Source organism: Nocardioides sp. Z13_37, assembly GCF_058355585.1.
This window is the reverse complement of sequence record NZ_JBZGDV010000002.1, coordinates 725,832-780,499: the sequence shown is the minus strand read 5'-3', so window position 1 is coordinate 780,499 and position 54,668 is coordinate 725,832. Positions and strand designations below refer to the sequence as shown.

Annotated in this window: 57 protein-coding genes (2 of these 57 cut by a window edge); 23 read left to right on the top strand and 34 right to left on the bottom strand. The window is 72.5% G+C overall.

Going from position 1 to position 54,668, the window contains the following annotated elements:
* From AC4H2S_RS08750 to ctaC, 4 genes are all read right to left on the bottom strand, one after another.
* On the bottom strand, window positions 1–402 hold the 5' portion of the coding sequence (locus AC4H2S_RS08750) for a L,D-transpeptidase (RefSeq protein WP_491496568.1). It extends 816 nt beyond the left edge of the window; the window shows 402 of its 1,218 coding nt (coding positions 1–402); the start codon lies at window positions 400–402; its stop codon lies beyond the left edge, outside the window.
* Window positions 403–511: 109 nt separating this feature from the next.
* Window positions 512–910: a cytochrome c oxidase subunit 4 gene (locus AC4H2S_RS08745; RefSeq protein WP_491496567.1), complete on the bottom strand. Its 399-nt coding sequence runs from the start codon at window positions 908–910 to the stop codon at window positions 512–514.
* Window positions 907–2,685: an aa3-type cytochrome oxidase subunit I gene (gene ctaD, locus AC4H2S_RS08740; RefSeq protein ID WP_491496566.1), complete on the bottom strand. Its 1,779-nt coding sequence runs from the start codon at window positions 2,683–2,685 to the stop codon at window positions 907–909. The genes AC4H2S_RS08745 and ctaD overlap by 4 nt, the downstream gene beginning before the upstream one ends.
* A complete protein-coding gene (gene ctaC, locus AC4H2S_RS08735) occupies window positions 2,682–3,563 on the bottom strand; it encodes an aa3-type cytochrome oxidase subunit II (RefSeq protein WP_491496565.1) in 882 nt (293 codons plus the stop codon). Before ctaC ends, ctaD begins: the two co-directional genes overlap by 4 nt.
* 186 nt (window positions 3,564–3,749) lie before the next feature.
* On the opposite strand from ctaC, the gene AC4H2S_RS08730 reads away from it, so the two are divergent.
* On the top strand, window positions 3,750–4,877 hold the full coding sequence (locus tag AC4H2S_RS08730) for a cysteine desulfurase family protein (RefSeq protein WP_491496564.1): 1,128 nt from the start codon (window positions 3,750–3,752) through the stop codon (window positions 4,875–4,877).
* On the top strand, window positions 4,874–5,116 hold the full coding sequence (locus AC4H2S_RS08725) for a sulfurtransferase TusA family protein (protein ID WP_491496563.1): 243 nt from the start codon (window positions 4,874–4,876) through the stop codon (window positions 5,114–5,116). The genes AC4H2S_RS08730 and AC4H2S_RS08725 overlap by 4 nt, the downstream gene beginning before the upstream one ends.
* 19 nt (window positions 5,117–5,135) lie before the next feature.
* Here AC4H2S_RS08725 and AC4H2S_RS08720 read toward each other — a convergent pair whose 3' ends face one another.
* Window positions 5,136–6,122 (bottom strand): carbohydrate kinase family protein, encoded by a 987-nt coding sequence (locus AC4H2S_RS08720; RefSeq protein ID WP_491496562.1) that lies wholly within the window; start codon window positions 6,120–6,122, stop codon window positions 5,136–5,138.
* A 64-nt stretch (window positions 6,123–6,186) separates the two neighbouring features.
* On the opposite strand from AC4H2S_RS08720, the gene AC4H2S_RS08715 reads away from it, so the two are divergent.
* Window positions 6,187–6,441: a hypothetical protein gene (locus AC4H2S_RS08715; RefSeq protein ID WP_491496561.1), complete on the top strand. Its 255-nt coding sequence runs from the start codon at window positions 6,187–6,189 to the stop codon at window positions 6,439–6,441.
* Between the two features lie 80 nt (window positions 6,442–6,521).
* On the opposite strand, the gene erpA is transcribed toward AC4H2S_RS08715, so the two are convergent.
* Both erpA and AC4H2S_RS08705 read right to left on the bottom strand, forming a co-directional pair.
* The gene (gene erpA / locus AC4H2S_RS08710; RefSeq protein ID WP_491496560.1) at window positions 6,522–6,881 is read right to left on the bottom strand and encodes an iron-sulfur cluster insertion protein ErpA; all 360 of its coding nucleotides are present in this window, start codon (window positions 6,879–6,881) and stop codon (window positions 6,522–6,524) included.
* Between the two features lie 84 nt (window positions 6,882–6,965).
* Window positions 6,966–8,048, bottom strand: coding sequence for a glycerate kinase family protein (locus tag AC4H2S_RS08705; RefSeq protein ID WP_491496559.1), 1,083 nt, complete (start codon window positions 8,046–8,048; stop codon window positions 6,966–6,968).
* A 41-nt stretch (window positions 8,049–8,089) separates the two neighbouring features.
* Here AC4H2S_RS08705 and AC4H2S_RS08700 point away from each other — a divergent pair, with 41 nt between their 5' ends.
* Both AC4H2S_RS08700 and AC4H2S_RS08695 read left to right on the top strand, forming a co-directional pair.
* Window positions 8,090–8,509, top strand: coding sequence for an SRPBCC domain-containing protein (locus tag AC4H2S_RS08700; protein WP_491496558.1), 420 nt, complete (start codon window positions 8,090–8,092; stop codon window positions 8,507–8,509).
* Between the two features lie 20 nt (window positions 8,510–8,529).
* Window positions 8,530–9,393 carry a GNAT family N-acetyltransferase gene (locus AC4H2S_RS08695; RefSeq protein ID WP_491496557.1) on the top strand — a complete coding sequence of 288 codons (864 nt, stop codon included), beginning with the start codon at window positions 8,530–8,532 and terminating at the stop codon, window positions 9,391–9,393.
* 24 nt (window positions 9,394–9,417) lie between these two features.
* Here AC4H2S_RS08695 and AC4H2S_RS08690 read toward each other — a convergent pair whose 3' ends face one another.
* Complete coding sequence (locus AC4H2S_RS08690; RefSeq protein ID WP_491496556.1) at window positions 9,418–10,647, bottom strand: glucose-1-phosphate adenylyltransferase family protein; 1,230 nt, start codon at window positions 10,645–10,647, stop codon at window positions 9,418–9,420.
* Between the two features lie 123 nt (window positions 10,648–10,770).
* Between AC4H2S_RS08690 and nadA the strand changes: the two genes are divergently transcribed.
* Together nadA and AC4H2S_RS08680 are read left to right on the top strand one after the other, a co-directional pair.
* The gene (gene nadA, locus AC4H2S_RS08685) at window positions 10,771–11,955 is read left to right on the top strand and encodes a quinolinate synthase NadA (RefSeq protein WP_491496555.1); all 1,185 of its coding nucleotides are present in this window, start codon (window positions 10,771–10,773) and stop codon (window positions 11,953–11,955) included.
* A gap of 22 nt (window positions 11,956–11,977) precedes the next feature.
* Entirely contained in the window at window positions 11,978–13,165 is a 1,188-nt protein-coding gene (locus tag AC4H2S_RS08680) for a winged helix DNA-binding domain-containing protein (RefSeq protein ID WP_491496554.1), read from the top strand.
* 16 nt (window positions 13,166–13,181) lie between these two features.
* Here AC4H2S_RS08680 and AC4H2S_RS08675 read toward each other — a convergent pair whose 3' ends face one another.
* The 5 genes from AC4H2S_RS08675 to AC4H2S_RS08655 are packed head-to-tail and all read right to left on the bottom strand — an operon-like array spanning window position 13,182 to window position 16,928.
* Window positions 13,182–14,351: a GAF domain-containing sensor histidine kinase gene (locus AC4H2S_RS08675; protein ID WP_491496553.1), complete on the bottom strand. Its 1,170-nt coding sequence runs from the start codon at window positions 14,349–14,351 to the stop codon at window positions 13,182–13,184.
* Entirely contained in the window at window positions 14,348–14,920 is a 573-nt protein-coding gene (gene pspAB, locus AC4H2S_RS08670; protein WP_491496552.1) for a PspA-associated protein PspAB, read from the bottom strand. Before pspAB ends, AC4H2S_RS08675 begins: the two co-directional genes overlap by 4 nt.
* Before the next feature lie 10 nt (window positions 14,921–14,930).
* Window positions 14,931–15,845, bottom strand: a complete 915-nt coding sequence (htpX, locus tag AC4H2S_RS08665; RefSeq protein ID WP_491496551.1) for a zinc metalloprotease HtpX — start codon at window positions 15,843–15,845, stop codon at window positions 14,931–14,933.
* Window positions 15,846–15,858: 13 nt separating this feature from the next.
* On the bottom strand, window positions 15,859–16,137 hold the full coding sequence (pspAA, locus tag AC4H2S_RS08660; protein WP_491496550.1) for a PspA-associated protein PspAA: 279 nt from the start codon (window positions 16,135–16,137) through the stop codon (window positions 15,859–15,861).
* On the bottom strand, window positions 16,134–16,928 hold the full coding sequence (locus AC4H2S_RS08655; protein WP_491496549.1) for a PspA/IM30 family protein: 795 nt from the start codon (window positions 16,926–16,928) through the stop codon (window positions 16,134–16,136). The genes pspAA and AC4H2S_RS08655 overlap by 4 nt, the downstream gene beginning before the upstream one ends.
* Window positions 16,929–17,101: 173 nt before the next feature.
* On the opposite strand from AC4H2S_RS08655, the gene AC4H2S_RS08650 reads away from it, so the two are divergent.
* The 5 genes from AC4H2S_RS08650 to AC4H2S_RS08630 all read left to right on the top strand — a co-directional run bounded on the left by AC4H2S_RS08650 (window position 17,102) and on the right by AC4H2S_RS08630 (window position 19,644).
* Window positions 17,102–17,683 carry a DUF3043 domain-containing protein gene (locus tag AC4H2S_RS08650; RefSeq protein WP_491496548.1) on the top strand — a complete coding sequence of 194 codons (582 nt, stop codon included), beginning with the start codon at window positions 17,102–17,104 and terminating at the stop codon, window positions 17,681–17,683.
* Window positions 17,684–17,693: 10 nt separating this feature from the next.
* The gene (locus AC4H2S_RS08645; protein WP_491496547.1) at window positions 17,694–18,263 is read left to right on the top strand and encodes a GNAT family N-acetyltransferase; all 570 of its coding nucleotides are present in this window, start codon (window positions 17,694–17,696) and stop codon (window positions 18,261–18,263) included.
* A 94-nt stretch (window positions 18,264–18,357) separates the two neighbouring features.
* Entirely contained in the window at window positions 18,358–18,576 is a 219-nt protein-coding gene (locus AC4H2S_RS08640) for a hypothetical protein (protein WP_491496546.1), read from the top strand.
* A 43-nt stretch (window positions 18,577–18,619) separates the two neighbouring features.
* Complete coding sequence (locus AC4H2S_RS08635; protein ID WP_491496545.1) at window positions 18,620–19,348, top strand: AzlC family ABC transporter permease; 729 nt, start codon at window positions 18,620–18,622, stop codon at window positions 19,346–19,348.
* Window positions 19,348–19,644 carry an AzlD domain-containing protein gene (locus AC4H2S_RS08630; RefSeq protein ID WP_491496544.1) on the top strand — a complete coding sequence of 99 codons (297 nt, stop codon included), beginning with the start codon at window positions 19,348–19,350 and terminating at the stop codon, window positions 19,642–19,644. The genes AC4H2S_RS08635 and AC4H2S_RS08630 overlap by 1 nt, the downstream gene beginning before the upstream one ends.
* A 37-nt stretch (window positions 19,645–19,681) precedes the next feature.
* Here AC4H2S_RS08630 and dapB read toward each other — a convergent pair whose 3' ends face one another.
* A complete protein-coding gene (gene dapB, locus AC4H2S_RS08625; RefSeq protein WP_491496543.1) occupies window positions 19,682–20,461 on the bottom strand; it encodes a 4-hydroxy-tetrahydrodipicolinate reductase in 780 nt (259 codons plus the stop codon).
* Between the two features lie 79 nt (window positions 20,462–20,540).
* Here dapB and AC4H2S_RS08620 point away from each other — a divergent pair, with 79 nt between their 5' ends.
* Window positions 20,541–21,056: a class I SAM-dependent methyltransferase gene (locus AC4H2S_RS08620; RefSeq protein ID WP_491496542.1), complete on the top strand. Its 516-nt coding sequence runs from the start codon at window positions 20,541–20,543 to the stop codon at window positions 21,054–21,056.
* 3 nt (window positions 21,057–21,059) lie between these two features.
* Here AC4H2S_RS08620 and AC4H2S_RS08615 read toward each other — a convergent pair whose 3' ends face one another.
* The gene (locus tag AC4H2S_RS08615) at window positions 21,060–21,968 is read right to left on the bottom strand and encodes a LysR family transcriptional regulator (RefSeq protein ID WP_491496541.1); all 909 of its coding nucleotides are present in this window, start codon (window positions 21,966–21,968) and stop codon (window positions 21,060–21,062) included.
* Window positions 21,969–22,004: 36 nt separating this feature from the next.
* On the opposite strand from AC4H2S_RS08615, the gene AC4H2S_RS08610 reads away from it, so the two are divergent.
* Window positions 22,005–22,967, top strand: a complete 963-nt coding sequence (locus AC4H2S_RS08610; RefSeq protein ID WP_491496540.1) for an EamA family transporter — start codon at window positions 22,005–22,007, stop codon at window positions 22,965–22,967.
* Here AC4H2S_RS08610 and AC4H2S_RS08605 read toward each other — a convergent pair.
* The 4 genes from AC4H2S_RS08605 to AC4H2S_RS08590 all read right to left on the bottom strand — a co-directional run bounded on the left by AC4H2S_RS08605 (window position 22,924) and on the right by AC4H2S_RS08590 (window position 27,631).
* On the bottom strand, window positions 22,924–24,231 hold the full coding sequence (locus AC4H2S_RS08605) for a M16 family metallopeptidase (protein ID WP_491496539.1): 1,308 nt from the start codon (window positions 24,229–24,231) through the stop codon (window positions 22,924–22,926). The two genes, AC4H2S_RS08610 and AC4H2S_RS08605, sit on opposite strands and share 44 nt — an antisense overlap.
* Window positions 24,232–24,353: 122 nt before the next feature.
* Window positions 24,354–26,600, bottom strand: a complete 2,247-nt coding sequence (locus AC4H2S_RS08600) for a polyribonucleotide nucleotidyltransferase (RefSeq protein WP_491496538.1) — start codon at window positions 26,598–26,600, stop codon at window positions 24,354–24,356.
* A 271-nt stretch (window positions 26,601–26,871) separates the two neighbouring features.
* Window positions 26,872–27,147, bottom strand: a complete 276-nt coding sequence (gene rpsO, locus AC4H2S_RS08595) for a 30S ribosomal protein S15 (RefSeq protein ID WP_056906479.1) — start codon at window positions 27,145–27,147, stop codon at window positions 26,872–26,874.
* A gap of 220 nt (window positions 27,148–27,367) precedes the next feature.
* A complete protein-coding gene (locus AC4H2S_RS08590; RefSeq protein ID WP_491496537.1) occupies window positions 27,368–27,631 on the bottom strand; it encodes a DUF6458 family protein in 264 nt (87 codons plus the stop codon).
* 133 nt (window positions 27,632–27,764) lie between these two features.
* Here AC4H2S_RS08590 and AC4H2S_RS08585 point away from each other — a divergent pair, with 133 nt between their 5' ends.
* Window positions 27,765–29,960, top strand: coding sequence for a molybdopterin-dependent oxidoreductase (locus tag AC4H2S_RS08585; RefSeq protein ID WP_491496536.1), 2,196 nt, complete (start codon window positions 27,765–27,767; stop codon window positions 29,958–29,960).
* A gap of 95 nt (window positions 29,961–30,055) precedes the next feature.
* On the opposite strand, the gene AC4H2S_RS08580 is transcribed toward AC4H2S_RS08585, so the two are convergent.
* Entirely contained in the window at window positions 30,056–32,038 is a 1,983-nt protein-coding gene (locus AC4H2S_RS08580; protein WP_491496535.1) for a PTS mannitol transporter subunit IICBA, read from the bottom strand.
* 249 nt (window positions 32,039–32,287) lie between these two features.
* Between AC4H2S_RS08580 and AC4H2S_RS08575 the strand changes: the two genes are divergently transcribed.
* Entirely contained in the window at window positions 32,288–33,334 is a 1,047-nt protein-coding gene (locus AC4H2S_RS08575) for a zinc-dependent dehydrogenase (RefSeq protein WP_491496534.1), read from the top strand.
* Between the two features lie 38 nt (window positions 33,335–33,372).
* Here AC4H2S_RS08575 and ptsP read toward each other — a convergent pair whose 3' ends face one another.
* Window positions 33,373–35,064, bottom strand: coding sequence for a phosphoenolpyruvate--protein phosphotransferase (gene ptsP / locus AC4H2S_RS08570; protein WP_491496533.1), 1,692 nt, complete (start codon window positions 35,062–35,064; stop codon window positions 33,373–33,375).
* A 91-nt stretch (window positions 35,065–35,155) separates the two neighbouring features.
* Here ptsP and AC4H2S_RS08565 point away from each other — a divergent pair, with 91 nt between their 5' ends.
* The 4 genes from AC4H2S_RS08565 to AC4H2S_RS08550 all read left to right on the top strand — a co-directional run bounded on the left by AC4H2S_RS08565 (window position 35,156) and on the right by AC4H2S_RS08550 (window position 39,356).
* On the top strand, window positions 35,156–35,923 hold the full coding sequence (locus tag AC4H2S_RS08565; protein WP_491496532.1) for a DeoR/GlpR family DNA-binding transcription regulator: 768 nt from the start codon (window positions 35,156–35,158) through the stop codon (window positions 35,921–35,923).
* The gene (locus AC4H2S_RS08560) at window positions 35,920–36,873 is read left to right on the top strand and encodes a 1-phosphofructokinase family hexose kinase (RefSeq protein WP_491496531.1); all 954 of its coding nucleotides are present in this window, start codon (window positions 35,920–35,922) and stop codon (window positions 36,871–36,873) included. Before AC4H2S_RS08565 ends, AC4H2S_RS08560 begins: the two co-directional genes overlap by 4 nt.
* On the top strand, window positions 36,870–39,032 hold the full coding sequence (locus AC4H2S_RS08555; protein ID WP_491496530.1) for a PTS fructose transporter subunit IIABC: 2,163 nt from the start codon (window positions 36,870–36,872) through the stop codon (window positions 39,030–39,032). The genes AC4H2S_RS08560 and AC4H2S_RS08555 overlap by 4 nt, the downstream gene beginning before the upstream one ends.
* A gap of 81 nt (window positions 39,033–39,113) precedes the next feature.
* Entirely contained in the window at window positions 39,114–39,356 is a 243-nt protein-coding gene (locus AC4H2S_RS08550) for an HPr family phosphocarrier protein (RefSeq protein ID WP_491496529.1), read from the top strand.
* A gap of 18 nt (window positions 39,357–39,374) precedes the next feature.
* On the opposite strand, the gene AC4H2S_RS08545 is transcribed toward AC4H2S_RS08550, so the two are convergent.
* From AC4H2S_RS08545 to rimP, 8 genes are all read right to left on the bottom strand, one after another.
* Entirely contained in the window at window positions 39,375–40,352 is a 978-nt protein-coding gene (locus AC4H2S_RS08545) for a hypothetical protein (RefSeq protein ID WP_491496528.1), read from the bottom strand.
* Complete coding sequence (locus AC4H2S_RS08540) at window positions 40,349–41,284, bottom strand: bifunctional riboflavin kinase/FAD synthetase (RefSeq protein ID WP_491496527.1); 936 nt, start codon at window positions 41,282–41,284, stop codon at window positions 40,349–40,351. Before AC4H2S_RS08540 ends, AC4H2S_RS08545 begins: the two co-directional genes overlap by 4 nt.
* A 55-nt stretch (window positions 41,285–41,339) precedes the next feature.
* Window positions 41,340–42,209, bottom strand: coding sequence for a tRNA pseudouridine(55) synthase TruB (truB, locus tag AC4H2S_RS08535; RefSeq protein WP_491496526.1), 870 nt, complete (start codon window positions 42,207–42,209; stop codon window positions 41,340–41,342).
* Window positions 42,209–42,718 (bottom strand): 30S ribosome-binding factor RbfA, encoded by a 510-nt coding sequence (gene rbfA, locus AC4H2S_RS08530; protein WP_491496525.1) that lies wholly within the window; start codon window positions 42,716–42,718, stop codon window positions 42,209–42,211. The genes truB and rbfA overlap by 1 nt, the downstream gene beginning before the upstream one ends.
* A 134-nt stretch (window positions 42,719–42,852) precedes the next feature.
* Window positions 42,853–45,675 carry a translation initiation factor IF-2 gene (gene infB, locus AC4H2S_RS08525; protein ID WP_491496524.1) on the bottom strand — a complete coding sequence of 941 codons (2,823 nt, stop codon included), beginning with the start codon at window positions 45,673–45,675 and terminating at the stop codon, window positions 42,853–42,855.
* Window positions 45,676–45,773: 98 nt separating this feature from the next.
* Window positions 45,774–46,064 carry a YlxR family protein gene (locus AC4H2S_RS08520; protein WP_491496757.1) on the bottom strand — a complete coding sequence of 97 codons (291 nt, stop codon included), beginning with the start codon at window positions 46,062–46,064 and terminating at the stop codon, window positions 45,774–45,776.
* 80 nt (window positions 46,065–46,144) lie between these two features.
* Window positions 46,145–47,125, bottom strand: a complete 981-nt coding sequence (gene nusA / locus AC4H2S_RS08515) for a transcription termination factor NusA (RefSeq protein ID WP_491496523.1) — start codon at window positions 47,123–47,125, stop codon at window positions 46,145–46,147.
* Window positions 47,125–47,613: a ribosome maturation factor RimP gene (gene rimP, locus AC4H2S_RS08510; protein WP_491496522.1), complete on the bottom strand. Its 489-nt coding sequence runs from the start codon at window positions 47,611–47,613 to the stop codon at window positions 47,125–47,127. The genes nusA and rimP overlap by 1 nt, the downstream gene beginning before the upstream one ends.
* Window positions 47,614–47,728: 115 nt before the next feature.
* Here rimP and AC4H2S_RS08505 point away from each other — a divergent pair, with 115 nt between their 5' ends.
* Window positions 47,729–48,292: a hypothetical protein gene (locus AC4H2S_RS08505; protein ID WP_491496521.1), complete on the top strand. Its 564-nt coding sequence runs from the start codon at window positions 47,729–47,731 to the stop codon at window positions 48,290–48,292.
* Window positions 48,289–48,723: a DUF4439 domain-containing protein gene (locus AC4H2S_RS08500; RefSeq protein WP_491496520.1), complete on the top strand. Its 435-nt coding sequence runs from the start codon at window positions 48,289–48,291 to the stop codon at window positions 48,721–48,723. The genes AC4H2S_RS08505 and AC4H2S_RS08500 overlap by 4 nt, the downstream gene beginning before the upstream one ends.
* A gap of 242 nt (window positions 48,724–48,965) precedes the next feature.
* On the opposite strand, the gene AC4H2S_RS08495 is transcribed toward AC4H2S_RS08500, so the two are convergent.
* From AC4H2S_RS08495 to AC4H2S_RS08480, 4 genes are all read right to left on the bottom strand, one after another.
* Complete coding sequence (locus tag AC4H2S_RS08495) at window positions 48,966–49,691, bottom strand: HAD family hydrolase (protein ID WP_491496519.1); 726 nt, start codon at window positions 49,689–49,691, stop codon at window positions 48,966–48,968.
* A 27-nt stretch (window positions 49,692–49,718) separates the two neighbouring features.
* Complete coding sequence (locus tag AC4H2S_RS08490) at window positions 49,719–51,497, bottom strand: proline--tRNA ligase (protein WP_491496518.1); 1,779 nt, start codon at window positions 51,495–51,497, stop codon at window positions 49,719–49,721.
* A 106-nt stretch (window positions 51,498–51,603) separates the two neighbouring features.
* Complete coding sequence (locus tag AC4H2S_RS08485) at window positions 51,604–52,062, bottom strand: hypothetical protein (RefSeq protein WP_491496517.1); 459 nt, start codon at window positions 52,060–52,062, stop codon at window positions 51,604–51,606.
* Window positions 52,059–52,553, bottom strand: a complete 495-nt coding sequence (locus AC4H2S_RS08480) for an RNA polymerase sigma factor (protein ID WP_491496516.1) — start codon at window positions 52,551–52,553, stop codon at window positions 52,059–52,061. Before AC4H2S_RS08480 ends, AC4H2S_RS08485 begins: the two co-directional genes overlap by 4 nt.
* A 351-nt stretch (window positions 52,554–52,904) precedes the next feature.
* Between AC4H2S_RS08480 and AC4H2S_RS08475 the strand changes: the two genes are divergently transcribed.
* Window positions 52,905–54,224: a hypothetical protein gene (locus tag AC4H2S_RS08475; RefSeq protein ID WP_491496515.1), complete on the top strand. Its 1,320-nt coding sequence runs from the start codon at window positions 52,905–52,907 to the stop codon at window positions 54,222–54,224.
* A gap of 9 nt (window positions 54,225–54,233) precedes the next feature.
* Here the strand turns inward: AC4H2S_RS08475 and AC4H2S_RS08470 are convergent, their stop codons facing one another.
* A protein-coding gene (locus AC4H2S_RS08470) for a GNAT family N-acetyltransferase (protein ID WP_491496514.1) crosses the window boundary here: on the bottom strand, window positions 54,234–54,668 show its 3' portion. It continues 417 nt past the right edge of the window; 435 of the gene's 852 nt are visible here — the last part of the coding sequence; the start codon falls outside the window, past its right edge — the gene reads right to left on this strand; the stop codon is at window positions 54,234–54,236.

Genomic DNA, 54,668 nt, shown 5'->3' with positions numbered 1-54,668 from the left:
GCGCTCGACCGTGCTGCCGTCGGAGCGCGTGGCGGAGGCGACGAGACGATAGTCGGTGCCGGGCTCCAGCCGGCCGGAGGCGGTCCAGGTGCCGTCGGCCACGCTGCCCTGCACCGGACCGGCGGGCGAGGTCACGCGTACGTCGTCGAGGTCGCCACCCTCGGTCGAGACGGTGAGCGGAGCGTCGATCGGCACGGCCTTCGGGTCGGTGAACCCGGTCGTGAGACGCACCGGCTCCGGCTTGGCTGCCTCGGAGGCGCCCGCGGCACCCGACGCGGCTGGATCGTCGTCGGCGCCGTCGGAGGTCGACCCCGCCGTGCTGCAGGCAGCCAGACCCGCCATCATGACCAGCGCCGCAGCGGCCGCCGTACGACGGCGTGCCGGGCGCGCTGAACGGAGCACGCGTGAGCGCATGCGACGTCACCCCCCAGAAGAGCCCGCCCGGACGGACGGTGGAACAGCAGAACCCGTCCAGCGTACGTCGCGGACGGGCTCTGCTGAAAAGGGCGGCTCAGTGGGCGTGTTCGCCCCGGTAGTACTCGAAGACGAAGCCGCACACCACGATGGCGCCGGTGGCGAAGCCGATGATGGCCAGCCACCAGGCCGACAGGGCGATGCCGTAGACGATCACGCCGAGCGCCAGGGCGCACCACAGGGGCCACCACGAGTAGGGCGGGAAGAAGCCCAGCTCACCGGCGCCGTCGGCGATGTCGGCCTCCTTGCGGTCCTCCGGCCTCGGGTCCATGCGCGAGGCGTGGAAGCCGAGGTAGAGGGTGATCATGCCGGTGAGGAGCGCGGTCATGACGAGCGCGGAGGTGCCGGTCCAGTCCTCGGAGAGGAACCAGTAACCCGGTGCCACGACCCCCACGAACACGGTGGTGATCCCGAAGATCCATGCCTCGGCCTTCATCGGTCCCTCTCCTCGTCGGTCGGCTCGGCAGCCTCGCCGGCGCGCTCACGCAGCAGCTCCTCGCGCCCCGCCACCTCGGGGGCGTCGGCAACGGCGCCGTCACGCTCGGCGTCGTTGTCCTCCAGCTCGAGCAGCGCGACCTCCGGGTGGTGCAGGTCGAAGGCGGGCGACTCGGAGCGGATGCGCGGCAGCGTCGCGAAGTTGTGACGCGGCGGCGGGCAGCTGGTGGCCCACTCGAGGGAGCGGCCCCAGCCCCACGGGTCGTCGACCGGGACCTTCGGGCCCTTGGCCGAGACGTAGACGTTGTAGAGGAACGGCAGCGTCGAGGCGGCGAGCAGGAACGAGCCCACCGTCGAGATCTGGTTGAGCGTGGTGAAGCCGTCCTCGGGCAGGTAGTCGGCGTAGCGGCGCGGCATGCCCTCGACGCCCAGCCAGTGCTGGACCAGGAAGGTGGTGTGGAAGCCCACGAACAGCACCCAGAAGTGCAGCTTGCCGAGGCGCTCGTCGAGCATCCGCCCGGTGAACTTGGGCCACCAGAAGTAGAAGCCGGCGAACATCGCGAACACCACCGTGCCGAACACGACGTAGTGGAAGTGCGCCACCACGAAGTAGGAGTCGGAGACGGTGAAGTCGAGCGGCGGGCTGGCCAGGATGACTCCGGTGAGGCCACCGAACAGGAAGGTGACGAGGAAGCCGATCGACCACAGCATGGGGGTGTCGAACGACAACGATCCGCCCCACATCGTGCCGATCCAGTTGAAGAACTTCACTCCTGTTGGCACCGCGATGAGGAAGGTCATGCCGGAGAAGAACGGCAGGTCGACGGCGCCGGTGACGAACATGTGGTGGGCCCACACGGCGACCGAGAGCATCGCGATGCCGAGGGTGGCGGCCACCAGGCCGACGTAGCCGAAGATCGGCTTGCGGCTGAAGACCGGGAGGATCTCGGAGACGATGCCGAAGAACGGCAGCGCGATGATGTAGACCTCTGGGTGGCCGAAGAACCAGAACAGGTGCTGCCACAGGATCGGACCGCCGTGCGAGGGGTCGAAGACGTGGGCCCCGAGGATTCGGTCGGCCTCGAGCGAGAGCAGCGCCCCCGCGAGGATCGGGAACACCATGATCACGAGCATGCTGGTGATCAGCGTGTTCCACACGAAGATCGGCATCCGGAACATCGTCATGCCGGGCGCGCGCATGCAGATGATGGTGGTGATGAAGTTGACCGCACCGAGGATCGAGCCGAGGCCGGCCATCCAGAGGCCCATGATCCACAGGTCGCCACCCACGCCGGGGCTGCGCACGGCGTCGGAGAGCGGCGTGTAGGCGAACCAGCCGAAGTCGGCCGCGCCGGACGGGGTCAGGAAGCCTGAGGCGGCGATGAGGCCGCCGAAGAGGAACAGCCAGTAGCTGAACATGTTGAGTCGCGGGAACGCGACGTCGGGGGCGCCGATCTGCAGCGGCATGATCACGTTGGCGAAGCCGAAGAACAGCGGCGTCGCGAACAGCAGCAGCATGATCGTGCCGTGCATGGTGAACAGCTGGTTGTAGAGCTGCTCGCTCACTACCTGGCCGCCCGGGTAGGCGAGCTCGGCGCGGATCAGCATGGCCATCAGGCCGGCGATCAGGAACCACGCGAACGAGGTGCCCAGGTAGAGCTTGCCGATCAGCTTGTGGTCGGTCGTCGTCAGGATCCGCACGACCTGCTTGCCGAGCGGCTTGCGCTCAGGCGGCGGCGTCGCGGCCTGGGGTGCGGCAGCGGTGGTGGCAGTCACTCCTGGCTTCCTTCCTGGGACTGGCTCTCGCCCAGTCCGGTCTGCGTGGTGGCTTCAGATCCGCCCAGGAGCGGCTCCGCGACGGTCTGGCCGGTCTCGGCCAGGTCGGCGAGGTATGCCTCGTACTCCTCCTGGCTCACCACCTCGACCTCGAAGAGCATCCGCGAGTGGTAGACACCGCACAGCTCGTAGCACTTGCCGGGGTAGGTGCCCTCCACGGTCGGGGTGACCTGCAGGTGGTTGATCCGGCCCGGGATGACGTCCATCCGGGTCAGGAAGGAGGGCACACCGAAGTTGTGGATCACGTCGGGCGAGTGGAGGTTGAACTGGATCCGCTGGTTGACCGGCAGCACCAGCACCGGGATCTCGTTGCCGTCGCCGACGGTGTAGACGTACTCGTCGTAGGCGTAGTCGCCGTCGTAGCCGGTGGCGTCGACGTTCTGCTCGCCCAGGCCGTAGTTGAAGGTCCAGCTCCACTGCTGACCCATGACCTCGACGGTGACGTCGGGGTCGGGCTCGACCTCGGTCATCACGTCCTGCACCCGCACCGTGTGGAAGAAGAACACCACGCACATCAGCACCGGGGCGATCGTGTAGAAGACCTCGAGCGGCAGGTTGTAGCGCGTCTGCCGCGGCACCTCGTCGGGGCTGCGGCGGCGGAACCTCACCACGGCGTAGATGATCAGGCCCCACACGAGGACACCGGTCAGCAGCGCGGCGACCCAGGCCCACTTCCAGAGCTCGTAGGTGTAGGGGCCCTGCTCGCTGGCCCTGTCGGGCATGGCGAGGTTGCGGATCTGGTGCTGGTCGGCCTCGGAGCACGCGGCCAGCGCCATCATCGTCACGCCCAGCAGCGCGACCTTCAGGGTGCGCCTCACGGGCACGCCCGACAGGCTGGGGACTTGCAGACCCACTGACGAGCCTCTCTCTCGGTCCTTCTCGACACCACAGAGCGTATCCCCAACTCGCCGTGCCGTGCGGGGCAGGGTCGGGTGTCGGCCCATCTGCGCAGGTCAGCGGCGGTCCCCGCCCGCCGCCGGGTGGCCGTGGCATAAGTTGCCCCTGTGACTGCCCCTCCCCCCGGGCCCGGCGACCTGGACGGCGCGTCCTCGGCTCCGCTGCACCCGGCGGCCCGCGAGGTCCTGCTCGCCGCGCTGGAGCGGGGCTACGCCGACCCGCGCCGGCTGCACCGCCCCGGACGCGAGGCGCGGCTGCTGCTCGACAACGCCCGCGAGGCGACGGCCGGCGCGCTCGGGGTGCGTGCCGACGAGGTGACGTTCACCCCCAGCGGCACCCACGCGGTCCACCTGGGCGTGCTCGGCCTCGTGCGGGGCTCGCGCCGCGGCGACGGGGTCGCGCTCTCCGCGGTGGAGCACTCCGCGGTCCGGCACGCGGTGGCGTGGGGCGCCCGCGGGGTCGAGGTGGGCGTGGAGCCGGACGGCCGGGTCCGCCGGGAGCGGCTCCTCGAGGCGGCCCGCTCCCCCGGCGTCGGCACCGTCGCCCTGCAGACCGCCAACCACGAGGTGGGCACCGTGCAGCCCGTCGGCGAGCTCGGCCTGCCCGACGACGTCGCTCTCTTCGCCGACGCGTGCGCCTCCATGGGCCGCCACGCCCTCCCCGAGGGCTGGGCGGCGGCCGCCGGCTCCGCGCACAAGTGGGGCGGACCGGCCGGCGTGGGCGTGCTCCTGGTCCGCAAGCGGGCACGGTGGCGCAACCCGTTCCCCGGCGACGACCGCGTCGACGAGCGCTCCACCGGCTTCGAGAACGTCCCGGCCGTGCTGGCGGCCGCCGCCGCGCTCCAGGCGGTCGTGGCCGAGCGCGAGGAGGTCGGCGCCCGCCAGCACGCGCTCGTGGACGTCGTACGCCGCCGGGTGGCCGCCGAGGTGCCCGACGTGGAGGTGGTCGGCGACCCCGAGCACCGGCTGCCCCACCTGGTGACGTTCTCCTGCCTCTACGTCGACGGCGAGGCGCTGGTGAGCGAGCTGGACCGGCGCGGCTTCGGCATCGCCAGCGGGTCGGCCTGCACGGCCTCCACCCTGACCCCGAGCCACGTGCTGGAGGCGATGGGGGTGCTCACGCACGGCAACGTCCGCCTGTCCCTCCAGCGCGACACCTCGCGCGCCGACGTGGACGCCTTCTGCGACGCCCTGCCCGGCGTGGTCGCCGAGATCCGGTCGCGGGTGGGCATGTGAGCGCGCCCGAGGTGGCCCTGGAGCTGGACTGCCGCGACCTGCCCTGCCCGATGCCGGTCATCGAGCTCGCCCGCCACCTCGGCGACGTGGCGGTCGGCGAGCTGCTCGCGGTGGTCGCCCGCGACCCGGCCGCGGCCGTCGACGTGCCGGCGTGGTGCCGGATGAAGGGCCAGGGCTACGTCCGCGCCGACACCGCCGACGACGGGACGCCCCGCTACGTCGTACGACGCCTGGGCTGAACGGGACCGGGCCTGCCGGTCAGGGGCGGATCGTGCGCAGGTGCGGCTCGAAGTCGGCGACGGACTCGTCGCCGTAGGTCGCCGCGCACCGCGCGAGGAACGCGCGGCGCGAGATCTCGTACTCCTGGGTGCCGACCTGCTCCACCACGTGCACGGCGAGCAGGCAGCCCAGCTGGGCGGCCCGCTCGTGGCCCAGGCCCCACGTCAGGGCGGCGAGGAAGCCGGCCCGGAAGGCGTCGCCGACACCGGTCGGCTCCACCTTCTCGATCTCGGGCACCGCGGCCACGACGACCGACTCCTCGCCCGCGCGTTCGATGCGCACGCCCGCCGGGCCGAGGGTGACGACCCACGTGCCGACGCGCGCGAGGACCTCCTCGCGGCTCCACCCGGTCTTCTGGGTGATCAGGCTGGCCTCGTACTCGTTGGAGAACAGGATGTCGGCGCCGTCGATGAGCTGGCGGATCAGCGCGCCGTCGCCGAAGGCGAGCTGCTGCGAGGGGTCGGCCAGGAACCGGTAGCCGCGCTGGCGGCACTCCTCGGTGTGGCGCAGCATCCCCTGCGGGTCGTCCGGGCCGATGATCACGTAGTCCGGGCCACCGACGCGGTCGACGATGGGCTTGAGCTCGATCTCGCGCGACTCGCTCATCGCGCCGGCGTAGAAGCTCGCGATCTGCGCCATCGAGGAGTCGTTGGTGCACACGAAGCGGGCCGTGTGGCGCGTCTCGGAGACGTGCACCGAGTCGCAGTCGACGTTGTGCCGCTCGAGCCAGGCGCGGTAGTCGGCGAAGTCCTCCCCCACCGCGCCGACCAGCACCGGGCGCAGGCCCAGGTTGCCGAGGCCGAAGCAGATGTTGGCGGCGCAGCCGCCGCGGCGCACGTCGAGGTCCTCGACGAGGAAGGACACCGACAGCTTGTCGAGCTGGTCGACGACCAGGCTGTCGGCGAACTTGCCCGGGAAGGACATCAGGTGGTCGGTTGCGATGGATCCGGCAACGAGGAGGGACACGCCGCGAGACACTACCTCCCGGTACGGCTCGGGATACGCATCAGTAGCCAATAGCGTCGTCGCCATGACGACGTCCCGACGCCCCGCGACCCTCTTCAGCGACGAGCTGGGCACCCCCGCCGAGATGGCCGCCGACGGCCACGCGACCAGCCGCAACCTCGGACTGCAGAGCCGCCTCGAGCGCGCCGCGCGCACCGCCGGGCAGCCCGCGCCGAGCCTCCACTTCGACGACTACCCCGCCGAGGTCGGCAAGCGCGAGATCCGGGTGTCCGAGGCCGCCGCGCGCCTCGCGAGCGCCCTCCACCTCCACCTCGACTGACCCGCGCACGACTGGCCCGCGCACGACGAAGGCCCCCGCCGGAGGCGGGGGCCTTTCGTGTGTCGGCTAGCGAGCCGGGCTCAGTGGAACGAGTCGCCGCAGGCGCACGAGCCGGTGGCGTTGGGGTTGTCGATCGTGAAGCCCTGCTTCTCGATGGTGTCGACGAAGTCGATCTCCGCACCGTTGAGGTAGGGCACGCTCATCCGGTCGACGACGACGGTCACGCCGTCGAAGTCGGTGGTGACGTCGCCGTCGAGCGTGCGCTCGTCGAAGAAGAGCTGGTAGCGCAGACCCGAGCAGCCACCAGGCTGCACGGAGATCCGGAGGGCCAGGTCGTCGCGGCCCTCCTGCTCCAGGAGGCTCTTCACCTTGCCAGCGGCGACAGCGGAGAGGTTGATCTGGTCGGTCCTGCGCTCGGTGGTCGCGCCCTGCTCGGTCATCTCATCACTCCAGAAGTCTCGGGTACTGCTTGCCTCAATGGTCGCACACCGGCGGATATTCCCGGACCCGCCGGAGCAGACGGCTCAGCGCGACCAGGTGCGCGCGACCCGGGCCGCGAGGTCGGCGAGGGCCTCGGCCGGCGCGCTGAACGCCCGCTCCTCCCCCACCAGGTCCACGAGGGAGTAGGCCGACTCGATGCCGAGGGCACGCATCTCGCGCGAGCCGACCAGCACCTTCCCGGCCAGCGCGATGCAGGGACGCAGCGCCTCGGAGGCGATCTCCGCCACGCCGTAGGGCACCTTGCCCGCCCGGCTGGAGAAGTCGAACGCGCCCTCGCCGGTGACGACGAGGTCGGCCGCGCGGGCCCGGTCGACGAGCGAGACCGCCTCGGCGACCAGGCCGATGCCGGGCTCGCGGGTGGCGCCCAGGGTGAGCAGGGCGTAGCCGATGCCGCCGGCGGCCCCGGCGCCCTTGTCGAGCGACGTGCGCCGGTCGGTGGCGACCGCGAGGGACTCCAGCCACCCGTCGACCTCGGCGATCCGGTCCTCGGTGACGCCCTTCTGCGGGCCGAAGGTCTTGGTGGCCCCGAACAGGCCGGTGAGGGGGTTGTCGACGTCACTCGCCGCCAGCAGGGTCACCCCGGCCAGCCGCTCCTTCGCCGCCGACAGGTCGACGGTGGTCACCGACGCCAGCGGCGCGGCACCGCCGTCGAGCGGGGCATCGGCCACCGCGCCGAGCGCCGCCAGGACGCCCGCGCCGCCGTCGTTGGTGCCGGTGCCGCCCAGGCCGACCACGACCGTGTGCGCGCCGCCCTCCACCGCGGCCAGCACCAGCTCGCCGACGCCGACGCTGGAGGCGGTCTCGACGTGGCCGGAGACCAGGTGCAGGCCGGCCGCCTGCGCGCTCTCGACGTAGGCCGTCGTGCCGACGCGGAGCACCACCGCGGGGACGGGCGCGCCGTGCGGGCCCGAGACCGTCACCGCCGCGAGCTCGCCGCCCATCGCGGCGTGCAGCACGTCGACGAACCCGGGGCCGCCGTCCGCCATCGGGGCGAGGTCGAGCTCGTCGTCCGGTGCCTGCCGGCGCCAGCCGGCGGCGACGGCCTCGGCGGCCTCGACCGCGGTGAGGGTGCCGGCGAACTTGTCAGGGGCGATCAGCACGCGCATGGCTGCATCCTGTCAGTGCGGGCGTCCGGCATGCTTGGCGCATGAGCCTGGACCCGATCGTCGCCGAGATCACCGTGCCGGTGACCCCGACCGAGGCCTTCGTCGGCTTCACCGCCCAGATGGGCGAGTGGTGGGACCCGATGCTGACCCCCGACCCGGCCACCTTCACCGGCATCGCCATCGACCCCGACGGACCGGTGGCCTCGGTGCACGGCGACGAGCAGTACGTCTGGGGCCGGGTCACGAGGTGGGACCCGATCGGCCACTACACCCAGCAGTTCTGGCTCGGCCACGCCGAGGAGGAGCCGACCACCCTCGACGTCGTGTTCACCGAGGCCGACGAGGGCGGCACCCTGGTGCACCTCGAGCACAGCGGCTGGGCCGACGGCAGCGAGGACGTGCGCGCGAAGTACACCCACTGGGACGAGCTGCTCCGGCGCTACGCCGTCCACGTGTCGTGACCGCGCCTGTCGTTCGCCCGATGCGCGAGGACGACGTCGAGGCGTTCGCCGAGATCACCGCGACGTCCTACCACGAGGTCGACACCCGCACCCACCAGCGCGCCTGGCCCGACCCCGTGCGACGTCCCGCCGCGCGCAACGAGCACTGGATCCGGCGCACCCGCCGGACGGTGGTCACCGACCCGGGAGGCTGCTGGGTCGCGGAGGTCGACGGCGAGGTCGTCGGCGGGGCCGTGTCGCGGGTGCGGGAGCTGATGTGGATCCTCTCGTCGTTCGCCGTGCGGCCCGAGCACCAGGGCCGCGGCATCGGCACCCAGCTGATGGCGGCCGCGTTGCACCACGGCCGGGGCTGCCTGCGCGGCATGTTCGCCGCGAGCGCCGACCCAGGCGCCGTGCGTCGCTACCGGCTCGCCGGCTTCGACCTGCACCCGCAGATGATGCTCACCGGGGTCGTCGACCGCAGCGCCATCCCGGTGGTGGACCGGGTCCGCGAGGGCACGGCCGGTGACCGGGAGCTGATGGACTCGCTCGACCGGCGCACGCGCGGCGCCGCACACCTCGGCGACCACGACCTGCTGCTCGAGCAGTACCGCCTCGTCGTGACCGACCACTCGACCGGGTCGGGCTATGCCTACGTCGACGACGACGGCGCGCCGGTGCTGGTGGCCGCCACCAACCGCCGTACGGCGTCGGGGCTGGTCTGGGAGGCGCTGGCGTCGTCGGCCCCGGGCGCGCAGGTGAGCGTGCACCACGTCACGGCGGCCAACGCGTGGGCCCTCGACGTCGGCCTGGCCGCCCGCCTCGCGATCTACACCAACGGCTACCTGTGCCTGCGGCAGATGAAGCCGCCCGCGCCCTACCTGCACCACGGCTCCCTGCTCTAGCCGCGAGACCGGGAGCGCTGGTCGTCAGCCGGCGGAGCCCGGCTCCAGGCGGGCGCCGGCCGCGACGGTGCCGGAGACCTGCGAGTCGCGCCCGACGAGCACGAGGTCGTCGTCGTGGGCCACCCGGCGAGACGGCTCGGCGCCGACCCGGGCCCTGGCGAGCACCTCGCAGCGCTCGTCGAGGACGGCCGTGCGGACCACCGAGCCGGCGCGGATGACGCAGTCCTCCATCACGATGGAGTCGTGGACCTCGGCGCCCTTCTCCACCACCACGCCGGGGCCGAGCACGCTGCCGACGACCAGGCCGGCGACGTCGGTGCCGGGCGACAGCAGGGAGTCGCGGCACTCCCCCGTCGCCCGCACCCGCGCCGCGGGGCGGTCGGGCCAGTGCGAGATCACCGGCCGGCCGGGGTGGTCGAACACGTCGACCCGGCCGGCGAGCAGGTCGCGGTGGGACTGCAGGTAGAGGCCGGGCTGGCCGACGTCGCGCCAGTAGCCGGTCAGCGGGACCGCGGCCGCGCGGCCGGTGTCGACCAGCCGCGGGAGCAGGTGCTCGCCGAAGTCGCCGATGCCGCTGTCGCCGTCGTCCTCCTGCTCGCCGGACAGCTCGCGCCGCAGGTCGCGCAGCGTCCCCAGGAGGGCCTCGGTGTCGTAGAGGAAGATCTCGGTCGCCACCGTGCCCGCCGACGGCCGCGACGGCTTGTTCTCGATGCCGGTGATGGTGCCGTCGCCGCGCGCGAGCACCACCACGTTGTCGGCGGCGTCCTTCTTGGTCACCTCGCTGGTCATCACGGTGGCCACCCGGCCCGAGGCCACGTGGTCCTCGACCACGGGCCCGAGGTCCATGTTGAAGACGTGGTCGGCGCTGCACACCACGAGGGTCGGTGCGCCGAAGGCCTCGATGTCGGCCGACATCCGCAGCAGCAGGTCGCCGTTGCCGTGCGCGAAGCCGCTCTCGGTCGCCGGCCCGGTCCCGGTCTGCGGGACGATGCGGCGAAAGCCGCCGCGGTTGCGGTCCAGGCTCCAGGGACGTCCGCCGGAGAGGTAGTCGTCGATGGAGGTGACCTGGTACTCCAGGGACACCCACACGTCGGTCAGGTCGGCGTGCACGAGGCTGGAGAGCGCGAAGTCGATCAGCCGGTGCACGCCGCCGAACGGCAGCGCGGGCTTGGCCCGCTCACGGGTCAGCACGTCCATGCGAGAGCCCTGCCCACCCGCCTGGACCAGCGCCAGGACCTCACCTCGTCGCGTCATGATCACAGCATGGCACCCGCAGTGTCATGGCTGCGTCCCCTCCTAGGATGAGGCCATGACCCATGCCGCACGACGTACGTCCCCTCCGTCCCGCGTCGGCGGCTCGTGGTGCGGGGACGCCGCATGAGCCTCGTCGACCTGCCGCTCCTCCCCCTCGGCAAGGGCCGCGACCTCGACGCCGAGCGCGGCGTGGAGTGCCCCGGCGACCTGCCGGCGGCCTCCGACCCCGACCTGGTGGCGCGGGCCCGGGCGGCCAAGGAGGCGCTCGGCGAGCGCGTCTTCGTGCTCGGGCACCACTACCAGCGCGACGAGGTCATCCAGTTCGCCGACGTCACCGGCGACTCGTTCAAGCTCGCGCGCGACGCGGCGGCCCGCCCGGCCGCGGAGTTCATCGTCTTCTGCGGCGTGCACTTCATGGCCGAGTCGGCCGACATCCTCACCTCGCCGAGCCAGCAGGTGGTCCTGCCCGACCTGGCCGCCGGGTGCTCGATGGCCGACATGGCCCGCCTGCGCCAGGTCGAGGACGCCTGGGACGCGATGGCCGACGCGGGCGTCCAGGACGCCGTGGTCCCGGTGACCTACATGAACTCCAGCGCCGACATCAAGGCGTTCTGCGGGCGCAACGGCGGCGTGGTGTGCACCTCGTCCAACGCCGACGTCGCCCTCGAGTGGGCGTTCGCCCAGAAGGCCGAGGCCGCCGGCGGGGCCAAGGTGCTGTTCCTCCCCGACCAGCACCTCGGCCGCAACACCGCGGTGCTCCAGATGGGCATCGGCCTCGACGAGTGCGTCGTGTGGGACCCGCTCCAGCCGGGTGGCGGGCTCACCCCCGAGGAGCTCCGTCAGGCCCGGATGATCCTCTGGAAGGGCCACTGCTCGGTGCACGGCCGGTTCTCCGAGGACGTCGTCGACGAGCTCCGCGCCCAGCACCCCGGCATCAACGTGCTGGTCCACCCCGAGTGCCGGCACGAGGTCGTGCTCAAGGCCGACCTGGTGGGGTCCACCGAGTTCATCATCAAGACCATCGAGGCCGCCGAGCCCGGCACGGTCTGGGCGATCGGCACCGAGCTCAACCTCGTCAAGCGGCTGGCCGACGCCCATCCCGACAAGACGATCGTCTTCCTCGACCGCAACGTCTGCTACTGCTCGACGATGAACCGCATCGACCTCCCCCACCTGGTGTGGGCGCTGGAGAGCCTGGTCGCGGGCACGGTGGTCAACCGCATCGCCGTCGACCCCGAGACCGAGGCCGACGCGCTCGTGGCGCTCCAGCGGATGCTCGACCTGCCCGGCAAGTCGCACCGCGACTGACCGGGCGGGGGCGGAGGCAGCAGTGGCACGGCGGCGGGTCGGCGACGCCGAGCGCCGGCGCCGCATCGCCGTGCGCCACGCGCTGTCACCGGCGCACCGGCAGCCGTCGGTCGAGGCGGTCACGCGGGCGATGACGGTGCTGCACGCCACCGAGGCCGCCACCGTCCACCTCGCCGTCGCCGCCCGCTCGGACGGCCTGGGCCCCGCCGACGTCGACGCAGCGCTCTACGACGACCGCTCGGTGGTCAAGCAGCTCGCCATGCGCCGCACCCTCTTCGTCTTCCCCCGCGAGCTGCTGCCCGCCGCCTGGGGCAGCGCCTCGGCCCGGGTGGCCGGGTCGGAGCGCAGGCGCATCGCCAAGGCGATCGTCGCCGGTGGGGTCGCCGACGACGGCGAGCGCTGGCTGGACCTGGCCTGTGCGGCCACCCTCGAGCGGCTCGCCGCGGGGCCGGCGACCACCGCCGAGCTGCGGGCCGCGGTGCCCGAGCTGGCGGGGACGGTCGGCGGCACCTCGGACAAGCCGTGGGACCGGCCGGTGCCGGTCGGCCTGTGGGTGCTCACCGTCCTCGGGCTCGAGGCCAAGGCACTGCGGGGGCGCAACGCCGGCCACTGGCGGCTCAACAAGCCGACCTGGACGACCGCCGAGGACTGGCTGGGCATCGTGGAGCGTCCCCTGGAGGCCGACGCCGGCTACGCCGCGCTGGTCGGCGCGTGGCTGACCACCTTCGGCCCCGGCACCGCGGCCGACATCCAGTGGTGGCTGGGCTCGACGAAGACCGCGGTCACCCGCGCCCTGGGCGACGTCGGTGCCGTCGAGGTGGAGCTCGACGACGGCTCGACGGGCTGGGTCCACGCCGACGACGTCGACGAGGTCGAGCCGGTGGAGCCGTGGGCGGCCCTGCTGCCGACCCTCGACCCCACCGTGATGGGGTGGAAGTCGCGGTCGTTCTACCTCGACCCCGCCTACGTCCCCTACCTCGTCGACACCAACGGCAACGCCGGCACCACCGCGTGGTGGGACGGGCGCGTCGTCGGCTGCTGGGTCCAGGACGAGGCAGGCGTCGTGCGCCTGTCGCTGCTCGAGGACGTCGGAGCGGAGGGGCGCGCCGCGCTCGAGCACGAGGCGCAGCGGCTCACCACGTGGCTCGACGGCGTCGTGATCGGCAACGTGTACGCGTCGCGACAGATGAAGCACGCCAGGCTGCCCTGACGCCGCGCCGCTGCGCTCAGGCGTCGGGGCGGGGCAGCTCGAACCAGAACACCGACCCGCCGCCGTCACGGGCCTCCACGCCCATCCGGCCGCCATGGGCCTCGACGATCCGGCGGCACGTCGCCAGCCCGATGCCCGAGCCATCGACGCTCTTGTCGAGCCGCGCGAGCGGGGCGAAGACCCGTTCGCGCATGTCGTCGGGGACGCCGCGGCCGCGGTCGCGCACCTCGACCCGGTGGTGCCCGTCGACCGCGACCGAGTCGACATCGACCTCCGGCACCGCTCCGGGCCCGGCGAACTTCGCCGCGTTGTCGAGCAGGTTCATCAGCACCGCGCGCAGCTGGGCCGCGTCACCGCGCACGAGCGGCAGCACGCCCACCTCCACGCGTTCGCGCGGGAGCCGCCCAGCCAGGTCGTCGAGCGCCGTCGACACCTCGGCGGCGAGGTCGACGACGTCGTCCCCCGGCGCCCGGCCCTGCTGGGCGAACTCCAGCAGGTTGGCGATCAGCCCGGTCATCCGGTCGACGCCGCGGCGCGCCCGGGCGAGGGTGTCGAGCTGGTCCGGCGCCTCGACGTCGAGCTCGAGCGTCTCGAGCGACAGGGAGATGGAGGTCAGCGGGTTCTTGAGGTCGTGGCTGACCTGCCCGGCGAAGTTGGCCAGCCGTTCGTTGGAGGTGCTGAGCCGGGCGTTGGCCTCGGCGAGGCGACGCGAGGCGAGCTCGAGCTCGAGGACGTCGACGACGCGGTCGGCGAGCTGCGCCAGGCCGTGCGCCGCCTCGCTGCTCACCTCGTGCGGGCGGTCGTCGAAGACGCAGAGCGTGCCGATGGTGACACCGGACGGCGTGGTGAGCGGGTGCGAGCCGTAGTACCTCACGTGGGCGATCTCGCCGGTCGTCCAGGGGTTCGTGGCGAACCGCACGTCGCGGCCCGCGTCCTCCAGCATGATCGGCTCGCCGCTCTCCACCACCAGCCGGCACATCGAGCGGTCCACCGGCGAGTCCGCCCCCGCGAACCCCGTCGTCGCGACCTGGTGCTGCACGTCGGAGCCCAGCAGGTTGACCGCCGCGTACGGCACGCCGGCCACCTGGGCGGCGAGCTGCACGAGCGAGTCGAGCTCGGGCCGCGGCGGGTCGCGGAGGACGCCGTATGCCGCGATGGCGCGCTCGCGCGCCTCGCCGTCGTTCACAGGCCGGGCGCCTTCCACACCGCCAGCCACCGCTGGAGGTCGGCCTCCATCGGCAGCTCGGACTGCAGCAGGTCGCGCACCGACAGCTCGAGCAGCGTGTCGCGCGTCTGTCCCCCGGTCGGCGCGAACGGGTAGAACGTGCCCTGCTTGTAGAGGTAGGTGAGCCCGAACCGCTGACCGGACGCGTTGGCGAACGGCACCATCGAGCACAGCAGCCCCGACTCGAAGCCGTTGAGCTCCAAGGTGGTGTTGACCGCGTGGAGGTCGGTGCACAGGCCCGCCATGTCGTCCTTGTCGCCGGTGACGACGAGCCAGGTGAAGCCGAAGTCGTCCTGGGTGAGCTCGACGTCGGGCGCCTCGTCGTCGTCGCGGAGCAGGCCCAGCACGTCGGACTGCGTCTGGGCGAACGCCGCCCCCGCCGCCGAGCGGTAGCAGACCGACCCGATGCCGGTCGGCTCGAATCCCAGCGCCGTCTGCAGCGTGATCGCCGCGCTCGGCACGTGGAAGAGGGCGTCGAGGTTGTTGCGCTTGGGCTGCGTCCGCGCACGCAGGACGTCCCAGAGTCCCATCCGGGCCCCCTCAGCCGGTCGGCCGGCCGAGCTCGGCCTGGATGCGGGCGAGCTGCTCGAGGCGTTGCTGGAGCGGGGGGTGGGTCGCCATCAGGCCGCCGAGGCCGCCGTGCAGGGCCGGGACGATGCACAGCGCGCTGGCCGCGCCGACGTCGCTGGAGGCCCGCAGGTCGCGCTGCGGGGTGGCCGCGGCCTCGCCGCTGATCTTCTGCAGGGCGCTGGCGAGCGAGCCCGGCTTGAGGGTCAGGTAGGCGCCGGCCCGGTCGGCGCTGAGCTCGCGGTAGCGCGAGAGCAGGCGCAGCAGCAGGAAGCTCACGGCGTAGACGACCAGGCTCACGAGGACGGCGACCAGCACCGCGGGCAGCGCGCTGTTGTTGTTGCGCGAGCGGCTCATCCCGCCGAACTGCGCGAAGCGCATCAGCAGGCCGGCCGCGATGCCGGCCGACGAGGCGACGGTCATCACGAGCACGTCGCGGTGGGCGACGTGGCTCAGCTCGTGCGCGAGCACCGCCTCGAGCTCATCGGCGTCGAGGGTGCGCAGGATCCCGGTCGTCACGCACACCACGGAGCGCTCCGGCGAACGTCCGGTGGCGAAGGCGTTGGGCACGGCGAGGTCGGAGACCCCGACCCGCGGCTTGGGCATGTCGGCCAGGGCGCAGAGCCGGTCGATCATGCCGTGCAGCTCGGGGGCCTCCTCGGGCGTGACCTCGCGGGCGCGCATGGCCCGCATCGCGACCTTGTCGGAGGTCCACCACTGCCAGAACGCCACGCCGATCGCGATCAGCGCCACGATCGGCGCGGAGCCGGCGCCCACGAACTGGATCACCACCACGACCAGCGCGACGAACAGCGCTCCGAGCAGGAACATGGTCAGGGTCATCCGGGCGGTCAGCCCGGAGTCCTTGATGAAGCGGGAGGTGGCCACCGGTCGGGGCGCCTCAGCCGGGGATCAGGCCGTCGTCGCCGAGGAGCGCACGGACCTCGTCGATCGTCGCGTCGGGCGGGGGCAGGATCAGGTCGGACTCGTCGAGCGCGTCGAGGGAGTGGTGGGTGCCGCTGGAGCGCACCGCGGACAGCAGCCCGTGCAGCGCCGTGCGGAACATCTCCTCGTCACCCGACTCGATCGCCTGCTCGATCTGGGTGTCGAGACCGTTGAGGGCCTCGAGGGCATGGTCGTCGAGGTCGTACTGCCCCTCGCCGAGGATGCGCACGATCATGCCCGTCCGCCCTCGGTGCCCTCGTTGTCGGCCCGCACCGACTCGGGCGACTCCGCGAGGATGTCGCCGTCGCCGGCCTCGATGGCCTGGGGGTTGCTGGCTGCCTTGAGACGGGCCAGCTCGGCCTCCACGTCGGAGCCGGAGCTGAGCGCGTCGAGCTCGCGCGCGATGTCGTCGCCGGCGTTGACCTGGGAGGCGTCGTCGAGCGCGCCCGAGGCGATCAGCTCGTCGATGGCCTGCCCGCGCGCCTGCATCTGGGCGGTCTTGTCCTCGGCACGCTGGATCGCGAGGCCGACGTCGCCCATCTCCTCGCCGATGCCCGACATCGCCTCACCGATGCGCGTCTGCGCCTCGGCCGCGGTGTAGGTGGCCTTGATGGTCTCCTTGCGGGTGCGGAAGGCCTCGACCTTCGCCTGCAGCCGCTGCTGGGCCAGGACCAGCTTCTCCTCCTCGCCCTGGAGCGTGGCCTGCTGCTCCTTGAGCGCGGTGATCTGCGAGGCGAGCCCCGACTTCCGGGTCAGCGCCTCACGGGCGAGGTCCTCGCGCCCGGCGGCGATGGCCTTCTCGGCCTGTCCCTGCAGCTTGGCGGCCTGCTGCTCGATCTGGTTGACCTGGAGCTCGACGCGCTTGCGGCTGGTCGCGACGTCGGCCACGCCGCGCCGCACCTTCGAGAGCAGCTCGAGCTGGCGCTGGTAGCTGTAGTCGAGGGTCTCGCGGGGGTCCTCCGCCCTGTCCAGGGCGTTGTTCGCCTTGGAGCGGAAGATCAGGCTGATGCGCTTCATGAGACTCATCGGGGTGGAGACCCTCTCTTGGTCATGCGGAGGTGGTGGCTGGATCGCGGCGGGCTGATTGTTCTCACCCTAGAACCAAACCCAAGTGCGAGGTAGGCCATCCCGCGACGCGGCACCCGTGGAGCGCGACGATAGGCTGGCCCCAGCATCCGATCCATGTGAAGGCAGCACGCGTGTTCCGACGTACCAGTCCCGAGCCGGAGACCCCCACCACCATCGACAAGGTGGGTGGCAAGGGTCGGCCCACGCCGACGCGCAAGGAGGCCGAGGCGGCCGCCCGTGCCCGCGCGAAGGTGCCCCGCACCCGCAAGGAGCAGGCCGCGGCACAGCGGGCCGCACGCGGCGACAGCTCCCGCAAGATGCGCGAGGCGATGAAGACCGGCGAGGAGCGCTACCTGCCCGCCCGCGACCGTGGTCCGGTGCGCCGCTTCATCCGCGACTTCGTCGACTCCCGGTTCTCGTTCATCGAGCTGATGATCCCGCTGCTGATCGCGTCGATGGTCCTCGGCTACTCCGGCAACCCCAGCATGGTCCAGCTCGGCAACACCGTGCTGTTCACCACCTTGCTGGTGATCGTCTTCGACATCGTCATGCTCCGCTTCCGCCTGCGCCGCGAGCTCGCGCGCCGCTTCCCCGGCGAGCCGACGAAGGGCGCCACCCTCTACGCCGCGATGCGCTCGCTCCAGATGAAGTTCCTCCGGCTGCCCAAGGCGCAGGTCAAGATCGGCCAGAAGCTCCCCGAGACCTACCGATGAGCCGGCGCCGATGAGCCACACCCACCCGCCCGCCGGCGCCGGGCCCACCGCCGACGTGTCCGTACGCGTAGCCTGGGCCGACGACGCCGCCGCGATCGCGGCCGTGCAGGTGCGGGCCTGGCCCGACCTCTACGCGGGCCTCGTGCCGGCCGAGGTGCTGCCGAGCGACGTCGACGCCGTCGCCGCCCAGTGGCGCCAGGCACTCACGCGCCCCGCCGACGCACGCAACCGCGTGCTCGTCGCGCTCGAGCGCAACCGCGTGGTCGGCTTCGCGCTGACCTCGCCCGCCGCCGACCCCGACTGCGACCCGGTCTCGGACGGCGAGCTGGCCGAGGTCACCCTCGACCCCGGCGAGCGGGCCAAGGGCCACGGCTCACGGCTGCTGCAGGCGGCCGTCGACACCCTGGCCGCCGACCGCTTCACCCGCGCGGTGACCTGGGTCAACGCGGCCGACGACGCACTGCGCACCTTCCTCGTCGACGCCGGCTGGGCACCCGACACCGCCCACCGCGAGCTCGACCTCGACGGCACCGGGACGACCACCGTCAAGCAGGTCCGCCTCCACACCGCGATCGCCTGAGCACGACCGTCGTCCTTGATGGGACCTTGATTTTTTTGTGACGCGCGTCACCATGGAGGTCCGGCCACCTCGCCGGTCCACCCCGGGAGTCCAGATGCTAGGTCCCCTTCCCGCCCTCCACCGGCTGGTGATCGTCGTCTCGGCCCTCGTCGTCTGCGTCGGCATCGGGCTGTGGATCGGCACCGTGCCGGCGGTGCCGCTCAACCTCCGCGTCGGCCTGGTCGCGGGAGGCGTCGCGGGGGCGCTCGCGGCGTTCGCGCTCGTCCACGACTTCCAGCAGCGCCGGCGTCCTGTGCGGCCGCGGCGCCACTGAGACGGCACCCGGGGCGCCCTCCCGGATGACCTAGCCTCGGGTCGTGCCAGACGCTGCCCTCACCCCCGGTGAGCGGTCGGGGATCGTCCGCGACGGCCTCGCCGTGGGCGTGGCCACCGGTGCCTACGGCATCGGGTTCGGGGCCGTGTCCGTCGCCTCCGGGCTCAGCATCGCCCAGACGTGCGTGCTGTCGCTGCTGATGTTCACCGGCGCCAGCCAGTTCGCCCTGGTCGGCGTCGTCGCCGCGGGGGGTACCCCGCTGTCGGGTGCCGCCACCGCCCTGCTCCTCGGCACCCGCAACACCCTCTACGGCCTGCGGATGGCCCCGCTCCTGCAGTGGCGGGGGTGGCGGCGGGCCGCGGCTGCGCACGTGCTGATCGACGAGTCGACGGCCATGGCGGTCAACCGCGGCACCACCGAGGGCGCCCGCCTGGGCTTCCTCACCACGGGGGCGGCGGTCTTCGCCCTGTGGAACCTCGCCACGCTCGCCGGGGCGGTCGCCGGCGAGGCCGTCGGCGACCCGCGCACGTTCGGGCTCGACGCGGCGGTCGGGGCGGCCTTCCTCGCCCTGCTCTGGCCGCGGCTGCGCGAGCGGCGCAACGTCCTGGTCGCCGTCCTCGCCGCAGCCGTGGCGCTGAGCGTCGTGCCGGTGACCGCGGCAGGCGTGCCGGTGCTGGCCGCGGGAGGCGTGGCGCTGCTCGGCGGGGTGATCGGCCGACGTCCGGACCGGGCCGCTGGGCCGTCCGACGACGCGACGGGAGGCGCCCCCTGATGTGGACCGCGGTCCTGGTGGCCGGCGTCGGCTGCTACCTCCTCAAGCTCGCCGGGCTGTCGCTGCCCGAGCGCGTCCTGGCCCATCCCACGGTCGAGCGGGTCGCCGACCTCATCCCCGTCGCCCTGCTCGCCGCGCTGGTCGCCGTGCAGGCGTTCTCCACGGGCACGTCGCTGGCGCTGGACGCCCGTGCCCTCGGCCTCGCCTTCGCCGTCGTCGCGCTGCTGCTGCGGGCGCCGTTCCTCGTCGTCGTGGTGGGCGCGTCGGTCGTCGCGGCGCTCGCCCGGCTCGTCTGAGGTCCCCACCCACCCGGCAACGGGCGGCGGCGGTGGCTCACCCGAGGTCGAGGAACTCCTCGAGCCCGACCGTGAGGCCGGGGTGGTCGGCGATGGCCCGCACGCCGGTGAGCACGCCGGGGGTGAACGAGACGCGGTCGAGCGAGTCGTGGCGGATCGTCAGCGTCTCCCCCGCCGCCCCGAGGACGACCTCCTGGTGCGCGACGAGGCCACGGACCCGCAGGCCGTGCACGCGTACGCCGTCGACGTCGGCGCCGCGGGCGCCCTCGAGGCCGGTCGAGGTGGCGTCGGGCATGGGGGCGCTGCCGGCCTCGCGGCGGGCCGCCGCGATGAGCTCGGCCGTGCGACGGGCGGTGCCCGACGGCGCGTCGGCCTTGTCGGGGTGGTGCAGCTCGACCACCTCGACGGACTCGAAGAACGGCGCGGCCCGGGCGGCGAACCGCATCATCAGGATCGCCCCGATCGAGAAGTTGGGCGCGATCAGCACCCCCACGCCCGGCGCGTCGGCCAGCCACTCCTCGAGCTGGTCGAGGCGCTCGCGGTCGAAGCCCGTCGTGCCGACGACCGCGTGGATGCCGCGCTCGATGCAGAAGCGGAGGCTGTCCATCACCACGTCCGGGTTGGTGAAGTCGACGACCACCTCGGCGCCGGAGCGGACGAGCTCCTCGATGTCGTCGCCGGCGTCGACGGAGGCGACCAGCTCGGTGTCGGGGGCGGCCTCGACCGCCCGGCACACCTCGGCGCCGACCTTGCCGCGTGCGCCGAGCACACCGACCCTCGTGCGGTCACCGGCTGGTCCGTCTGCAGTTGCGCTCACGCGTCAACCGTATCGGCAGGAGGCGTCCGCCGAGTGGCGGTGGCTGACTCGGGTGCTGGCGTCTGGCAGGCTGTAGGCCATGCCACCATCGACCATCCCGCCGCGCATCAAGTGGGCGGTCGACCTCATGGACGTCCAGCCGGCTGACCAGGTCCTCGAGATCGGGTGCGGCCCCGGCGCCGGCGCCGAGGCGATCTGCGCGCGGCTCGAGACCGGCAAGCTGTTCGCGATCGACCGCTCCGAGTCGGGCGTCGACCGCACCAAGCGCCGCAACCAGAAGTACGTCGACGCCGGCCGCCTCGTCGTGCGCCAGATCGACCTCGCGACGCTGCGGGTGCCGGTCAAGCGGCTCAACAAGGTCTTCGCCTTCAACGTCAACCTGTTCTGGGTCCGCTCGTGCGACGACGAGATCGCCCTGCTCCACGAGCGGGTCGTCCCGGGAGGCGCGGTCTACCTCTTCTACGAGGCGGCGCGCCCCGAGCTGGTGCCCAACATCGTGAAGAAGGCCTCGGAGAACCTGCTGCGCGGCGGGTTCCGGGTGAGCGTGGTCGAGCAGAAGGCTCCCCCGGTCATCGGGATCATCGCCCGGCGCTGAGGCTCATCGCGAGGCCGTCGGCTCCCCGAACCGCGCTGCCACCGTCTCGAGCGCGGCGAGCACCCGTCGGACCGCCAGCCGCTGGGCGCGGTCGGCACGCATGATCGCGACGACGTGCCGGCCCGACTCGATGCCCGCGAGCGGGCGCAGCACGACCGCGTCCCCCGCAGGCGCGGTGAAGCGCGGCAGCACGGCGACGCACTCCCCCGCTCCCACCAGCGCCTCGACCAGCCGGTTGTCGCGCACCCGCTGGCGTACGTCGATGCGCCGCCCCGTCACCTCCTCGACCGCCAGCCGCACGCTGTCGAACGGGTAGCCCAGCGGGACGCCGATCCACGGCCACCCGACGAGGTCCTGCGGCGTCACCCGGTCCTGGGCGACGAGCGGGTGGCCGGCAGCCATCGCGACGTCCAGCGGTTCGCGCACGAGTCGGCGCACGAGCAGGCCCTCCGAACGCGGCGGGATGCGGTCGGCGCTGTGCGCGATGACGACGTCGTGGTCGGTGACCTGGCCGGCGTAGGCCGCCTCGGCGATGTCGAGGTCGGTGCAGACGACCTCGATCGGCTCGTCGACGAGCTCGCGAAGGACCCCGGGAAGCAGGAACGTCGCGGCGCTCGGCAGTGCCGCGAGCGAGACCACGCCGCTCGCCGTGCCGCGGAACTCGTCCCACCGCGCCTGGGCCTGGGCGACCGCGATCGCGACGTCGCGTCCGGCCGCCGCGAGCACCCGACCGGCGTCGGTCAGCCGGACTCCCCGTCCCTGGGCCTGGACCAGCGGGGCGCCGAACGCCCGCTCCGCGCTGCGCAGCTGCTGCGAGACCGCGGACGGGGTGCGGTGGGTAGCAGCGGCGACGGCGGTCACCGAGCCGCGGTCGTCGAGCTCGCGCAACAGCTCCAGGTGCCGGACGTCCATGCAGCGATCCTAAACAGACCATGTACGACATTTCGCTTGTCCTTCACCCTCCCCGGCGACGAGGGTGTGGGCGTGCCGACCCGTCACCGCCTCCTTGCCGCGCTCGTCGCCGTGTGCTGGGGGCTCAACTTCCTGGCGATCGACGCGTCGCTGCAGCACTTCCCGCCGTTCTTCCTCGTCGCCCTCCGGTTCGCGCTGCTCGCCGTCCCGACGGTGCTGCTCGTCCCGCTGCCCCGGGTCCCGCTCCGCTGGCTGGTCGGCTACGGGCTCGGGTTCGGCACGTTCCAGTTCCTGTTCCTCTACTGGGGAATGGCGGCCGGCATGCCCGCCGGGCTGTCGTCGCTGGTGCTGCAGGCATCGGCGCCGTTCACCGTGGTCCTGGCGAGCGTGCTCCTGCGCAGCCGGCTCACGCCCCGCGCGGCACTGGGGGTGCTGGTCGCGGTGGCGGGGCTCGGCGTCGTCGGGGCGCAGCGACTCGACGGCCCGGCGGCCTTCGTGCCGTTCGTGCTGGTGCTCGCCGGGGCGCTCTCGTGGGCGGTGGGCAACCTCTGCTCGGCGCAGGCGCGGGCATCGAAGCCGCTCCACCTCGCCCTGTGGATGTCTGTGGTGCCGGTGCTGCCGATGCTCGCCCTCTCGCTCGTCGTCGAGGGTCCTGACCAGATCGCGGACTCGATGACCCGGTGGGACTCCCCCAGCGCGCTCCCGGCGGTCGTCGGCCTCGGCTACACCGTCCTGGTGGGCACGGTGCTCGGCTCGGGCATCTGGACGTGGCTGATGGCCCGGCACCCGGCCGGGACGGTGGCGCCGTTCTCGATGCTGGTGCCGGTCGTCGGGATGAGCGCCGCCTGGGTCGTCCTCGGCGAGGCCGTCAGCCCCGGCGAGGCGGTGGGCGCGGTGCTGGTGGTGGCCGGAGTGCTGATCGCCACCCGCCCCCAGCGGCCCGCGGCCCCGCCGGTCAGGCCTTCGGCCCCACGACCGCGAGCAGCTCGGGCTGGCTGAAGAGCTCCGCGGCGAGCGTCGCCACGTCGTCGGCGGTGACCGCCTCGATGCGCGCGACGACCTCGTCGATGGTGAGCAGCTCGTCGTGGACGAGCTCGGCCTTGCCCAGGCGCGACATGCGCGACCCGGAGTCCTCCAGGCCCAGCACGAGGCCGCCCTTGAGCTGGCCCTTGCCGCGCTCGACCTCCTCCTCGGTCAGGCCGTCGGCCGCGACCTTGGCGAGCTCGGCGCGCACGGTCTCGAGCACGGCGTCGTACTTGCCCGGCAGGCAGCCCACCGAGACGCCCACGACGCCGGCGTCGGCGTGGTGGGTGGCGAAGGAGTAGACGGAGTAGGCCAGGCCGCGCAGCTCGCGCACCTCCTGGAACATCCGCGAGGAGGTGCCCCCGCCCAGGGCGGTGTTGAGCACGCCGAGGGCGTAGCGGCGCGGGTCGGTGCGGGTGAGGCCCTTGACGCCGACGACGAGGTTGACCTGCTCCTGCGGGCGGATCGTGCGCGACTCGCCGGGGTGCACCTTGCGGGCCCGCTCGGACTGGACGGAGGCGGTCGGCTCGGCCTCGACGTCGAGGAAGCCGCCGCGCCCGAACGCCTGCCTGACCTGGCGCACGACGCTGGCGTGGTCGATGTTGCCGGCGACGGACACGACCATGTTGTCGGGTCGGTAGTGGCGCCGGTAGAAGCGGTGGATCTGGGCCCGGGTCATCGCGCTGATGGACGCCTCGGTCCCGGCGATGGGCCGCCCCAGCGGGGTGTCGCCCCACGCCTGGAGGGCGAACATGTTGTGCACCACGTCGTCGGGGTCGTCGTCGTGCATGGCGATCTCGTCGAGGATGACGTCGCGCTCTGCCTCCACGTCGGCCTCGGTGAGGGTCGAGGCCGTCACCATGTCGCCCAGCACGTCGACCGCGGTGGCGAGGTCCTCGTCGAGGACCCGCGCGTGGAAGACGGTGTACTCCTTGGTGGTGAAGGCGTTGAACTCCCCGCCGACGGCGTCGAGCGCCACCGAGATGTCCATCGCCGTGCGCTCGGGGGTGCCCTTGAACAGCAGGTGCTCCAGGAAGTGCGAGCACCCGTGCAGCACCGGCGTCTCGTCGCGCGAGCCGACCCCGACCCATACGCCGATGCTCGCCGAGCGGGTGCCGGCCATCTGCTCGGTGACGACGCGCATGCCGCTGGGCAGGACCGTGCGCCGTACGCGCGAGGTGACCGCTCCGTCGGCGTCCTTCACCGTGTGGAGGGTGCGGGTGGTGCCGTTCTTCTGCACTGGGGTCCTTCCGGGGCCGGGACGCGCCCGGAGGGCCGTCTCGAGGGGGTGGATCGGGGGGAAGCGCCACGACCGGCCGGCCAGGTGGCCGACCGGTCGTGGGGTGGAGCGTCAGACGAGGGTCACTCGTCGTCGGACACGGGGGCGGTGTCGGAGCCGGCCTCGGCCGCCTCCTCCGAGCCGCCCTCGTCCTCGACGACGGGGACCAGCGAGAGCTTGCCGCGGTCGTCGATCTCGGCGATCGAGACCTGGACCTTCTGGCCGACCGAGAGCACGTCCTCGACGGCCTCGACACGCTTGCCGCCGGCGAGGGAGCGCAGCTTGCTGATGTGCAGCAGGCCGTCCTTGCCGGGCATGAGCGAGACGAAGGCACCGAAGTTGGTGGTCTTCACCACGGTGCCGAGGTAGCGCTCGCCGATCTCGGGCATCGTCGGGTTGGCGATGGCGTTGACCGCCGCCTTCGCGGCCTCGGCGGCCTCGCCGTTGGTCGCGCCGATGTAGACCGTGCCGTCGTCCTCGATCGAGAGCGTCGCGCCCGTGTCGTCCTGGATCTGGTTGATGACCTTGCCCTTGGGCCCGATCACCTCGCCGATCTTGTCGACCGGCACGCGGACGGTGATGATGCGCGGCGCGTGGATCGACATCTCCTCGGGAGCGTCGATCGCCTCGCCCATCACGTCGAGGATCGCCAGGCGCGCGTCGCGGGCCTGGGTCAGCGCGGCGGCCAGCACCTCGGCGGGGATGCCGTCGAGCTTGGTGTCGAGCTGCAGCGCGGTGACGAACTCGCGGGTGCCGGCGACCTTGAAGTCCATGTCGCCGAACGCGTCCTCGGCGCCGAGGATGTCGGTCAGCGCGACGTACTCGGTCTCGCCGTCGACCTCACCGGAGATCAGGCCCATCGCGATGCCGGCGACGGGGGCCTTCAGCGGCACACCGGCCTGCAGCAGCGACAGGGTCGAGGCGCAGACCGAGCCCATCGAGGTGGAGCCGTTGGAGCCCATCGCCTCGGAGAGCTGGCGGATCGCGTAGGGGAACTCCTCGCGCGAGGGCAGGACCGGGAGGAGCGCGCGGCGCGCCAGGGCGCCGTGGCCGACCTCGCGCCGCTTGGGCGAGCCCACGCGGCCGGTCTCGCCGGTCGAGAACGGCGGGAAGACGTACTTGTGCATGTAGCGGCGGTGCTTCTCCGGCGACAGCGTGTCGAGCTGCTGCTCCATCTTGAGCATGTCGAGGGTGGTGACGCCCAGGATCTGGGTCTCGCCACGCTCGAACAGCGCGGAGCCGTGGACGCGCGGGATCACGTCGACCTCGGCGTGCAGCGGGCGGATGTCGGCGAGGCCGCGGCCGTCCATGCGGATCTTGTCGCGCAGGACGCGCTCGCGCACGACCGACTTGCTGACGGCGCGGAACGCTGCGCCGATCTCCTTCTCCCGGCCCTCGAACTGGCCGGCGAGCTTCTCGAGCAGCCCGGCCTTGAGCTCGTCGCTGCGGGCCTCGCGCTCGAGCTTGTCGCCGATCTGCATGGCGGCGCTCAGGTCGTCCTTGACCGCGGCCTCGACGGCGGCGTAGACGTCGTCCTCGTAGTCGAGGAAGACCGGGAAGTCCTGCACGGGCTTGGCGGCCTCGGCGGCGAGCTGCGACTGCGCCTCGCACAGCTGCTTGATGAAGGGCTTGGCGGCGTCGAGGCCACCGGCCACGACCTCCTCCGTCGGCGCCTTGGCGCCGCCCTGGACGAGCGCGATGGTCTCCTCGGTGGCCTCGGCCTCGACCATCATGATCGCGACGTCGCCGGTCTCGGTGACGCGGCCGGCGACGACCATGTCGAAGACGGCCGACTCGAGCTGCTGGTGGGTCGGGAAGGCGACCCACTGGCCGTCGATGAGGCCGACGCGCACGCCGCCGACGGGGCCGGAGAACGGCAGGCCGGAGAGCTGGGTCGACATCGACGCGGCGTTGATGGCCAGCACGTCGTAGGGCATGTTGGGGTCGAGCGCGAGGACGGTGATGACGACCTGGACCTCGTTGCGCAGGCCCTTCTTGAACGTCGGGCGCAGCGGCCGGTCGATCAGGCGGCAGGTGAGGATCGCGTCCTCGCCCGGGCGGCCCTCGGAGCGGAAGAACGAGCCGGGGATCTGGCCCACGGCGTACATCCGCTCCTCGACGTCGATCGTCAGGGGGAAGAAGTCGAAGTGGTCCTTGGGGTGCTTGGACGCGGTGGTGGCCGAGAGCAGCATGGTCTCGTCGTCGAGGTAGGCCGTGACGGAGCCGGCGGCCTGGCGGGCGAGGAGGCCCGTCTCGAACTTGATGGTGCGCTTGCCGAACGCGCCGTTGTCGAGGACGGTCTCGACAGCGGAGATGATGGGTTCACTCATGGAAGCAGGATCCTGCTTTCTCTTCGCGGAGCGATCCGCGGCGTCCACCCCTCATGTGGTGGACCATCGAAGGTCCCGCGGGGCCGGTCTTCGATCGAGGCCCGCAGATCGTCCCTGCCTGAGGCGGGGATCTGAAGGCCACTACCGAGGACCGGGCGACGAGGCGGGTCGCTCCTGTTGGGTGTGTTTCAGTTGTGCCGGGTCGACACTAGCGCGGCGAGGCCCGGATGTGAGAGGAGCGGCCCCCCCGTGCGGGGAGCCGCTCCTTCGCTCAGCGGCGGAGGCCGAGGCGCTCGACGATCGAGCGGTAGCGCTCGATCTCGGTCTTCTGCAGGTAGTTGAGCAGCCGGCGACGCTGGCCGACCAGGAGCAGCAGGCCACGCCGGCTGTGGTGGTCGTGCTTGTGCGTCTTGAGGTGCTCGGTGAGGTGGGAGATGCGGTGGCTGAGCAGCGCGATCTGCACCTCGGGCGAACCGGTGTCGCCCTCGGTCAGGGCGTACTCGGCGATGATCTTCTTCTTGGTCTCCGCGTCGGTACCAATCGACATGGGGGCTCCTTCGGTTCTCGTTGCGCGGCGCGCCCGGGCCTGTTCACCGGGGCACTCTGGGTCCGCGGCCGTTCATACGGCGTGTCGCCCTCCCGGGCAACCGGCTGAGCGTACCAACGCCGTGGGCGGCTTCCCCAATCCACGACGGCCCCCTGCGGCGGCGCACAGGAGCCCCCGCCGAGGTCCGGCGGGGGCTCCTGTCACGTACGGGTCGAGCGACTCACACGGCCGGCGGCGGCGGGTCGGACTCGGTGGTGCGCTGCGTGGACGCCTGGCGTCCCTGCGCGTCGGTCGTGGTCGCGGTGGTGACGTGACGGCGCCGGGTGTTCTGCTGGACCACGGTCAGCACCAGCCACAGCGCACCCGCGACGACGAGGATCCATCCCAGTGTGGTCACCTCGAGAGGACCCACCTGCTGCTGGTTGAACGCCAGCGCGAGGATCAGTCCCACGACGATCAGGCCGATCGGCCCTCCGAAACCCATGACGTGCTCCATTCTGTTGGGGATGTCGCTCGCCCGGTGAGCGTGAGCCGCGGGCAGGCCCGGGAGAGTCTGGCCCGATGCCGGCACTCTGTCACCCCCCTGCGGGGTGCCCGGACGTGCGACGATCCGAGGCATGGGTGAGAAGCGCATCGGCGTGTGCAACCTCTGCGAGGCGATCTGCGGCCTCGAGCTGACGATCGAGGGCCGCGAGGTCGTCGGCGTCCGGGGCAATCCCGCCGACCCGCTGTCGCGCGGGCACGTGTGCCCCAAGGGGGTCGCGATCGGTGACGTGTACGCCGACCCCGACCGCCTGCGCCGCCCCGTCCGCCGCATCGGGGAGGGCGCCGCGGCCCGGTGGGAGGAGATCGGCTGGGACGAGGCCCTCGACCTGGTCGCCGACAACCTCGCGCGGGTCATCGACGAGCACGGCGCCGACGCGCTCGGCATCTACCTCGGCAACCCCAACGCGCACAGCCTCGGCTCGATGACCCACGGCACCGCGATGGTCAAGGCGCTGCGCACCAGGAATCGCTTCTCCGCGACGTCGGTCGACCAGCTCCCCCACCAGCTCGTGGCCCACCTGGTCTTCGGCCACCAGCTCTTCCTGCCGGTGCCCGACATCGACCGCACGTCGTGGTTCCTCGTGGTCGGCGGCAACCCGATGGCGTCCAACGGCTCGCTGATGACGGTGCCCGACTTCCCGCGGCGCGTGCGCGACCTCCGCGCCCGCGGCGGACGCATGATCGTGCTCGACCCGCGCCGCACCGAGACCGCGAAGGTCGCCGACGAGCACCACTTCGTGCGCCCCGGCACCGACGCGTGGGTGCTGCTCGCGATGCTGCACGTCCTCACCACCGAGACCACCGAGACCACCGGGCAGCCGCCCGCCGTCGCGTCGTACGTCGACGGGCTGGAGACGGTGGTCGACCTCGTCGCCCCCTTCACCCCCGAGCGCGCCGAGGCGATGAGCGGGCTCCCCGCCGCGGAGGTCCGTCGCCTCGCCCACGAGCTCGCGGCCGCCGAGTCGGGCGTGGTCTACAGCCGGATCGGCGTCTCGGCGGGACCGTGGGGCACGGTGTGCCAGTGGGCGGTCACCTGCCTCAACGTGATCAGCGGCAACCTCGACCGACCCGGCGGGGCGATGTTCACCACCCCCGCGATCGACGCCGTCGGCACCGGGCTGATCGGTCGCGGCCACCATGACGTGTGGCGCTCGCGCGTGCGCGGGCTCCCCGAGACGGCCGGCGAGCTGCCGGTGGCGGCGCTGCGCGAGGAGATCGAGACGCCCGGGGACGGCCAGGTGCGCGCGATGCTGACCGTCGCCGGCAACCCGGTGCTCTCCACGCCCGACGGCGCCCGGCTCGACCGGGCCCTGCGCGGGCTCGACTTCATGGCGTCGGTGGACATCTACGTCAACGAGACCACCCGGCACGCCGACGTGATCCTGCCCCCGACGACGGCGCTCGAGCGCGACCACTACGACATCGTCTTCCACCTGCTCGCCGTGCGGAACACGGCGCGGTTCACCCCGGCGGTCTTCGACAAGGAGCCCGACCAGCGCCACGACTGGCAGATCTTCCGCGAGATCGCGCTGCGCACGGCGTCCCGGCTCGACGGCAAGCCGCCCCTGCGCACGCGGCTGCGGCAGCGGGCCCGGCTCAGCGCAAGCCCCACCTTCCTCGTCGGGCAGCTGCTGCGGCGCGGGTCGAGCGGGGTCACCCTCGCCAAGCTGAGGGCGCGACCGGCCGGCATCGACCTCGGCCCGCTGCGCGGCGGGCAGCTGCCCGACCGGCTGCCCTCACGCGGCAAGCGGGTGGACCTGGCGCCCGCGCTGGTCGTCGAGGACGTCGCCCGGCTCGCGGCGGTGCCCGAGCCGGCGGGCGACGGCCTGCTCCTCATCGGCCGGCGCCACCAGCGCGACTGCAACTCCTGGATGCACAACTCCGAGCGGCTCACCAAGGGGCGCGCACGCCACCAGCTGCTGATGAACCCCGTCGACCTGGCCGACCGCTCGATCGCCGACGGCTCCCGCGTGCGGGTCAGCTCGCGCATCGGGTCGGTGGAGGTCGAGGTGGCCGCGAGCGACGACCTGATGCCGGGCGTGGTCTCCCTCCCGCACGGCTACGGCCACGCCGCGGAGGGCGTCCTGATGGCGCGCAGCCGCGCGGTCCCCGGCGTCTCGGTCAACGACCTGACCGACCCCGAGCGGCTCGACGTGTCGGGCAACGCTGCGCTCAACGCCGTCCCCGTCGAGGTCACGGCCGCCGCTCCCGCCGCACCCTCCCCCGCCTCCGTGCCCGCGTCCGCGCCCACGTCCGCGCCTGGCTGACGACGAACGGACGGGGCCGCCCCCGTGGGTCGGCCCCGTCCGCACCCGGCCCCGCCGGGGCCCCGGCTCGGCTGGGCCGAGCCGGGGCGAGTGGGTCAGACGCTCACGCCGTCGAGCACGGCGAGCACCTCGTCCGGCGTGGTGGCCGCCCGGAGGCGGGCCACCTGCGACTCGTCGGCGAACACGGTCGCGAGCGAGCGGAGCAAGGCGAGGTGGTCGTCGCCGGCGCCGGCGATGCCGACCACGAAGAAGGCCTCCTTGCCGTTCCAGTCGATGCCGTCGTCGTAGCGGACGAACGACAGCGCGGAGCGGTGGATCGCACCCTTCGCCTCGTTGGTGCCGTGCGGGATCGCGAGCCCGTTGCCCATGTGGGTCGAGACCGACCGCTCCCGCTCGTGCATCGCCTCGACGTACGACGGGTCGACGGCGCCGGCCGCGACGAGGAGCTCGCCCGCCTCGGTGATCGCGTCGTCGCGCGTACGGGCCGAGCCGTCCAGGACGATCGAGTCGCGCGACAGCACGTCGCCCGCCGCGGTCCCACCGTCGTGCCCGGCCGCGGCACCCGCCGTGGCGCCGGTGGTGGCGCCAGGCGTCTCGTCGTCCAGCATCTCCACGATCTCGTCGTAGCGGGGGCTCGCCATGAAGTTGTCCACCGAGACGTGCACCGCCGACGGCGTCCTCTCCCTGGCGCGGTCGGTGAGGTCCTGGTGGGTCACCACGAGGTCGTAGCTGTCGTCGAGGTTGCTGATGGCCTTGTTGACCACGCTCACCTCGCCGTGGCCCGCGTCCTGGATCTTCTTGCGCAGCACCGAGGCGCCCATCGCCGACGACCCCATGCCGGCGTCGCAGGCGAAGGCGATCGAGCGGATCGGCTCGGAGCCGGCGGCCCGGCCGGCGAGCGCACCGGCGACCGACGACTTCTTGCCCTTGTTGGCCTCCATCTGCGCGGTGGCGGCGGCGAGGTCGCCCTCGTCGTCGGAGCGGTCGAGCTTGAGCAGCAGCGCGGCGACGGCGAAGGTGACCGCGGCCGAGGCGAGGACCGACAGCGTCACGCCGAGGTAGCTGTCGCGGGCGGTCTGGGCGTAGACGGCGAAGATCGAGCCGGGCGCGGCGGGGGCCCGCAGGCCGACGTCGAGGGCGACGTTGATCGCGACGCCGGTCATGCCGCCGGCGATCATTGCCAGGATCAGCCGGGGCTTCATGAGCACGTAGGGGAAGTAGATCTCGTGGATGCCGCCCAGGAACTGGATGATCGCCGCGCCGGGAGCGGTGGCCTTGGCCACGCCCCGGCCGAAGATCGAGTAGGCCACCAGCAGGCCGAGGCCGGGGCCGGGGTTGGCCTCGAGCAGGAACAGCACCGACTTGCCGGTCTCGGCCGCCTCGGTGAGGCCGAGGGGCGTCAGCACGCCGTGGTTGATGGCGTTGTTGAGGAAGAAGACCTTGGCCGGCTCGATGAGCAACGACGTCAGCGGCAGCAGGTTGTTGTCGACGAGCGTCTCGACGGCGTTGCCGAGCACGTCCATGACCTCGTTGACGACCGGTGCGACCACGTAGAAGCCGACCAGCGCCATGAGGAAGGCCACGATGCCGGCCGAGAACATGTTGACGAGCATCTCGAAGCCCGCCCTGACCTTGCCCTCCCACAGCGCGTCGAGGCGCTTCATCACGTAGGCGGCGAGGGGGCCCAGGATCATCGCGCCGATGAACATGTGGACCTGGCCGAGCTGCGAGGCGTCGGGCGGCAGGGTCGCGTTGAACTCCGCCACCAGCAGGTCGGAGCCGGCGATGGCGCCCATCACGGCGAAGGCGCCGACCACGGCGCCGCGGTCGCCGTGGACCATGCGGCCGCCCGTGGCGGCGATGAGGATCGGGAGCAGGTAGTGGATCGTCGGGCCGACCAGCGTGGCCAGGTCGGCGTTGGGGAGCCAGCCGACGTCGATGAACAGGGCGGTGAGCAGTCCCCACGCGATCAGTGCCGGGATGTTCGGCATGATCATGTTGGAGAGGAAGGTGCCGAACCGCTGCACGCGGACGCGCGCACTGGTGCCCGAGGCGGGCGTGGAAGTCGTGGTCGCCATGCTGATGTCCTCCAGGTGAGCGCGGGGTGAGTCCCATCACATGATTCCGCGATTAAACCTCACGAACGGGCATGTTGCCAAGCGTTCGGGCACGAATTGCTGCCCGAGTGTGTGGCTTTAACCCCACTCCACCCGTTAACGTGGTGAACAGGGCACGACACCGACCCCGCCTGAGGACCGTTCCCGACGGCGTCGCGGTCGCTCCCGAGCCGCCGATCCCCTGCCGACCACCACGAGAGGTACCAGCCCATGAAGGCCCTTCGCTTCTTCGCCCCCGAGGACGTCCGTCTCGTCGACGTGCCCGAGCCCGAGTGCGGCCCCCGCGAGGTCAAGATCAAGGTGCGCAACTGCTCCACCTGCGGCACCGACGTGAAGATCAAGAAGAACGGCCACGTCAACATCACCGGCGAGACCACGATGGGCCACGAGGTCGCCGGTGAGGTCGTGGAGGTCGGCGCCGAGGCGCTCGGCGGCTTCCAGGTCGGCGACCGCGTGCAGTCCATCGCCGCCGTGCCGTGCGGCGAGTGCCACGAGTGCCGCAAGGGCTGGATGGAGGTCTGCGAGAACCAGACGTCGGTCGGCTACCAGTACGACGGCGGGTTCGCCGAGTACATGATCGTGCCCGAGCAGGTGCTCAAGGTCGACGGCCTCAACCGCATCCCCGACAACGTCGGCTTCGACGAGGCCTCGGCCGCCGAGCCGTTCGCGTGCGCCATCAACGCCCAGGAGCAGCTCGGCATCGAGGAGGGCGACTTCACCGTCGTCTTCGGCGCCGGCCCGATCGGCTGCATGCACATCCGCATCGCCCGCGGCGTCCACAAGGTCGGCACCGTCGTGCTGGTCGACATCAACGAGGCACGGCTGGCAATGTCGGCCGACGCCGTCCAGCCCGACCACGTCATCAACGCCTCCGAGGTCGACGTGGTCGAGAAGGTCATGGAGCTCACCGGCGGCCGCGGCGCCGACATCGTCATCACCGCCACCCCTGCCAACGTCACCCAGGAGCAGGCCATCGCGATGGCCGCCCGCCAGGGCCGGATCTCCTTCTTCGGCGGCCTGCCCAAGACCGACCCCTACATCAAGGCCGACTCCAACCTCATCCACTACCGCCAGCTGCACGTCCACGGCGCCAACGGCTCCTCCCCCGAGCACAACAAGCGGGCCCTGGAGTACATCTCCACCGGCCAGGTGCCGGTCAAGGACCTGATCACCCGGCACGTACCCCTCGACGACGTGATGAGCGTCTTCGACATCGTCGCCAAGGGCGAGGCGATCAAGGTCACCGTCGAGCCCTGACCCGGCTGTCCTCCCTCGCCCCCTCCCGCGCGGCGCGATCAGTGCCCGAGCAGCTCGCGTACGGCGGCGCGGCCGGCCATCGGGTCGGGCGCCCCGAGTGCGGCCTCGGCGGCCGCCTCGCAGGTGTCGAGGCTGACCTTGCCCAGCTGGGCGCCGACCGGGCGGACGGCGCGGGCCGCCATCGAGAGCGAGGAGATCCCCATCCCGATCAGCGCGGTCGCGAGGAGGGGGTCGGCGGCGGCCTCGCCGCACACGCCGACGGGCTTGCTGGCCTCGGTGCCGGCATGCGCGGTGATCGCGATCAGCTGGAGCACGGCGGGCTGCCAGGGGTCGGTGAGGTGGGCCAGGTCGGTGGCCATCCGGTCCGCCGCCATGGCGTACTGGGTGAGGTCGTTGGTGCCGATCGAGAGGAAGTCGACGACCTGCAGCATCCGGTGGGCGAGCAGCGCAGCGCTCGGGATCTCCACCATCACCCCCGCCTTGAGCCCGCGGTCGTGGACCTTCGCGGCGAAGTCGGCGGCCTCCGCGACGGTCGCGACCATCGGCGCCATCACCCGGGTGTCGGTGCCGGTGCGCTCGGCGGCGAGCGCGATGGCGTCGAGCTGGCGCTCCATCAGGCCGGGGTTGTCATAGCTCAGCCGCAGGCCGCGCACGCCGAGCGCGGGGTTCTCCTCGCCCGCCCGGGTGGCGAACGCGATCGGCTTGTCCGACCCGGCGTCGAGGGTGCGGACGACGACGTAGCGCCCGTCGGCGTAGGGCGCGAGCACCTCGGCGTAGATCTCGGCCTGCTCCTCCACGCTGGGCTCCTCCTTGCGGTTGAGGAAGCACAGCTCGGTGCGGAACAGCCCGACGCCCTGGACGGGCTCCCCGCTGGCCGACTCGGCCGAGGACCCGTCGGCGACGTTGGCGAGGAGCCTGACCGGCAGGCCGTCGGAGGTCGCGGCGGGCCCGCTCCACCCGGCGAGCTCCTCGCGCAGGCGGCGGCTCTCCTCGACGCGGGCGCGGGCCGCATCGGGGTCGGCGCCCTGCTCGATCGTGCCGGCCTCGCCGTCGACGACGACGAAGGCGCCCTCGGCCACCTCCATGACGCCCGCCGCGCCCACCACGCACGGGATGCCGAGCTGGCGGGCGATGATCGCGGTGTGGCTCGTGGCGCCGCCCCGCTCGGTGACGAGCGCGGTGACCAGGTCGGGGTCGAGACCGGAGGTGTCGCTCGGCGCGAGGTCCTCGGCGACCAGCACGGACGGCTCGCTCGGCGTCGGCACGCCCGGCGCCGGCTCGCCGACGAGGTCGGCGACGACGCGGCGCTCGATGTCGCGCAGGTCGGCCACCCGCTCGGCCATCAGGCCGCCCATGTTGGTGAAGATCGTGACGAACTGCTCGACGGCTCCCTGCACGGCCGTCACCAGGCCCTGCCCCGACTCGAGGTTCTTCGCCACGCCCGAGCGCAGCCCCTTGTCGCGGGCCAGCGCCGCGCTGGCGGTCAGCACCTCGGCCGCGGCGCCCTGCGCGGAGTCGGCCTTGTCGGTGAACGTCCTCGCGACGGCGCGCACTGCGTCGTCGTACGCCGCGAGCGCCGCGTCGGGATCGGCGAAGCCACCGTCGCCGAAGCGCTCGATCGCGTCGGGCGAGACCTCGCCGCGCACGTGCAGCACCGGACCGGCGGCGACCCCCGGGACGACCGGAGTGCCGCGGAGGATGGTCTCGGACGACTCGGCCGATGTGGTCATGAACACACCGTAGATCACGAGGTGGTTGACAAGCAACACATTCGGGACTAAAACAACATATACACAGATGTCTCGGGAAGGGGTGGACCGAATGTACGCGGAAGAGCGGCAGCAGGCGATGGCCCACCTGATCAGCCGGCGCGGCCGGCTCTCGGTCGTCCAGCTGGCCCAGGAGTACGCGGTCACCACCGAGACGGTGCGCCGCGACCTGTCCACCCTCGACCGGATGGGCCTGGTGCGGCGCGTCCACGGCGGCGCGGTGCCGGCGGGATCGCTCACGGTGATCGAGTCGGGCATCGGCGAGCGCGACCAGGCCAACACGCAGGCCAAGGAGGCGATCGCCAGCGCCGCGGTGGCCCTCCTCCCGCCGCCCGACTCGGTCGTGGTCATCGACGCGGGCAGCACGACCGCACGCTTCGCGGCCGCGCTCCCCCGCGACCACCGGCTCACCGTCATCACCCACGCCGTGCCCGTCGCCACCCGTCTCGCCGGCCTGCCGCAGATCGAGCTCCACCTCCTGCCGGGCAAGGTGCGGCCCACGACCCACGCGGCCGTCGGCGCCGAGACCGTCGCGGCCCTGGCCGAGCTGCGCGCCGACGTCGCGTTCGTCGCCACCAACGGTCTCGCCGTCGGCCACGGCCTCACCACGCCCGACAGCGACGAGGCCGCGACCAAGCGCGCGATGATCGCCTGCGCGCGCAAGACCGTCGTCCTGGCCGACTCCACCAAGCTCGGGGTCGAGACGGCGGTCCGCTTCGCGACCCTCGACAGCATCGACGCGCTCGTCACCGACAGCGACATCGAGCCCGCCGACCGGCGCGCGCTCGAGTCCGCCGGGATCGAGCTGGTGGTCGCGTGATCCTGACCCTGACGCCCAACCCGAGCATCGACCGCACGGTCGCCCTCGACGGCGAGCTGACCCGCGGGCAGGTGCACCGGGTCGCCTCGGTGACCTCCCAGGCGGGCGGCAAGGGGGTCAACATCTCCCGGGCCGCCGTCAGCGCCGACGTCCCGAGCATCGCCGTCGTCCCCGCGAGCAAGGACGACCCGTTCGTCCTCGAGCTGCTCGGCGCCGGCATCGACTGCCGACCCGTCCCGCCCGCCGGCGACGTGCGGGTCAACCTCACCATCACCGAGCCCGACGGCACCACGACCAAGCTCAACTCCCCCGGCGCCGCCGTGCTCCCGCTCCACTGCGAGCTGATGGCCCAGGCCGTGCTGGTCCGAGGGGGCACCGCCGACTGGACGGTGCTGGCCGGGTCGCTGCCCGCGGGGGCCCCGGCCGACTTCTACGCCGATCTCGTACGACGCCTGCGCGAGGTCGGCGGCCGGGTGGCCGTCGACACCAGCGACGCGCCCCTGCTGGCGCTGGTCGACGCCCTGCCCGACGCCGCACCCGACCTGATGAAGCCCAACGGCGACGAGCTGGCGTCGTTCACCGGTGGCGACCCCGACGAGCTCGAGGCCGACCCCCGCGCCGCCGCGGCCGCCGCCCGCCAGCTGGTCGAGCGTGGCGTCGGCGCCGTGCTGGCCACCCTCGGGGGCCACGGTGCCGTGCTGGTCACGCCCGAGGGCGCGTGGCATGCCGCGCCTCCGCCCACCACTGTCGTCAGCACCGTCGGTGCCGGCGACTCCAGCCTCTTCGGCTACGTGCTCGGCGACGTGCGGGGGATGCCTGCCCCCGAGCGCCTGGCACTGGCCGTGGCCTACGGCAGCGCCGCCGCGGGTCTACCCGGCACGACCATTCCCCTGCCGTCGCAGCTCCGCACGGAGCTGGTCGCCGTGACCGCCCTCGGAGGCACCCCATGACCTCGCTCATCACCACCGACCTCGTCCGGCTCGGCGCCGGATGGGGCTCCGACAAGCACGACGTGATCCGCGCCCTCGCCGACGTCGTCGACGACGCCGGCCGGGCCACCGACAAGGACCAGCTCGTCACGGACGCGTTCGCGCGCGAGGACACCTCGTCGACGGGCCTGCCGGGCGGCATCGCCATCCCGCACTGTCGCACGACCGGGGTCGAGGAGCCGACGCTGGCCTTCGCCCGCCTCGAGCCGCCGGTCGACTTCGGTGCCAAGGACGGTCCGGCCGACCTCGCCTTCCTGATCGCCGCCCCCGCGGGCGGCGACGCCGACCACCTCACCATCCTCACCAAGCTCGCCCGGGCGCTGGTCAAGCCCGCCTTCACCGACGCGCTCCGCTCCGCCGAGAGCGCGGAGGAGGTCGTCGACCTGGTCGCCCACGAGCTGGGCGAGCCCGCACCGGCGGCGAAGACCGCCGCACCGGCGTCCGGTGCACCCTCGGGGGCGGCCACGCCGGGCGGCGGCGAGACCACCGACCCCGCGCAGGCGAGCTCCAGCACCCCGTCCGACGGTGGAGGGAGCACCGACCCCGCCGCGACGGCTGCCACGGCCCCGGCCGGGACGACCTCCCTCGTCGCGGTCACGGCCTGCCCGACCGGCATCGCCCACACCTACATGGCGGCAGAGGCGCTCGAGGCGGCCGCAGAGCGCGCGGGGGTCGCGATCCACGTCGAGACGCAGGGCTCGGCCGGCTCGACCCCCCTCGCCCCCGACACCATCGCCAAGGCCGGCGCGGTGATCTTCGCCGTCGACGTGGGCGTGCGCGACCGTTCCCGCTTCGCGGGCAAGCCGATGGTGAGCTCGGGCGTGAAGCGTCCGATCGACGACGCCGACGCCATGATCGCCGAGGCGCTCCGATACGCCGCCGACCCGTCGTCGGCGCCGAGGGTCGAGGGCGAGGCGGGTGGCTCCTCGGAGGGCACCGGCAACGCCGGTCAGGAGACCTGGGGCGGTCGCACCCGCCGGGTCCTGATGACGGGCGTCAGCTACATGATCCCGTTCGTCGCCGCGGGTGGCCTGATGATCGCCCTCGGCTTCCTCTTCGGCGGCTACGAGATCGTCGACCACGCCCAGGCGATCCTGCTCGGCAACTCCTTCACCGATCTGCCCGACGCCTCGGAGATCGGGCTCGACCACGCGCTGCTCGGCTCCGACTTCTTCGCCTACCTCGGGGCACTCCTGCTGATCATCGGGCAGACCGCCTTCGCCTTCTTCATCCCCGCCCTCGCCGGCTACATCGCCTACGCCATCGCCGACAGGCCGGGCATCGCCCCGGGCTTCGTGATGGGCGGCCTGGCCTCCAACGTGATCCGCGTGAGCGGTGACTCGGAGTACCCCGCGACGGGCTTCCTCGGCGCGATCGTCGGCGGTGTCCTCGCCGGCCTGATCGCCCACTGGATCGCCGGCCGCAAGGTGCCCGCCTGGGCGCGCGGACTGATGCCCGTGCTCGTCATCCCCCTGGTCACCAGCATCGTGGCGGGCTTCTTGATGCTCGTGGTCTTCGGGCGACCGATCTCCTGGTTGATGGGACAGCTCGAGGACGGGCTCAGCTCGATGAGCGGCGGCAGCGCGGTCGCCCTCGGTGTCATCCTGGGCCTGATGATGGCCTTCGACATGGGCGGCCCGCTCAACAAGGTCGCCTACAGCTTCGCCGCCGCGGGCGTGGGCGGTGCAGCGCTGACCACCGACGCCCCCGAGCTGCGCATCATGGCCGCGGTCATGCTGGCCGGCATGGTCCCCCCGATCGCCCTCGCCCTGGCGACCGTCGTCCGGCCCGGCCTGTTCTCGGCCCCGGAGCGCGAGAACGGCAAGGCCGGCTGGCTCCTGGGCGCCTCGTTCATCACCGAGGGCGCGATCCCGTTCGCGGCCGCCGACCCGCTGCGCGTCATCCCGGCGATGATGGCCGGCAGCGCCGTGACCGGAGGCCTCTCCATGGCGATGGACGTCGGCGTGCGGGCTCCGCACGGCGGGATCTTCGTCCTGTTCGCCGTCGACGGCGTCGTGGGCTACCTCGTCTCCCTGGCCGCCGGTGTCGTCGTCGGAGCCGTGCTCGTCATCCTGCTCAAGAGCATGGGCCGCCGCGACGCGGACGTCGCTACTGTCTGATAGCGACCCGTCCCGCACCGCACCGCACCCCCGCACGACCGCAGCCAGGCACCAGCCCCAGCCCGACCCTCGAGGAGAACCATGCCCACCAAGTCCGTCGTCGTCGGATCCGCCGTCGGCCTCCACGCCCGTCCCGCCGCGATCATCGCCGAGAAGGCGGCCGAGCTCGGCTCGGACGTGACCATCAACGGCGTCGACGCCAGCTCCTCGCTGATGATCATGACCCTGGGCGCCGGCAACGGCGACACGGTCGAGGTCGCCGGCGACGACCAGTCCGCGGTCGACGCCATCGCGGCGCTGGTCGAGCAGGACCTCGACGCCTGAGCCGGTGCGGGCGCCGCGTCAGCGGCGCTCGCGCACCGCCAGGTAGACCGTCCGCATCCCGACGGCACGCTCGAGCTGGCTCTCGACCACCCGGAAGAAGTCGCGCCGGTAGGTGTCGTCGGTGACCGCGGACACCGTGAAGTAGAAGCCGCTGAACGAGGCGAGGAACAACGAGACCTTCACCAGCGAGAGCGACACGCTGGACAGGAACGGCACCTCGCCGACCGTGTCCGCGCCGGTCCAGGCGAGCTGGGTCTCGACCTGCATCACCAGCGACCCGAACAGCATGAAGAACACGAAGACGGTCACCGAGAGCAACAGCACCTGCACCGCCTGGATGACCAACAGCACGAGGATCAGGTTCCACCGCTCGAAGCCGGAGACCTGGGCGTGCTCGCGGGGATCGATGCCCGGGTCCGCCGCGACCTCGCGGCTCGCCTGCTCGAGCGGAGTGCCGGCACATGCCCGCACCACAAAGTCGTCGTCGACCTCGTCGTCGACCCGGTCGACCTCCTCGGGCAGCCGCACGAGCAGGAAGAGCACGGCCAGGCCGAACATCAGCAGCACGGTGAACCACAGCAGGCCGAACGGCAGGTTGGTGGTCATCTGCCACGCCTCGGCGTTGACGAAGAGGAACGTCACGAAGACGAGCAGCAGCGGGAGGGCGCGCGAGGCCATGGGCACGAGGAAGCGCACGCTGCCGAGCGTCCGCGACAGCGCGAAGGCGAGGATCGGCCGCGCACGCAGGGCGGTCGAGGCGTACCAGAGCAGGGCGATCAAGGTGATCGACAGCCAGAGCGCGGGCCCGGCCGCGTAGTCGTCGGACGCCCACGCGAGCAGGCCCGCGACCGCCGCGAGGACCAGCACCACCACGGCCAGCGACACCAGGCGCCGCGGCTGCAGGCCGGAGCGTGCGGCGGCGCGCTCCTCAGCGACGAAGTAGGGCAGGCCGTGGGCCAGGAACCACGCCTCGACCGCCGTGCGGTCGTGGGTCACGCCAGCAGGTCCCGCGCGCGGCGCACGTCGTCGTGCATGGTCTTCACGAGCGCATCGACGCCCTCGAACTTCACCATGCCGCGCAGCCGGTCGACGAACGCCACCTCCACCTCGACGCCGTAGAGCTCGAGGTCGTCGCGGTCGAGGACGTAGGACTCCACGCGGCGCGCGCGCTCGCCGTCGAAGGTCGGGTTGGTGCCCACCGAGATCGCGGCGGGGTAGCGCTCGCCGGTGTCGAGGCGGGTGAGCCAGCCGGCATAGATCCCGTCGGCCGGCGCGGCGTCGATGGGCGGCACCGGGACGTTGGCCGTGGGGTAGCCGAGCTCGCGCCCGCGCTTGTCCCCCTCCACGACGACACCGCGCACCGTGAACGGGCGTCCCAGCGCCTCGGCGGCACCGGCGACGTCGCCGGTGGCCAGGCACTGGCGGACGTAGGTCGAGCTCCAGACCTGCGGGCCGCCGTCGAGCGGCACCCCGACCGTCTCGAAGCCACGGCTGCCGCCGGCCTCGACGAGCGTGGCGACCTCGCCGGCCGCCTTCGCCCCGAAGCGGAAGTTGGAGCCCACCACGACAGCGCCGGCGTGCAGCGTGTCGACGAGGATCCGGTCGATGAACTCCTCCGGCGACCACGACGCGACGCCGCGGTCGAAGGGGATCACCAGGATCGCGTCCACGCCCGCGTCCTCCAGCAGCCGCGCGCGGGTCTCGATGGAGGTGAGCGTGGGCGGGGCGTGATCGGGCCGGAGCACCGCCATCGGGTGCGGGTCGAACGTCACCGCCACCACGGTGTCGATGCCCAGCCCCTCAGCGGTCGTGCGCGCCTCGCGCAGCACGTGGGCGTGCCCGAGGTGCACGCCGTCGAAGTTGCCGATGCTCACCACGGTGCGGCCGAGGTCGGCCGGCACGTCGTCGACGTCTCGCCAGATCTGCACCCGGGCAGCCTATCGGCGGGGCACCTGTCCGCGAGCGACTCCCCCGCCCGTGGGGCTAGACGAAGACCGCGACCGGCCGGGCCCGCTCCCCGCGCTGCTCGTAGAGCGCGAGGAACTGTCCCCCGGGCGCGAACACCGCGTGCGGCCCGTCGCCGGGCAGCTCGAGGTCGAGACCCCGGCCCACGCGTACGTCGGCGGCCTGCCCGTCGTCGAGGTCGACCGACGAGAAGGTGGCCCGGGCCGCGTCGGCGATCGGCACGAGGGAGAAGTCCTCGCCGAGCTGATCGAGGGTGCGGGCCACGGACAGGTCGAAGGGGCCCACGGCCGTACGCCGCAGCGCGGTCAGGTGCCCGCCCACCCCGAGCGCCTCGCCCGCGTCACGGGCGATCGCGCGGATGTAGGTGCCCGAGGAGCAGCGCACCGAGATGTCGACGTCGAGGCACTCCCCGACGAGGCGCTGGTCGTGGACCTCGAGCGAGTGGATGGTGACCGGTCGCGCCTTCAGCTCGACCTGCTCGCCGTCGCGCACGCGGGCGTAGGCCCGCTTGCCGTCGACCTTGATCGCAGACACCGCGGTCGGCACCTGCATGATCTCGCCGACCATGGCGGCGAGCTCGGCCTCGACCCGGCCCGGGTCGAGGTGGGACGCCGCGCGCGAGCCCGTCACCTCGCCCTCCGCGTCGTCGGTGGTCGTGGAGACGCCGAGGCGCACCGTGGCGTCGTAGGACTTCTCGGTGAGCATCAGGTGGCCGAGCAGCCGGGTGGCGCGGTCGACGCCGAGCACCAGCACGCCGGTGGCCATCGGGTCGAGCGTGCCGGCGTGCCCGACCTTGCGGGTGCCGGCGAGCCGGCGGACCCGGGCCACCACGTCGTGGGAGGTCATGCCCGGGGCCTTGTCGACGACGACCAGGCCGGGGTCGACCATCAGGCGCGGTCGTCCTCGTCGTCGCGGTCGAGGGGGTCGACGGCCTCGTCGGCCTCACCCTCGGCCTCGTCCTCGGCCGCGTCGTCGTCCTCGGCCGCCCGCGGCTTCTTGTAGGGGTCGGGCTCGCCGGCGTAGGCCTCCACCCGGCGGGCGGCGACCTCCTCGTCGAGCTTGCGGGCGCGCTCGAGCACCTCGTCGAGGGCGCGGGCGCTCTCGGGCAGGGCGTCGGGGATGAAGGTCAGCGACGGCACGATGCGCATGCCGAGCTGCTTGGCGACCTCGGAGCGGATCACGCCCTTGGCCGACTCCAGGGCGGCGGCCGTGCTCGCCAGCTCGTCCTCGGTGCCGAGCACCGTGTAGAAGATCGAGGCCTGCTGGGAGTCTCCGGTCACGCGGACGTCGGTGACGGTGACGAAGCCGAGCCGGGGGTCCTTGATCCGGCGCTCGAGCATCTCGGCGACGATCACCTGGATGCGGTCGGCGATCTTGCGCACGCGGGGGTTGGTCATGGGCTCACTCTCTCAAATGCCGCGTCCTCTGGTTTCCCCGGTCAGGCGGGGAAACCCAGACTTATGGGGGCGTACAAACCACGAGAAGTCCCGGTTTCCCCGCCTAGGCGGGGAAACCGGAACTCCTCAGGTGATCAGCTGCGCGGGATCTCGCGCATCTCGAAGGCCTCGACGACATCGCCGATCTTGATGTCCTGGAAGTTGCGGAGCACCAGACCGCACTCGAAGCCCTCACGGACCTCGGACGCGTCGTCCTTCTCGCGGCGCAGTGAGGACAGGTCGAGGTTGTCGGCCACGACCGCCCCGTCGCGCAGGACGCGCACCTTGGCGTTGCGGCGGATGACACCGGAGGTGACCATGCAGCCCGCGATGTTGCCGGCCTTGGACGAGCGGAAGATCTCGCGGATCTCCGCCTGTCCGAGGGTCGACTCCTCGTAGACGGGCTTGAGCATGCCCTTGAGCGCCGCCTCGATCTCCTCGATCGCCTGGTAGATGACCGAGTAGTAGCGGATCTCGACACCTTCCTTGTCGGCCATCTGGCTCGCCTTGCCCTGCGGGCGGACGTTGAAGCCGATGATGATGGCGTCGGAGGCGGCGGCGAGGTCGACGTTGGTCTCGGTGATCGCACCGACACCGCGGTCGATCACGCGCAGGGAGACCTCGTCGCCCACGTCGATCTGCGACAGCGCGTCCTCGAGTGCCTCGACCGAGCCGGACACGTCGCCCTTGAGGATGAGGTTGAGCTCCTGGCTCTCGCCCTTCTCCATGGAGGCCATGAAGTCCTCGAGGCTGCGACGCACACGACGCTTGGCCTGCATGGCCGCACGCTCGCGCGCCTCGCGCTTCTCGGCGATCTGGCGGGCCATGCGGTCGTCCTCGACCACGATGAAGTTCTGGCCCGCTCCCGGCACCGCGGAGAGGCCCAGCACCATCGCCGGACGCGACGGGTCGGCCTCGGTGAGCTCGTTGCCGTGCTCGTCGAGCATCGCCCGGACACGGCCGTGGGCCGGACCGGCGACGATCGAGTCGCCGACTCGCAGCGTGCCTCGCTGCACCAGCACCGTGGCGACCGGACCGCGACCGCGGTCGAGGTGCGCCTCGACGACGAGGCCCTGCGCGTCCTGGTCGGGGTTGGCCCGCAGGTCGAGCGAGGCGTCGGCGGTGAGGACGACGGCCTCGAGCAGCTTGTCGAGGTTGGTGCCGGCCTTGGCCGAGACGTCGACGAACATCGCGTCGCCGCCGTACTCCTCGGGGATCAGGCCGTACTCGGTGAGCTGGCCGCGGACCTTGGTCGAGTCGGCCTCCGGCTTGTCGATCTTGTTGACCGCGACCACGATCGGGACACCGGCGGCCTTGGCGTGGTTGAGCGCCTCGACCGTCTGCGGCATGACGCCGTCGTCGGCCGCGACCACGAGGATCGCGATGTCGGTGGCCTGGGCACCACGGGCACGCATGGCGGTGAACGCCTCGTGACCGGGGGTGTCGATCAGGGTGATGCGACGGTCCTGGCCGTCGACCTCGGTGTGGACCTGGTAGGCACCGATGTGCTGGGTGATGCCACCGGCCTCCTTGTCGACCACGTTGGCGTCACGCAGCGCGTCGAGGAGCTTGGTCTTTCCGTGGTCGACGTGACCCATGACGGTCACGACCGGCGGACGGACGACCAGGTCGCCCTCGTCGCCCTCGTCGGCGCCGAACTCGAGGTCGAACGTCTCGAGCAGCTCGCGGTCCTCGTCCTCCGGGGACACGATCTGGACGACGTAGTTGAGCTCGTCTGCGAGCAGCTCGAACGTCTCGTCGCCGACCGACTGGGTCGAGGTCACCATCTCGCCGAGCGAGAACAGCATCTGGACCAGGGCGGCCGCGTCGACGTTGATCTTCTCGGCGAAGTCGGTGAGCGAGGCACCGCGCGGCAGGCGAACGGTCTCGCCGTTGCCCTTGCGGACGCGCACGCCGCCGATCGTCGGGGCCTCCATGGCCTCGAACTCCTGACGACGCGCCCGCTTCGACTTGCGACCACGGCGCGAGGGACCGCCGGGACGACCGAACGCGCCCTGCGTCTGGCCGCGCTGGCCGGGACGACCGCCGCCCGGACGACCGCCGCCGGAGGGGCCGAAGCCACCGGGACGACCGGGAGCGCCACCGGGGGCGCCGGCGCCGGGACGACCCGGAGCACCGGTGCGACCGGGAGCACCCGGACGGCCGGGACCGCCACCGGGTCCACCACGGGCGGGACGGCCACCGGGGCCGTTGCCGAAGGCGGCCGGGGACTTGGGCATCATCGCCGGGTTGGGACGCGGCATGCCGGGGCGTCCCTCGCCGCCGGCCGGCGGACGCGGCGGGCGGTTGTCGTCGCCACCGGTGCGCGGGGCGGGGCGCTGGCCCATGCCCTGGCTCGGGGCGAACGGGTTGTTGCCCGGACGCGGGGCGCCGGGCCTGCCGACGGGGCGAGGCGCCGGGCTCGGCGACTTCGCCGCCGGGGCGGCGGGTGCCTCGGGCTCGGCCGGCGGAGGCGTGGGCTCGGCGGCGGGTGCCTTCGGGCCGGGCCTCGGGCCGGGACGGGCGGACGGGGATGCCGGCTCGGCGACCGCGGGTGCGACCGGCTCAGCGGCCGCGGGTGCGGCCGGCTCGGCGGGCTGGGTGGGGGCGACCGGCTCGGCGGGCGCCTCGGCCGGAGCCTCGGTGGCCGCCGGGGCGGGAGCGGGCTTGGGGCCGGGCTTGGGCGCGGCCTTCTTGGCAGCCGGCTTGTCGGCCGGCGCGGCGGTGTCGGCGGGCGCGGAGGCCGCAGCGGCCTTCAGCTCGTCGCCGTACTGCTTCTTGAAGCGCATCTCGACGGGCGGCTCGACAGTCGACGATGCCGACTTGACGAACTCCCCCATCTCCTTGAGCTTCTCGAGAACGAACTTGCTCTCGACTCCGAACTCCTTGGCGAGTTCGTGGACTCGGGTCTTTGCCACGGTTGTTTCTGCTCCTTCTGGTCCGTGACCCCAGAAGGAGAGGGGAAACGGAACAGCTAGTGGGTGTGCAAACTCATCGCGAGTTACTCATCGAGTGCTCATGAGCTGCGTGCTCCAGTTTCTGGTCGGTGCTGCTGTGATTCGGACTGGTGCGCGGTGAGGTGTTCCTGCACCGGCGCGCCGCTGAGGTGCTCGCCCGAGCGAAGGGCCCGGGATGGTGCTCGGCGTCGCACGGCGAGCTCCCAACACTCCTGCGTGGGGTGGATGTGCGCCCCTCGCCCGGGTGCCCGGCGGTCCGGATCGGGCACCAGGGCCGGCCGGCCCTCGGCGTCCGAGCCTGCGACCATCCGCAGCAGCTCGCTCGCAGCGGCCTTGGCCCGGCAACCCACGCAGGTCCGGACGGGTCCGGGGGCAGGGGTGTCAGACGTGGTGGCCACTGCCCCCCACTCTAGCCGGTGGAGCCAGTGGTTTACGAACTGGGCTCGGGAGCCTCGTCGCTGCGGATGTCGATGCGCCAGCCGGTGAGCCGGGCCGCGAGGCGGGCGTTCTGGCCCTCCTTGCCGATCGCCAGCGAGAGCTGGAAGTCGGGCACGACCACCCGGCACGAGCGGGCGGCGAGGTCGACGATCTCCACCGAGTTGACCCGGGCCGGCGACAGGGCGTGGGCGACGAGCTCCGCCGGGTCCTCGGCCCAGTCGACGATGTCGATCTTCTCGCCGTGCAGCTCGCTCATCACGTTGCGCACGCGCTGGCCCATCGGGCCGATGCAGGCGCCCTTGGCGTTGACGCCCGGGACGGTCGAGTGCACGGCGATCTTGGTGCGGTGGCCGGCCTCGCGGGCGATCGCCGCGACCTCGACGGTGCCGTCGGCGATCTCGGGCACCTCGAGGGCGAAGAGCTTCTTGACGAGCGTCGGGTGGGAGCGCGACAGCGTGATCTGCGGCCCGCGCATGCCCTTGCGCACCGAGGTGACCAGGCACTTGATGCGCTCGCCGTGCACGTACTTCTCGCCCGGGACCCGCTCGCTGATCGGCAGGATCGCCTCGATCTTGCCGAGGTCGACCATCACGTCGTCGGGGTTGCGGCCCTGCTGGATGATCCCGGAGACGATGTCGCCCTCCTTGCCGGCGAACTCGCCGAACTTGATCTCGTCCTCGGCGTCGCGCAGCCGCTGGAGCATGACCTGCTTGGCGGTCGTGGCGGCGATGCGGCCGAAGCCCTGCGGGGTGTCGTCGTACTCCGGGCCGGCCGTGCCGTCCTCGTCGATCTCCCGGGCCCACACGGTGACGTGCCCGGTCTTGCGGTCCAGCTCCACGCGGGCCGGGCGCTGCGACTCGGTCGCGCGCTGGTAGGCGGTGAGCAGCGCCTGCTCGATGGCCTCGGCCAGCACCTCGAAGGAGATCTCCTTCTCCCGCTCCAGCATGCGCAGGATGCTCAGGTCGATGTCCATCAGTCGTCCTTCTCGTCGGTCTTGCGGTTGAACTCGATCTGAACGAGCGCCTTGGTGACGTCGGCGTAGGCGACCTCGCGGCGCTTCCCCGACACGTCGAGGGTCACCGCCTCCTCCGACGACGACAGCACCCGCCCGGTCAGGCTCGAGCCGTCGGCGAGGGTGGCCTTGACCAGCCGGTCCTCGTTGCGCCGCCAGTGGCGCGGCAGGGTCAGCGGGCGGTCGACGCCCCGGGAGGTGACCTCCAGCGTGTAGGGCATCTCGCCCATCACGTCGGACTCGTCGAGCACGCGCGACACCTCTCGGGTCGCGTCGGCGACGTCGTCCAGGGTCACTCCGCCGTCCTTGTCGACCGCGACCCGCAGGACGCGGCGCTTGCCCGCGGGGGTCACCTCGACGGCCTCGACGTCGAGGCCCATCGCTCGCAAGGGGTCGACCAGCTCCGCCTCGATGCGGTCCCGGGTGGCGTCCTGGTGGGGGGTGCTCATCGGGGTGCGACCTCCTTGTGTAGTTGTCCGGCTCCACGATAGCCGTCCTCACCCGCACCGCGACAAACCCCGCCGGCCGGTCCGGACCGGGGCGCCGGGCGGCTAGGGTTCGGGGGTGCCCGCACGCCCGCTGACCCGTCGTACGACGGTGGGCGCGGCGCTCGCGGCGCCCCTCGTGCTGGCCTCCTGCGACATCGACCCGCCGCGCCGCGACGCCAGGTCGACGGACGCCGAGCCGCCCCCGCCGGAGGACTCCGAGCTGGTGGCCGGAGTGGTCGCGGCGCTGGTGCGGGCCCGGTCCGTGCTGGAGGCGGCGACGCTGGCGGTCCCCGGCCTGACCCCGCTCCTGGAGCCCGTGGCGACCGCGCACACCGCCCAGCTCACGGTGCTGGCGACGGCGGTCTCCGACGCCGACGTGCCCGCCGTGGACCCGCCCGTGGTCCCGTCCGTCCCGCGGCAGGCGCTGGCCGCGGTCCGCCGCTCGGAGCAGCGCCTGCTGCGCGAGGTGCGGCGCGGCTGCCTCGACGCGGCGAGCGGCGACCTCGCGCGGGTGCTGGCCAGCGTGGCCGCCTCGACCGCGCAGCACGCGGCCGTCCTCGCCTCCTCCGCCCCCTCCGCGTCCGGGCCCGGGTCCGCGTCTGGGTCAGCCTCTGGGTCAGCCTCTGGGGACGCGGGATGAGCGTCCTCGACGCGCTGCAGGCGACCCTGGCCGACGAGCACGCGGCGCTCTACACCTACGGCGTGCTCGGCGCGCGGACCTCCCAGGCCACCTCCCCCGAGCTGTTCGACTCCCTGACCGCCGGCTACCGGCGGCACCGCGCCCGGCGCGACCAGCTGCGGCTGATGGTGGGCGACGCCGGTGGCGTGCCGGTCGCCGCCGCCGCCGCGTACGACGTGGCGGGCGCCCTGCGCCGACCCGAGCAGGTCGAGCGTGCGGTCCAACGGCTCGAGGCAGCGAGCGTCGAGGTGCTCCTCGCCCTCGTGGCCCAGTCCAGCGGCGCCGTGCGGGAGTGGGCGCTCACCGAGGCGACCTGGTCGGCGGTGTGGCAGGTCGAGCTCGGCGGCAGCGCCGCCACCTGGCCCGGGGCGCCGGAGCTCGACGAGGCCTGACCGCCCCACCCCCGGAAACGGGAAGAGCGGCCCGCGGCCTCAGCCCTTGGGAAAGTCCCGAGATCTCTCCCAAAGGCCGAGGACGCGGACCGCTCCCATGGGGTTGGTCAGCATCACCCTGTGTCGATCGACCTGTGGGGGAGGTCGAGCGACATGCACAATCATGCATTCGATCCCGGCCGAACGTAAGACGGAACGACTCGCATGTTCATGCAACGCACGAAGTTGCAGAACCGGTGCGCTCAGGCGGTGCCGAGTCGGCCCACCACGTCGGGCACCTGCGCCAGCGAGGTGACCGTCGCGTCGGGCTCGCCCTCGGTGTGGCCGACCTGGGCGACCGGGATGTTGCTCAGCGGCACGTGGATCGCGCGCATGCCGGCGTTGTGGGCTCCCCACACGTCGTCGAAGAGCCGGTCGCCGACGTAGACGCACGCCGCCGGGTCGTCGACGCCGACGGCGTCCATCGCGGCGCGGAAGGCGCGCGGGGAGGGCTTGGTCCACGGGATCTCGCTCGTGTAGACGTCACCGTCGACGAGGTCGTACACGCCGTCGCGCTCGAAGAAGCCGACGTGCCACTCGCGCGGCCAGATCGTGTTGGACAACACCCCGACCTTCAACCCCGCCTCGCGCAGCTCCTGCCACATCGGCCCCACCTCGGGGTCGGTGGCCGTGTGCGGCTCCCAGAACTCGTAGTAGGCGGCGAGCAGCTCGGGGTCGTGGTCGAGGCCCGCCTCGGTGAAGAGGTCGGCGATCGTCGCGCTCTGCTGGTGGTCGCGGCTGCGCCCCCAGATGACGTCGCCGGCCCGGTGCAGCCGCGTGGCCCACGCGTGGTGGTCGTCGTCAGGCGTGGGCGTACGACGTACGGCCTGGGCGAGCGCGACCGACTCGGCGTGGAAGTCCACGTCGTGCCAGCGCGTCAGCGTGCCGCCCCAGTCGAAGATGACCGCCTCGATCTGCCCGTGGGCCATGCCGGAGAACCCCTTCGTCGTCGACGGTCAGCTGCGGACGATGTCGGTGATGCGCACGGCGGCCGAGCCGACCGGGACGTCCTCACGGTCGCCGGTGCGCCGGTCGCGCACCTCGACGTTGCCGTCGGCGAGGCCGCGGCCGACCGTGACGATGGTCGGCACGCCGATGAGCTCGGCGTCCTTGAACTTCACGCCCGGGCTGACCTTGCCGACGCGGTCGTCGAGGAGAACCTCGAGGCCCGCGCCCTTGAGCTCCTGGGCGAGCACCTCGGCGGCGGCGAGGATGGCCTCGTCCTTGCCGGCGGCGACGACGTGGACGTCGGCGGGCGCGACGTTGCGCGGCCAGCACAGGCCGAGCTCGTCGAGCGTGCCCTCGGCGATGGCCGCCACGGCACGCGACGGGCCGATGCCGTAGGAGCCCATCGTCACCGTGACGAGCTTGCCGTTCTCGTCGAGCACCTTGAGCCCGAGCGCCTCGGCGTACTTGCGGCCGAGCTGGAAGATGTGGCCCATCTCGACGCCGCGCGCGGACTCGAGGGTGCCCTGGTCGCAGCTCGGGCAGGCATCGCCGTCGCGGACGTCTGCGGCCTCGATGGTGCCGTCGGGGGTGAAGTCGCGCCCGACGACGAGGTCGAGCACGTGCGACCCGGCCACGTTGGCGCCGGTGACCCAGCGGGTGCCCTCGACGACCCGGGGGTCGACGAGGTAGCGGATGCCGGACGTCGACTCCTCGCCCAGCATCTCCGGGCCGATGTAGCCCCGGACCAGGGCGGGGTGCTTGGCGATCTCGGCCTCGTCCATCGCCTCGACCTCGATCGGCTCCAGCTGGCCCTCGAGGCGCTTCTGGTCGACCTCGCGGTCACCGGGGACGCCGATGGCCAGCGGCTCACGGGTGCCGTCGGGGTGCTTGAGGACGACGAGCACGTTCTTGAGCGTGTCACCGGCCGTCCACGGCCGGTCCTCGCGCGGGTAGGCCGTGTTGAGGTGCTCGACCAGGGTGTCGATGGTGGGCGTGTCGGGAGTCTCCTCGACATGCGCGGCGGGGACGTCGTCGTACGCGAGGGCGGCCGGCGCGGGGACGGTGACGGCCTCGACGTTGGCGGCGTAGTCGCAGTGGGTGCAACGGACGTAGGTGTCCTCGCCGACCTCGGCCTTGGCCAGGAACTCCTCGCTCGCCGACCCGCCCATGGCGCCGGAGGTGGCCTTGACGATGACGTACTCGAAGCCGAGCCGGTCGAAGATGCGGATGTAGGCGTCGCGGTGCTTCTGGTAGGACTCCGCCAGCCCCGCGTCGTCGATGTCGAAGGAGTAGGAGTCCTTCATGACGAACTCACGCCCGCGCAGCAGGCCGGCACGGGGTCGCGCCTCGTCGCGGTACTTGGTCTGGATCTGGTAGATCGAGAGCGGAAGGTCCTTGTAGGAGGAGTAGAGGTCCTTCACCACGAGGGTGAACATCTCCTCGTGGGTGGGGCCGAGCAGGTAGTCGGCGCCCTTGCGGTCCTGGAGCCGGAAGATGTTGGGGCCGTAGTCGTCCCAGCGGCCCGTGGCCTCGTAGGGCTCCTTGGGCAGCAGCGCAGGGAACGACAGCTCCTGGGCGCCCATGTCGTCCATCTCCTGGCGGATGATGTCCTCGATCCTGCGCAGCACCCGCAGGCCGAGCGGCAGCCAGGTGTAGATGCCCGGAGCGGCACGGCGGATGTAGCCGGCGCGCACCAGCAGCCTGTGGCTCGGCACCTCGGCGTCGTTGGGGTCGTCGCGCAGGGTGCGCACGAACAGGGTCGACATGCGGAGGATGCGGCCAGTCATGGGCGCAACGATAGGGGTGGGCTCGCGGGCACCGCGAACCAGATTGCCCGCTCGCCCTGGCGAGGGCGAGCGGCGCGCCGCTCAGGGCCGAGCCCGGGGATCGAGCTCAGAGATCGATCCAGCGGCTGGTCGCCGACCGGCGACCGTCTCCCAGCGTGAAGCGCACGGCCCCGGTGGGCGCGGCGGTGAGGACGAAGAACCCCACGTCGTCGAGGCCCGTCGTCCAGCGCTGGCCGTCCTCGGCCTCCACCACGACCTCGACGGACTCCATGTCCCCGTCGAAGTCGAGCAGCTGCCCGCGCACCTGCCCCTCCTCGATCTCGGCGTCGAGCGACCAGCCCTCGGCGGCGGTGAAGTAGAGGATGCGCGAGGTGGCCACGCCCCTGACAGCGGCCGCAGGCTCCTCACGCGAGTCGCGCACCAGCTCGAGCATCGCCCACTCGTCGTCGAGGTCGGCGGCCGCGACGGCCGCGATCATCGTCTCGGTCAGTCCGGGCGTGGGCGGGTCGTAGGTCGCCCACATCTCACGCAGCCGTCCCAGGAGGGCAGCATCCCCGTCAGTCATCGCGTTCCTCCATCGTTGAGTGCGGTCCGGACCTTGGCCAGGCACCGGGCCCGCGTGGGCCCGATGCTCCCGACCGGCATGTCGAGCTCTCTGCTGAGCGACTGGTAGTCGGGGCGGTCCATGAACGCCACGACCCGCAGCAGCTTGCGGCACCGCTCGTCGACGCTCGCGACCGCTCGCCACAGCCGAGCCGCCTCGTCGTCCATCACGGCGAGGGCCTCGGCCGACTCCGCGTCCGGGAGCGCGGCGTGCAGCGCCTCGTCCTGCACGGGGGTCGCACGTCGCGCGGCCCTCGCCTGTGCGGCAGCGCCGCGCCTGGCTGAGGTGATCAGCCAGGACGCGACCGCCTGCGGGTCCTCGATGGTCCGGTGCAGCCGTACGAAGCCCAGCCAGGTCGCCTGCATCACGTCCTCGGCGACCTCTCTGTCGTGCCCGTAGGCCCGCACCACGTGCCAGAGCACCGGTGTCATCGCGGAAACCAGCTCGTCCACCGCACCGGCGTCCCCCGAACGCCACGCAATGAACGCCCCACTGGCCATGTCCCACGGTGACTGGTCGGACTGCCCCTCAGCCCTTCGGTCCTCTGACATGGTGACCATTGTCCCCATGTCTACTCAGGTGCGCGTACACCTCTGCGTGATACGTCGGCCCCGGAGCTTTTTTTCTTCTCGCCCGGTCCGTGCCGCCTGCCGACCCGCGTGACCGGATCTGCCGGACCGGTGACGGGCACGCGCGGGCGCCGGCGGTGGGCCGCCGGTCCGGTTTCGGCCACAACCGAACGGGGGTAGGAACGCGTCACACCAGTGCGTCGTCCGCCCGCGCACGCCTCTCGAGAGGAACCCATGAACCCGCTCCACCCCCGTCGTGCCCGACCCGGCCGGATCGCGCCTGCGCGTGCCCTGTCCGCCGCCACCGCGTCCGCGGTCGCCCTGTCGGCCGTCGTACTGGCAGGTCCGGCCCTGGCGGCTCCCGACGCCGGCGACGCCGCCTGGGAGTCCGCCTGGGCCGGCGCAGAGGCGGACGCGGGCACCGTGTGGGTGACGGGGTCGGTCATCGACCCCGCCACCGGCGCCGTGCTCACCTTCGGTCACAACAGCGACCTGCCCGGTCACAAGCGGCTGCGCCGGGTCTCCGGGGAGACCGGGACCACCCTGTGGGAGGTGGGGATGTCGCCGACGGCCTCGGGGGCGATGGCGCTCGCCTACGACCCGGGCGCCGCACGCGCCGTCGTGGCGGGCCAGGACGGGTCCACGGCCGTCGTTCACTCGGTCGCGTCCGACGGGACGCTCGGCTGGACGCGAGAGGTGGCGGGCAAGGGCGAGCTGGTCGAGCTGGTCGTCGACCCGGGCACCGGCACCTCGTGCCTGTCCTCCCGGGACTGGACCCGGACGCCGAAGCGGGCCACCACGTGGCACCTCACCTGCCTGGACCGGGCCGGCGCGTCCACGCTGGACGCGTCGTTCACGCACACCCGCTCGGGCACGACGCCGGTGCTCGCGGTCGACCCGGTCCTCCATCGCTGGTACCTCGCGGGCACCCACCGCACGAAGAACGGCCAGCGCCTGGTGCTGCTCTCCTACGACGCGACCGAGGGGCGCGTGTGGAAGCGCGTGCGGAACCGCCGCGGTGCCTTCGATGCGGAGGCGTCGGCGATCGCGGTCGACCCCGGCAACCACCGGGTGCACGTCGGCGGGTCGGTCACGCGCCGCACGGACCAAGGCACCGTGACCGCCTGGAACGCCACGGGCACGCTGACGTTCGATCGCACCTGGAGCTCCACGCACAGCCGGGGCGTCCTGGACCTCGAGGTCGATCCGCGCAGCCACCGTGTGTTCGCCGCGACCGCGACGGCCCGCGGCGGTGCGAGCGTGCGGTTGATGTCGAGCAGTGGTCGGCTCACGAAGGTGATCCGGCACGACGACCGCGCCGCGCAGGCCACCGCCGAGCTGGAGATCGACCGCGCCCGCCGCCTGGTGCTGATCGGGTCGCGCTCGGTGGGCGCCTACACGTGGGGCGGCAAGCGGGTCTGGCGTGACACCAGCACGAAGCGCTTGGTCCACGACGCCGACTACGACGCCGACCGCGGTCGGCTGGTCGTCTCGTGGGACAGGCTGGACGAGCCGGGCGCCGAGCTCGCGTGGGTCACGGCCTGGTCGTCCTGAGCCGTCGGGCTAGAACATCAGCGTGGCGAAGGTGGCCGTCTGCCGGAAGCCCACCCGGGCGTAGGCCGCCCGAGCGGGGGCGTTCCACTCGTTGACGTAGAGCGAGACGACGGGCGCCATGCCCGAGCCGAGGACGTGGGAGACGACCGCCGCCATGCCACTGGTGGAGAGCCCCTCCCCGCGGCGGTCGGGGCGCACCCAGACCCCCTGCACCTGGGCGGCGTACGGCGTCAGGCAGGCCACCTCGGCCTTGAAGACCACCCCGTCGGCGTCGAAGCTCGCCATCGACCAGCCGCGCCCGATGAGCTGCTGGATGCGGGCGCGGTAGAGGTCGCCCCCTCCGGTGTCGTTCTCCGGGGAGACGCCGACCTCCTCGGTGTACATCGCCACGCACGCCGGGTAGAGCAGCTCGAGGTCGCGGGAGTTGGTGACCCGAACGCCCGG

Excerpts from the sequence above, each read along its gene's own strand:
- rbfA (WP_491496525.1), bottom strand. The coding sequence starts at position 42,718 with ATGACCAACCCCCGCGTGCGCAAGATCGCCGACCGCATCCAGGTGATC.
- AC4H2S_RS08655 (WP_491496549.1), bottom strand. The coding sequence starts at position 16,928 with ATGAGTCTCATGAAGCGCATCAGCCTGATCTTCCGCTCCAAGGCGAAC.
- AC4H2S_RS08590 (WP_491496537.1), bottom strand. The coding sequence starts at position 27,631 with ATGGGTTTCGGAGGGCCGATCGGCCTGATCGTCGTGGGACTGATCCTC.
- AC4H2S_RS08495 (WP_491496519.1), bottom strand. The coding sequence starts at position 49,691 with ATGGCCCACGGGCAGATCGAGGCGGTCATCTTCGACTGGGGCGGCACG.
- erpA (WP_491496560.1), bottom strand. The coding sequence starts at position 6,881 with ATGACCGAGCAGGGCGCGACCACCGAGCGCAGGACCGACCAGATCAAC.
- AC4H2S_RS08615 (WP_491496541.1), bottom strand. The coding sequence starts at position 21,968 with ATGGACGTCCGGCACCTGGAGCTGTTGCGCGAGCTCGACGACCGCGGC.
- ptsP (WP_491496533.1), bottom strand. The coding sequence starts at position 35,064 with ATGACCACATCGGCCGAGTCGTCCGAGACCATCCTCCGCGGCACTCCG.
- AC4H2S_RS08580 (WP_491496535.1), bottom strand. The coding sequence starts at position 32,038 with ATGGCGACCACGACTTCCACGCCCGCCTCGGGCACCAGTGCGCGCGTC.
- AC4H2S_RS08630 (WP_491496544.1), top strand. The coding sequence starts at position 19,348 with ATGTGGACCGCGGTCCTGGTGGCCGGCGTCGGCTGCTACCTCCTCAAG.
- AC4H2S_RS08490 (WP_491496518.1), bottom strand. The coding sequence starts at position 51,497 with ATGACTGGCCGCATCCTCCGCATGTCGACCCTGTTCGTGCGCACCCTG.
- nusA (WP_491496523.1), bottom strand. The coding sequence starts at position 47,125 with ATGGACATCGACCTGAGCATCCTGCGCATGCTGGAGCGGGAGAAGGAG.
- nadA (WP_491496555.1), top strand. The coding sequence starts at position 10,771 with ATGAGCCTCGTCGACCTGCCGCTCCTCCCCCTCGGCAAGGGCCGCGAC.
- rimP (WP_491496522.1), bottom strand. The coding sequence starts at position 47,613 with ATGAGCACCCCCCACCAGGACGCCACCCGGGACCGCATCGAGGCGGAG.
- AC4H2S_RS08715 (WP_491496561.1), top strand. The coding sequence starts at position 6,187 with ATGACGACGTCCCGACGCCCCGCGACCCTCTTCAGCGACGAGCTGGGC.
- AC4H2S_RS08645 (WP_491496547.1), top strand. The coding sequence starts at position 17,694 with ATGAGCCACACCCACCCGCCCGCCGGCGCCGGGCCCACCGCCGACGTG.
- AC4H2S_RS08555 (WP_491496530.1), top strand. The coding sequence starts at position 36,870 with ATGACCTCGCTCATCACCACCGACCTCGTCCGGCTCGGCGCCGGATGG.
- AC4H2S_RS08690 (WP_491496556.1), bottom strand. The coding sequence starts at position 10,647 with ATGACGCGACGAGGTGAGGTCCTGGCGCTGGTCCAGGCGGGTGGGCAG.
- AC4H2S_RS08705 (WP_491496559.1), bottom strand. The coding sequence starts at position 8,048 with ATGCGCGTGCTGATCGCCCCTGACAAGTTCGCCGGCACCCTCACCGCG.
- AC4H2S_RS08575 (WP_491496534.1), top strand. The coding sequence starts at position 32,288 with ATGAAGGCCCTTCGCTTCTTCGCCCCCGAGGACGTCCGTCTCGTCGAC.
- AC4H2S_RS08585 (WP_491496536.1), top strand. The coding sequence starts at position 27,765 with ATGGGTGAGAAGCGCATCGGCGTGTGCAACCTCTGCGAGGCGATCTGC.
- pspAA (WP_491496550.1), bottom strand. The coding sequence starts at position 16,137 with ATGATCGTGCGCATCCTCGGCGAGGGGCAGTACGACCTCGACGACCAT.
- AC4H2S_RS08475 (WP_491496515.1), top strand. The coding sequence starts at position 52,905 with ATGAACCCGCTCCACCCCCGTCGTGCCCGACCCGGCCGGATCGCGCCT.
- AC4H2S_RS08695 (WP_491496557.1), top strand. The coding sequence starts at position 8,530 with ATGCGCGAGGACGACGTCGAGGCGTTCGCCGAGATCACCGCGACGTCC.
- AC4H2S_RS08745 (WP_491496567.1), bottom strand. The coding sequence starts at position 910 with ATGAAGGCCGAGGCATGGATCTTCGGGATCACCACCGTGTTCGTGGGG.
- AC4H2S_RS08620 (WP_491496542.1), top strand. The coding sequence starts at position 20,541 with ATGCCACCATCGACCATCCCGCCGCGCATCAAGTGGGCGGTCGACCTC.
- AC4H2S_RS08640 (WP_491496546.1), top strand. The coding sequence starts at position 18,358 with ATGCTAGGTCCCCTTCCCGCCCTCCACCGGCTGGTGATCGTCGTCTCG.
- pspAB (WP_491496552.1), bottom strand. The coding sequence starts at position 14,920 with ATGGGACTCTGGGACGTCCTGCGTGCGCGGACGCAGCCCAAGCGCAAC.
- rpsO (WP_056906479.1), bottom strand. The coding sequence starts at position 27,147 with ATGTCGATTGGTACCGACGCGGAGACCAAGAAGAAGATCATCGCCGAG.
- AC4H2S_RS08700 (WP_491496558.1), top strand. The coding sequence starts at position 8,090 with ATGAGCCTGGACCCGATCGTCGCCGAGATCACCGTGCCGGTGACCCCG.
- AC4H2S_RS08565 (WP_491496532.1), top strand. The coding sequence starts at position 35,156 with ATGTACGCGGAAGAGCGGCAGCAGGCGATGGCCCACCTGATCAGCCGG.
- AC4H2S_RS08600 (WP_491496538.1), bottom strand. The coding sequence starts at position 26,600 with ATGAGTGAACCCATCATCTCCGCTGTCGAGACCGTCCTCGACAACGGC.
- truB (WP_491496526.1), bottom strand. The coding sequence starts at position 42,209 with ATGGTCGACCCCGGCCTGGTCGTCGTCGACAAGGCCCCGGGCATGACC.
- AC4H2S_RS08550 (WP_491496529.1), top strand. The coding sequence starts at position 39,114 with ATGCCCACCAAGTCCGTCGTCGTCGGATCCGCCGTCGGCCTCCACGCC.
- AC4H2S_RS08485 (WP_491496517.1), bottom strand. The coding sequence starts at position 52,062 with ATGACTGACGGGGATGCTGCCCTCCTGGGACGGCTGCGTGAGATGTGG.
- AC4H2S_RS08500 (WP_491496520.1), top strand. The coding sequence starts at position 48,289 with ATGAGCGTCCTCGACGCGCTGCAGGCGACCCTGGCCGACGAGCACGCG.